Raw genomic sequence first — 55,556 nt, 5'->3', positions numbered from 1 at the left:
AGCAACTGGCGCGTCACCGGATGCGAACTGGTAAGCCCGCCGTCGACCGCGATCGCCTGACCGTTGACATAGCTCGCCTGGTCGCTCGCAAGGAAGAGGGCGACATTGGCAAGCTCCTCGGGCTGCGCCGCGCGGCGTAGCGGGTTGAGCTGGCCGAGCTTGTGCGTGACCTCCTTGGCCTTGGCATAGTCGAAGGTCGGCTTGGTCATGCCGGTCTCGGTCAGGCCGGGGCAGATCGCGTTGACGCGCACGCCGCTGGTCGACAATTGCTGCGCCGCGACCTTGGCGAGATTGATGACGCCCGCCTTCGAGGCAGAATAGGCGCCCGGACCTGCGCCCGAATTGATCCCCGCGACGCTGGCGGTCAGCACGATCGCGCCGCCGCGGCCCTGGTCGACCATCGCCTTGCCGGCGTGCTTCACCATCAGCGCGGGGCCGATCAGGTTGACGCGCAGCGTTTCGGCCCAGGCGGCGGGGTCGAAATCGAAGATACCCCCCATGTCGCCGATGATCCCGGCGTTTGCGAACGCGACATCGAGCCCGCCGAAGCTGTCCTTTGCGGTCGCGACCAGCTTCGCGACATCGGCCTCGACCCCTGCGTCGATCTCGAGCGCGATCGCTTCGCCGCCCGCATCCTTGATCGCCTGCGCGGTGTCGTGCACCGCCGCCGTCTTGTCGCCGAGCACCAGCTTCGCACCCTCGGCGGCGAAACGCAGCGCGCTCGCGCGGCCGATCCCGCTGCCCGCGCCGGTGATGATTGCGATCTTGCCGTCCAATGCGCCCATCATGCGCCTCCCGAAATCGTGGCGCCGCCATCGCAGACGATGGTCTGGCCGGTTGTGAATGCTCCCGCCTTGCTGGCGAGGAAGACCGCGGCGCCCGCGATCTCGTGCGGTTCGCCGATCCGCTTCAGCGTCGAAGCGGCGGTCGAGCGCCGCAGATTTTCGGGATCCTCCCACAGCGCGCGCGCCATGTCGGTGCGGATCAGCCCCGGCGCGATGCAATTGACGCGAACGCCGCTCGCGCCCAGCTCGACCGCGAAGTTGCGCGCCATCTGCATGTCGGCGGCCTTCGAGATGCAATAGGCGCCGATGATCGGCGATCCCTTGAGTCCGCCGATCGAGCTGATGATCGTGATCGCGCCTTCGCCGCGTTCGACCATCTCGGGCGCGACCATCGAGATCAGCCAGTGGTTCGACAGGATGTTATTGTCCATGATCTTGCGGAACTGGTCGTCGCTGATCCCGAGTCCGGGGCCGTAATAGGGGTTCGACGCGGCGTTGCAGACCAGCGCGGTGATCTTGCCGAACGCCTTTCGCGTCGTATCGACGAGGTGCTGCAAATCGTCCTTCGACGAGATATTCGCGGGGACAGCGATCGCGGTGCCGTCGCCGAACCGTGCATTGATCTCGGCCGCGGTGGCGTCGCAGGCGTCCTGCTTGCGGCTCGAGATCACGACCTTTGCGCCCTGCTCGGCCATCGCCTCGGCGATCGCCTTGCCGATGCCGCGCGACGATCCGGTGATCAGCGCGACCTGACCGCTCATGTCGAAAAGGCTCATGCGCCTGCCTTTCGTGCAAAATCCCACGCCTTTTCCGCGAGGGGGAGGACGCGTTCGGACATCGCCCTGGCATGGGCGGAGGAAGCGGTGCCGTCGATGACGCGCTTCTTGATCCCCTGCATGATCCCGGCAAGGCGGAAGAAGTTATAGGCGAAATACCAGTTCATGTCGGGCACGCCGTCGCGGCCCGTTGCCTGGCAATAGCGCTCGACGACCTCGTCGAGTTCGGGAATGCCGAGCGCTTTGCGGTCGAGGTCCATGACCCCCGACCGTCCGCCATTCTCGGTCACCCAGGCCATTGCGACATAGGTGAAATCGGCGAGCGGATCGCCGAGCGTCGAGAGTTCCCAGTCGAGCACCGCCAGAACTTCGGGCCGGTCCTTCGCGTAGATCATATTGTCGATGCGATAGTCGCCGTGGACGACGCTGGTGCGCGTCTGTTCGGGCAAGGTGGCGGGCAGCCAGGCGATCAGCCGCTCCATCTCGTCCATCGTCTCGGTTTCGGAGAGCTTGTACTGCTTCGTCCAGCGGTCGACCTGGCGCCCGAAATAATTGCCGGGCTTGCCATAATCGGAAAGCCCCGCCGCCTCGACGTCGACATTGTGCAAGGCGGCGAGCGTGTCGATCATCGCAAAATAGGTCGCGCGCCGGTTTTCCGGCGTCGATCCCGGCATCGATCCGTCCCAGATCGTCTGGCCGTCGACCATGCCCATGACGTAGAACCAGCTGCCGATGACGCTGTCGTCGGTGCAAAGACCATATTGCCGCGCGACGGGGAAGCCGGTCTTATGGAGTCCGGCCTGCACCTTATATTCGCGGTCGACCGCATGCGCCGAGGGGAGCAGCGGGCCAAAGGGCTTGCGGCGCAGGACATAATTGCCCGACGGCGACGAAATCTTGTAGGTTGGATTCGACTGGCCGCCGGCAAACTTGCTTTGCGTCAGCGGGCCGTTGAAGCCCTCGACATGGGCTTCCATCCATGCGGTCAGCTTCGCCTCGTCGAGCACGTCGGCGCCCTCGGGCGCGACGGTGCCGCTGAAGGCCTTTTGCGCATCGAGACCCGTCGTCATTGGTCGAACACGATCACCGACCGCGCGGCATCGCCCTTTCGCATCTTGTCGAACCCTTCGTTGACCTTCGCGAGCGGGATCGTCTCGGCGACGATGCTGTCGAGGTCGAGCAGCCCGCGGAGGTAGAAGTCGACGAGGCGCGGGATGTCGACCGGGAAGCGGTTGCCGCCCATGATCGCGCCCTGCAACTTCTTGCCCGAGAGCAGGTCCATCGCCGACAGGCCGACCTTTTCGGCGAGCGGCATCATGCCGAGGATCGTCGCGGTGCCGCCGCGGCGGAGCGAAGCGACCGCCAGGGTCGCCGAGGCGGGGCGCCCGACGGCTTCGATCGCATGATCGACGCCGCCCTTCGAGATTTCGACGATCTGCTTTGCCGCATCGTCGGACAGCGCGTCGACGACATCGGTCGCGCCCAGTTTCTTCGCGAGTTCGCGCTTTTCGGGGACGGGGTCGGCGGCGATGATGCGGCCCGCTCCGGCGATCTTCGCGGCGTTGATCGTCGCGAGGCCGACGCCGCCGCAACCGACGACCGCGACGGTCTCGCCCGGCGTCACCTTGCAGGCGTTGAAGATCGTGCCCGCACCCGTCGTCACCGCGCAGCCGATCACCGCGGCGCGGTCGAGCGGCATGTCGGGGTCGATCGCGACGCAGGCATGTTCGTGGACCAGCATCACCTCCGAAAAGGCGCTGAGGTTGAGCATCTGGTTCACCGGCGACCCGTCGGGGCGGGTGATGCGCGGCGCCGATCCGGCCGCGCGCCGCGTGTCGCCGCCGAGGCACAGCGACATGCGCCCGCTGACACAAAACTCGCAATGGCCGCAGAAAGCGGAGAGGCAGGTGACCACCGCGTCGCCGGGCTTCACCGTGCGAACCTCGCTGCCGACCGCTTCGACGATCCCCGCCGCCTCGTGCCCGGGAATCGCGGGCAGCGGGTGCGGATAGGCACCGTCGATGAAGTGCAGGTCCGAATGGCACAGGCCGCACGCCGCGGTGCGGATGCGCACCTCGTGCGGGCCGGGCCTGTCGACGACGACATCTTCGATGACGAGCGGCTTGCCCGGCTCGATCAGAACGGCAGCTTTGGTCAATCTCTCTCTCCGGATGGTCAGATTCTATCGCGAAACGCCGATGTCGCCCGACGAGAAGCCGGCATCGGTCGCGGCGGCCGAATGCTTCGCAAGCTCGATGCGCGAGATCGCGCGGGCGTGCACCTCGTCGGGGCCGTCGGCCAGGCGCAGCGTGCGCTGGCCGGCGTACATTTTGGCGAGGCCGAAATCGTCGCTGACGCCGCCGCCGCCATGCGCCTGGATCGCATCGTCGATGATCTGCAGCGCCATGTTCGGCGCCTGCACCTTGATCATCGCAATCTCCGCCGCGGCCGACTTGTTGCCGACCTTGTCCATCATGTCGGCGGCTTTCAGGCAGAGCAGGCGCGTCATCTCGATGTCGATCCGCGCGCGCGCAATGCGCTGTTCCCAGATGCTGTGCTCGGCGATCGTCTTGCCGAAGGCGACGCGCGACTGGAGCCGCTTGCACATGCGCTCCAGCGCTTCCTCGGCGACGCCGACGGTGCGCATGCAGTGATGGATGCGGCCCGGCCCGAGGCGGCCCTGCGCAATCTCGAAGCCGCGGCCCTCGCCCAGCAGCATGGCATCCTCGGCGTTGACGCGGACGTCCTTCAGCTCGATTTCCATATGGCCGTGCGGCGCGTCGTCATAGCCGAAGACGGGCAGGAAGCGCTTGATGTTGATCCCCGGCGCATCCATCGGCACGACCAGCATTGACTGCTGCGCGTGGCGCTTGGCGCCGAAGTCGGTCTTGCCCATCACGATCGCCACCTTGCAGCGCGGATCGCCCGCGCCCGACGACCACCATTTGGTGCCGTTGATTACATAATCGTCGCCGTCGCGTTCGATGCGGGTTTCGATGTTCGTCGCATCGGACGAGGCGACCGCGGGTTCGGTCATCAGGAAGGCCGACCGGATTTCGCCGTTCATCAGGGGCGCGAGCCACTTGTCCTTCTGCGCCCGCGTCCCGTAGCGGTGAAAGACCTCCATGTTGCCGGTGTCGGGCGCCGAGCAGTTGAACACTTCGCTCGCAAAACCGATGCGGCCCATCTCTTCGGCGCAGAGCGCATATTCGAGGTTGGTCAGGCCCGGGCCTTCGAACTCGAAGCTCTCGTCGACATGATGGTGCGCGGCGCTGCGCGGCGGCATGAACAGGTTCCAGATGCCCGCGGCCTTCGCCTCGGCCTTCAGATCCTCGACAATCTGGATCACCTTCCAGCGATCGCCGGCGGCGTCCTGCTCCTTGTAGGTCGGCACGGCCGGGCGGACCTTGCGCTCGATGAAATCGCGAACCCGGCCCTGCCAGTGTTTCTGCCGGTCGGTAAGATCGAAATCCATCGCTACATCCTTCCCTTTACGTTTACGTAAACCCTTGGGCCGATTCGGTCGTTTTGCCAAGGCCCGGATGCCGCGAAATCGCATTTTTCTGCGATCGGCGGACATTATGTTTCGGTATATTCGCTATGAGCGCTCCTTATGGCCGGGCTCGCCGCCGCCAAGCAGCGCCAGCCGCGCCTCGTGGCTGGCCCGATCAATCGCGTAACGACGCAGCCCGACCGCGGCGAGCACCCCGATCGCCACCATCAGCCCGGCGTAAATCCATCCCATCTGGGTCGCCGTGTCGGCGGGCAGGTCCTCGGGCCGCATCCGCTCGCCCAGCCCCGCAAAGGCGACGAGCTGGCCGACGAGGAAGATGCCGAGCGCCTGTCCGAATTTCTGCGTCATCAGATAGCCCGCGAAAAACACGCCCTCGATTCGCGTGCCATGATCGACCTCGTGCGCCTCGACGATCTCGGCGACCATCGACGCGGCGGAGATGTTCGCCACTATCTGCCCGAACAGCGACAGCGTCATGAAGCCGAGCAGCAGAATGACCGACGCCGTGCCACCGAGCTCGGGCCAGAAGCCCAGGTTGCGCGCGGCATAGGGCAGGAAGGCGAGCGCGCCGCTGAACAGCGCGGCGGCGATCGCGGTGTCGCGCTTGCCGAAGCGGCGATGCGCGCGCCCGACCGCGGCGAAGGCGCCGAACACCGCGATCGCGAGGCCAAGCGGATACCAGGCGAACTGCGCGTCGCCGAGCTTCCAGACATAGAGCATCATATAGTTGATCGAGGCGATCGCGGTCGCATAGCCGGTGACGATGAACAGCGCTCCGCTCGCCAGCGCGACGAAAGCGGGGTTGCGAAAGGCGAGCGCGATGTCGGCGAATATCGAATTGCCGTGGCCCGCTGCGGGCGGCGGCGGCAGGGAGACGATGCGCCGGTGCTGTCCCAGCGCCGATCCCAGCGTCGTCACCAGGATCATCGCCGCGCCGAACAGCCCGAATCCGGTATAGCCCGCGGCTTCGAGCAGGCCGCTCTGTCCCGGCTCGTCGCTCGTCAGGAAATAGCCATAGGCGAGCGCGGTTGCGGTGAGCCCGCCCAGCCAACCGAACAGGAAGCGGAAGCGCATCAGCGTCGTGCGCTCGTCATAGTCGCGCGTCAGTTCGGCGACGAGCGACACCGACGGGATTTCGCACGCCGAAACGAGGATGCGCACCGCAACTACGTTGACGATCAGGCCCAGCGTCGAATGTTTCGCGATGTCGGGCGAGACCCACAGCAAGGCCCAGGCGATCGCCATCGGCACCGCCGCGCCATAGAGCCAGGGCAGCCGCCGCCCGAACCGCGTGCGCGTCGCGTCGGACAGGCGTCCGATCAGCGGGTCGACCAGCGCGTCGATCACCATCGCGCCGATCAGCACCAGCGACACGGTGCGCGGGTCGAAGCCGAGCACCTGGTTGTAATAGAGCATGAAGAAGGTGGTGAGCCCCGCCTCTTTGATGCCCAGCGTCACGCTGCCCAGCCCGTGCGCCAGCTTGATCCGCATCGGCAGCGGGCCGGGAGGCGCGGGCGTAATCATTGCAGGCCGGTCGCTTCGGTCGCCGACAATGCGGCGATCCGTGCCTCATGGTCGGCGCGGTTGATCGGAAAGCGCGAGAAGATCCACGTCGAGCAGGCAGCGGCGATCACCACGATCACGCCATAGCTCACCACCAGCCGTTCGATCACCTCGGGCGCGACCTGGCCCGGGATCGCCTTCGACGGCAGCCCCGACAGGCTGATCAGCAGGCCGGTCAGCCCGATGCCGACCGCGGTCGCGCATTTCTGGACGAACATCCAGCCCGCCGCGAACACGCCCTCGGTGCGGCGCCCGGTCTCGACCTGCGAGGCTTCGACGACGTCGGCGAGCATCGACTGGCCCGAGATCATCACCATCACCGCATTGATGTTCGACAGCAGGATGAAGCCCATCAACAGGTTGCTGGAAAAACTCGATCCGATCGCGGGCCAGTTCCCCGACAGCAGCAGCATGAAGGGGACGACCCAGAAAATCGTGCTGATGATCCCGCACACCACCGCGGTCCGTTTCTTGCCGAAACGGTGGTGCAGCGGCTGTACGAGCAGGAACGAGCCGATGACGCTTGCCATCAACAGCCAGGGCAGCGCCGCGAAGGCGCCGTCGGAGAAGCGCCAGACATAAAGGTAGAGGAAGTTCGAGATGGTGAAGGTCATCTGCGTGCTCGAAATCGCGACCAGCGACGCGCCGAGCAGGATCAGCGCGGCGGGGTGGCGCAGCGACTCCCATATCTCGGCAAAAAGACGCTTCGGCGAACCGGGCTGGGGCCTGGTTGCGGGCAGGTGCGCGACGCGGCGATGCTGGCCGATCGCCGAGATCAGCACCGTCGCCGCCATCAGGATCGCGCCGCACAGGCCATAGAGCCAGTATCCGGCGGGATTGAGCTGGCCGAATTCGTGCGTCGCGTCGGGGCGCAGGAAGACCGTGTTGGCGAGGAAGAAGACGAGCAGCCCGCCGCCCCACGCGAAGAGGAAGCGGAAGCGGACGAGCGCGGTGCGCTCGTCATAATCGCTCGTCAGCTCGGCGACGAGCGATTGCGACGGCACCTCGCAGCACGACACCAGCGTGCGCACCAGCACCGCGACGACGACCAGATAGGCGAAGATATGCGTGTGGTCGTCGGGCGGCGACCAAAGCAGCATCCATGCGAAAGCGAGCGGGATCGGCGCAAGATAAAGCCACGGATGCCGTCGGCCCCAGCGCGTATAGGTGCGGTCGGAGAAATAGCCGATCAGCGGATCGACGAAGGCGTCGGCGAGCAACGCGAACATCAGCGCGAGCGATACCAGCTTTGCGTCGAGCCCGACAACCTGGCTGTAGAAGATCAGCAGAAAGGTCGAAAAGCCGTTGTCCTTGACGCCATAGGCGACGCTGCCGAGGCCGTGGAACAGCTTGAGCCGGACCGGCAGACGCGTCTGCGCCGGGGTGTCGGCGGTCACCCGGCGGCTCCGGCTTTCGCCGCTTCCTCCATCGCCAGCAGGGCGTCGAACATCCCCGGCGTTTCCTTGTCCCACGCGTGGCGCTGGCCGATGGTCAGCCCGCCGTCGACGAGCATATGCGTGCCGGTCATAAAGCTCGATTCCTCGCTCGCGAGATAGGCGACCGCGTTCGCGATATCCTCGGGCTGGCCGCCGCGCGCGACGGGCTGTGCGTTCGCGCTCATCTGCGCAATGACGGCGTTCGCCTGTGTCTTGAGCTCGCCCGGCACGTCGAGCGAGGCGGTGAAGATATTGGTGTTGATAAAGCCGGGGCAGATCGCGTTCACGCGGATGCCATATTGCGCCAGGTCGGTCGCCGCGACCTTGCTGAGGTGCAGCACGCCCGCCTTCGCCACCGCATAGGCGGTCGGCGAATAGCCCGCGCCGAGCGCCGCGACGCTTGCTGTGTTGACGATGCTGGCGCCCTGGCGATGCTTCATATGCGGCGCGGCATAGCGGATCCCCATCGCGACCGATTTCAGCACCAGATCCATCGTCCGGTCCCAGCCCTCGGGGGTGATCTCGTCGATCGGCGCGCGGTCGCCGCCCGCAGCGGCATTGTTGAAGACGATGTCGATCCCGCCGGCTTTCTCGGCGGCGGTGTTCATCAGCGCTTCGATATCGGCGGGGACGGTGACGTCGCAGCGAACGAAATCGATCTTGCCGTTCGACTGCTCGGCGAGCGCGCGGCCGCCGGCTTCGTCGATGTCGGCGGCGAAGACATGCGCGCCTTCGCCCGCGAGTTTCAGCACGGCGGCCTTGCCGATGCCCGATGCCGCGCCGGTGACCACGGCGATCTTGCCTGCGAATCGCATATCCTCTGCTCCCGTTTTATTTTGCCACGCAACTTAGGCGCGAAGCCCGTCGCGTCAACGGCGAGCAACCTTCCGTTACGGCGCCGTAGCGTCGGCTTCCTGGCCCAAGTTGACGCTTGCGTAAAGCAGCTCTCCGGTCCTAGATTTGCGGCCAGAAGAGGAGCCTTGAAGATGAGCGATCTGGACGCCTTCCGCGCCGAAGTGCGCGCGTGGCTGGAAGAGAATTGTCCGCCCGAAATGCGCGAACCCGTCCGCGGTGACGAGGATATTTGCTGGGGTGGCCGCAACTGGAAATTCCAGAGCGAGGCGCAGAAGCTGTGGCTCGAACGCTGTGTGGCGAAAGGCTATACCGTTCCCGACTGGCCGAAGCCCTATGGCGGCGCCGGTCTCTCGGCGGCCGAGACCAAGATCCTCAAGCAGGAAATGGCGCGTATCGGCGCCCGCTCGCCGCTCAACAGCTTCGGCATCTGGATGCTCGGCCCGGCGCTGCTGCAGTTCGGCACCGAGGAGCAGAAGGTCGATTATCTCAACCCGATCGCGCGCGGCGAAATCCGCTGGTGCCAGGGCTATTCGGAACCCGGCTCGGGCAGCGACCTCGTGTCCCTGCAGACCTATGGCGAGGACAAGGGCGATCACTGGGTCGTCAACGGCCAAAAGATATGGACCAGCTACGCCGACAAGGCCGACTGGATCTTCTGCCTCGTCCGCACCGACAAGACGAACAAATATCAGGGCATCACCTTCATGCTCTTCGACATGGCGACCCCGGGCGTCACGACGAAGCCGATCAAGCTGATCTCGGGGAACAGCCCGTTCTGCGAGACCTTCTTCGACGATGTGAAGGTGCCGAAGACCCAATATGTCGGCGAAATCAACCGCGGCTGGGACGTCGCCAAATATCTCCTCGGGCACGAGCGCGAGATGATATCGGGCGGCGATTCGGCGGGCGAACTCGTCAGCCTGGGCGGCGCGCTTGCCGGGGTGCTCGGCCGCAACGAGGCGGGCCAGCTCGACGATCCGATCCTGCGCGCCCAGCTTGCGGCATTCGACGTCGACGCCTTTGCCTATCGCGCGATGGGCGAGCGCTTCATCGATATGTGGAAGACCGGCCGCGCGCATCCGGCGTCGTCGAACATGATGAAATATGTCGGGACCGAACTCAACAAGGTGCGGCACGAGCTGGTGATGGCGTGCGGCGGCAGCGAAGCGCTCGAATGGGACAGCCCCGAAACCAAGGGCGGCGCGCGTCCGCGCGCGTGGCTCCGCACCAAGGCCAATTCGATCGAGGGCGGGACGAGCGAAATTCTGCTCAATGTCGTCGCCAAACGCATTCTCGACCTGCCGGGAGCCTGATTTCATGCCGCTTTATCATAATGAAGACCAGCTGATGCTGAAGGACAGCGTCGGCCCGTTCATCGCCGAACAGGCGCCGGTCGCGCATCTTCGCCAGCTTCGCGACAGCGACGACGCCACCGGCTTCTCGCGCGACCTCTGGGCGCAGTTCGTCGAAATGGGTCTGCCCGGGATGCTCGTTCCCGAGGCGCACGGCGGGCTCGGCATGGGGCATATCGAGGCGGGCATCGTGCTCGAGGAAATCGGCCGCAACCTGACCCCCTCGCCCTTCCTGTCGACCAGCGTCGGCGCGGTCGCGGCGCTCGCGAAGGCGGGCGGCACGCAGGCCGAGCGCTGGCTTCCCGCGATTGCGGCCGGCGAGGCGATCGTCGCGCTGGCGATCGACGAGGGATCGAAGCACCGCCCCGACCGCATCGCGACGACCGCGACGCGCGCGGGCAACGGCTTTCGCCTCGACGGCAAGAAGAGCTTTGTCCTCCACGGCCATGTCGCCGACATGAGCATCGTCGCGGCGAAAACCGACGGTGGCATCACTTTGTTCGCGGTGCCGAAGGATGCGAAAGGGGTCACCGCCGATCCGCGCCGCTTGGTCGACTCCAGCCTTGCGAGCCATGTCACCCTCGACGGGGTCGAGGTCGATGCCGACGCGGTCATCGGTGAGGTCGATGCGGGCGGCGAAATCCTCGACGCGCTGCTCGCCGCCGCGCGCACCGGCGCCGCCGCCGAAATGGTCGGCGTCGGGCAGGGCGCGATGGACATGACCGTCGGCTATCTCAAGGAACGCAAGCAGTTCGGGCGACTGATCGGCGAATTCCAGGCGCTCCAGCATCGCGCCGCGCATCTTTATGGCGAGATGGAAGTCGCGCGCGCGGCGGTGATGAAGGCGCAGGAACTGCTCGACCAGGGCAATGAGGGCGCGAAGCTGATGGTTTCGGTCGCCAAGGCCAAGGCGGGCCGCGCCGCGAATCTCGCGGTGCGCGAGGGCGTCCAGATGCACGGCGGCAGCGGCATGACCGACGAATATGACATCGGCCTCTATATGAAGCGCGACCGCGCACTCGCCGAATATATGGGCGATGTCCATTATCACACCGAACAGGTCGCGCGAATGAGCGGCTATTGATCTCACCCCTCCCGCAGGCGGGAGGGGTAGCGAGACTTGCGAGCTTGCTTGCTAGTCGCAGCGGGGTGGGCAACCGAACCGTCGCTGGCCCACCCCTAACCCCTCCCGCCTGCGGGAGGGGAATGATCGGAGAATGACAATGAACCTCAATGACATGTTCGGCCTTGACGGCCGCATCGCGCTCGTCACCGGCGGCTCGCGCGGGATCGGCAAGATGATCGTCGAAGGCTATCTCGCCGCGGGCTGCGCGCGCGTCTATATCTCGGCGCGCAAGACCGCCCAGATCGAGGAAGCCGTCGCCGATTTCGAGACGCGCTATCCGGGCAAGGTCGTCGGGCTCCCCGTCGATCTCTCGACCGTCGAGGGTTGCCGCGCGCTCGCCAAGGAACTCGAAGCGCGCGAGGAACGCCTCGACATCCTCGTCAACAACGCCGGCGCCGCATGGGGCGAGCCGTTCGAGGGCTTTCCCGAGGCGGGCTGGGACAAGGTGATGGACATCAACGTCAAATCGCCCTTCTTCCTGACGCAGGCGCTGCACGGGCTGATGAAGGCGGCGGGTACGCCTGAGCGCCCCGCGAAGGTCATCAACATCGGCTCGATCGACGGCATGCGCCTCAATCCGTGGGAAACCTACAGCTATCACGCTTCGAAGGCGGCGATCCTGTACCTGACCAAGCGCCTTGCGGCGCGGCTCGTCACGGACAATATCATCGTCACCGCGATCGCCCCCGGCGCCTTCCAGTCGGACATGAACAAGGCGGCGCGCGACCATGGCGACGCGGTCGCCAAGAGCATTCCGGTGAAGCGCATCGGCGTGCCCGAGGATATGGCCGGCGCCGCGATCTTCCTCGCGTCGAAGGCCGGCGATTATGTCGTTGGCGACACGATCACGGTCGACGGCGGGCTGGTGCATGGCGATTTGCGGACGAGCATCGACGCGTAAGGTAATCTTCCATTTTCTCGTCACCCTGAACTTGTTTCAGGGTCCATGACCTGACGTTGAAATCTGCGCCGCCTCGGCAGCCAGGTTCGACCATGGATGCTGAAACAAGTTCAGCATGACGAAAGTGGAGATCATTGACTCACATTCCCTCAAGGTGTATTATATAACTAATGCACCAAGGAGATGTGCCATGCGTTTTGCCTTTCTGATCCCCCCGATGATGCTCCTCGCCGCCTGCGGGCAGGGCGAGGAGAAGAAGGATAAGACCGAAGTCTCGATCAACGCCGGCGACGAGCATGGCGGTGTCGAGATCACGGCCAGCAAGGACGGCAACGGCCGGATCAAAATCGGTGGCGACGGCGTCGGAATCGACATGAAGATCCCCGATTTCGTCGACCTCGACGTCGAGGGCGATTTCGATATCGACGGCGTGAAACTCTATCCGGGCAGCAATGTCACCACGGTCAATGTCGACGCGAGCGACAAGAACGGTCAGGACAAGGCGACGGTCGAGCTTGGCTTCACCTCACCCGCGGCGCCCGCGAAGGCGGCCGACTGGATGGCGGGCGAATTCGCCAGGAAGAATATCCAGGTCCAGCGCGCCGGCGACACCTTGCGCGGGACGACCAAGGATGGCGATGATTTCAAGATCGACTTCGGCCCCGACGGCGCGAACGCCAAGGGCAAGGTGACGATTACGAAGAGCTGAGCGCAATCCCACCCTCCCCCTTGATGGGGGAGGCAGCGAGACTTGCGAATTTATTCGCTAGTCGCAGCTGTGGGGGTGCGGTTCCGGCCTGATGCGGCGGCGCGCCCACGCGCGATCACCCTCATCCAATTTCGCCTAGCCGCTTTGCGGCAAGGCTGCGTATCCTTCTCCCATCAAGGGAGAAGGAAGTCGCTACCCGCTATTGCGCAGCGCCGTCGCGATGGCGTTGATCGTCAGCTGGATGCCCTCGGCGATCCGCGGGTCGGTCTCGCCCGCGCGGTGGCGCTTCATCAGCTCGATCTGCAGCAGGTTCAAGGGCTCGATATAGGGCAGCCGCAGCCGGATCGACGCCTCAAGCGCGGGATTCTTCTCGAGCAGCCGCGACTGGCCGGTGATGGCGAGCAGCCCGTCATGCGCGCGGTTCCAGCCGTCGCGGATGCGGGTGAAGATTTCGGCATGCCCCTCGACCCCGCTCGCCAGTTCGGCATAGCGCGCGGCGATCCCCATGTCGGATTTGGCGAGCACCATCTCCATATTGCCGAGCAGCGCGGCGAAGAAGGGCCAGCTTTCCGCCATATCGGCGAGCAGCGCCTTGTCGCCGAACTCGGAAAATGCCTCGCCCGTCCCGAACCAGCCGGGCAGCATCGTGCGCGCCTGCGCCCAGCTGAACACCCACGGGATCGCGCGCAGATCCTCGATGGCGGTCGATTTGGTGCGGCTCGACGGCCGCGACCCGATCTTGAGCCCCGCGATCTCGGCGATCGGAGTCATCGCGCGAAAGAAATCCTTGAACGTCGGCGTTTCGTAAACGAGCCCGCGATAGGCCTTGAACGCGCTGCTCGACAGCGCATCCATCGCCGCGGTGAAGCGCCCGCTATTGGCGTCGCCCATCCCCTCGGGCTCGAGGCTCGCGAGCAGGCTGGCCGAGACCATCGCCTCCAGGTTCGTCGCCGCGCTGTCGGCGGTGCCATATTTCGCCGCGATCACCTCGCCCTGCTCGGTGATGCGGATGCGCCCCTGCACCGTCCCCGCGGGCTGCGCGCGGATCGCGGCAAAGGCGCTGCCGCCCCCGCGCCCGACCGCGCCGCCGCGGCCGTGGAACAGCTGCATTGCCGTGTCGGCGGCGTCGAACACCGGGGTCAGCGCGTCGGACGCCTGATGCAGCCCCCAGGTCGAGGTGAGGTAGCCGCCGTCCTTGTTCGAATCCGAATAGCCGATCATCACTTCCTGATGCCCGCGCGCGGCGATGTGCGGCGCGATCTCGGGTAGCGCGAAGTACCGCGCCATGATCGCGGGCGCGTCGCCCAAGTCGGCGATCGTCTCGAACAGCGGCACGACCATCAGCGTGTCCTTGCCCTCGGCCGACCACAGCCCCGCCTCGCGCGCGAGGACATGGACTTCCAGCAGGTCGGACAGGCTCTCGGCCTTGCTGATGATCCACTGCAGGATCGCCTGATGGCCGAGTGTCGCACGGATGTCCGCGGCGGCGTGAATGATCGCGAGTTCACCCGCGGTTTCCTCGCTCCATTGGTGCCATGCGGCGGCAAGCGGGCGGTTCACCCCGAGTTCGCGGCGGAGCAGCGCGACGCGCGCCTCCTCGTCCAGCGCCAGATAGTCGCTCTCGACCCCCGACACCCTGAGCAGCTCGGCGAGCACGCGTTCGTGGACCGCGCTGTTCTGCCGCATGTCGAGCGTCGCGAGGTGAAAGCCGAACACCTCGACCGCGCGGATCAGCCGCCCGAGCGCACCGATCCCGACCAGCTGCCCCTCGCCGCTCGCCGACAGCCCGTTCGCGATGATCAGCAGATCGCGGCGGAAATCGGCCGGCGTCGCATAAGGCGCGCCCTTCAGCGCCGGCGGGCGCGGCGGCGCCTTGCCGACGATGCCGGCGTAAGTGGCGCACACGCGCGCGTAAATCCCCGACAGCGCCCGGCGATAGGGCTCGTCGCGGCGGCTCGGCGCATTGTCGCCGCTCGCCTCGGCCAGCGCCTCGACCGCTTCGGGGACGGGCGCGAGCCCCGATGACACCGACAACTCGGCGCCGAGGCCGTGGACGGCGTCGGCGTAGTGGCCGAGCACCGCCGCGGCATTGCGGCTCGTCGCCAGCTTCAGCGTCTCGGCGGTGACGAAGGGATTGCCGTCGCGGTCGCCGCCGATCCAGCTCCCGACGCGCAGGAAGCTCGCCGGGCGCCGGCCCAGCTCCTTTTCCCAGCGCGCATAGAGCTTGGGCAGCACCGGCACGAAGACGTCGCGAAGGTAGGTCAGCGCATTGTCGATCTCGTCGGCGACGAACAATTTTTCCATGCGCAGCGGCCGCGTCTGCCACAGCAGGACGATCTGCCGCCGGATCGCTTCCTCGACGATGTCGCCCTCGGGCGTCTCGTCCTGCCCGGCATCGCGCAGCCGCATCAGTTCGGCGATGCGGTTCTTGTGGTCGAGCACCGACTTGCGCCGCACCTCGGTCGGGTGCGCGGTCAGCACCGGCGCGATGAGTGCGGCATCAAGCAGCGCCGCGACCGCGTCGCTGTCGATCCCGTCGGCGCGCAGCTTGTCAAGCGCCGCGGCGACCGTCGCTTCGGGCTCGGCGGCGACGCCCTGCCGGTCCTCGGCCAGGTTCGCGAGCATCGAAAAGAGCATGAACCCGCGCACGAAGGCGACGGTGTCGTCGAGGCTCAGCGCATCGAGCCCCGGATCGATCGCTTCGGCCCCCGCGATCCCGCGATGCCTGTCCACGCTCGACGAGCGGATATATTCGGTCTGCCGGAACAGTTTCTCGCCGCCATAGGCGCGAATGACGTCGCCGAGAATCCGCCCGAGATAGCGGATGTCGGGATTCTGCGAGATCTGGATCGGCGGTCCCATGCGCCGGATTGCTGCACCTGCGAAGGCGCAGCGTCAAGCCGCGCATAGCTATGCTGGCGACAGATCAGTGCGTCTTCACCAGCAGCAGCGTTCCCAGATCGATCACCGACCGGCTATCGAATGTAACGGAGTTGCGCGTGTCGGTGATGAACATCAGCTTGCCGTCGGCATCGGTGATCCGCGCCGATACGGCATAGCTGTGCCGCGGATCGATGTCGGCGCGGTCGACGGTGAGGGTGAACGCGAAGGGCGCCTGCCTGCCCTCGCTTGCAAAGCTCTGCGTCGCCATATTGGTGGCGGGCGCATCGGCCAGGCTGACATCGTCGAGCCGCACCTCGATCTGCGCCGTCGGCGGCAGCGCGATGCGCTCGCGATAGGCGATGCTCCCCGTGACCGCGACGGTGCGCTCGGCGGGTGCTGTCGTCGCGCAGGCGGCGAGCGAGAGGGCGCCGGCGAACGGAACGGCAAAACGGAGCATGATCTTCCCCCTGTTCATCGTTCCCGCGAAGGCGGGAGTCCGGCTTTCCTGTCGCATCATCTTTGCGCCTTCGCGCCTTTGCGTGAAACAAGAAAAACGGACCTCACGCGAAGGCGCAAAGGCACGAAGAAGAAAACCGGATCGCTTGGTTGGTTGCGCGCCTATCCGCGGCCTTCGCGGGGATCACGAGCGGGTATGTCACCCTTCCAGTTCGACATCCCAGTAAAGCCAGTCGATCCAGCTTTCATGCAGATAATTGGGCGGGAAGCAGCGGCCATTGTCCTGCAACTGCCAGCTCGTCGGACGCCACGGCTGCTGGTGCAGCGGCATGTGCGCCTGTTGCGGCGTCCGGCCGCCCTTCTTGAGGTTGCACGGCGCGCAGGCGGTGGCGACATTCTCCCAGCTCGTCCGTCCGCCGAGGCGGCGCGGCACGACATGATCGAACGTCAGATCCTTCCCCGACCCGCAATATTGGCACGCGAAGCGATCGCGCAGGAACAGGTTGAAGCGCGTGAAGGCCGGATATTGCGACGGCTTCACATATTGCCTGAGTGCGATCACGCTCGGGATCGGCATCGTCCGCGTCGGCGAATGAATCTCGCGCTCGTAATTCTCGACGATCGTCACCCGGTCGAGGAAAACCGCCTTGACCGCAGTCTGCCACGGCCACAGGCTCAGCGGATAGTAACTCAGCGGCGTATAGTCTGCGTTGAGGACGAGAGCCGGACAGGAATCGGGATGCCGGGCAAGATCGGGATGGAACATGGCTTGGTAACGCTGCCCCCATTTCTTCGCGGGATGGCGCGCCACTGCCTTCCCTGCGTGACACCGTCATTACATGACGTATCAGATTCTGGCGTCAAGGGGCTTATGTCCGCAAGATATGGAATGATTCGCTTTGGCACGGCACAGCATATGGATTCGCCCGGGCTGCCATGCTGACGCGCTTCGCGCCGAGTCCGACGGGCGAGCTTCATCTGGGCCATGCCTATAGCGCGGTGCTCGCGCACGGCGCGGCGCGCGCCGCAAACGGGCGCTTCCGGGTCCGGATCGACGATATCGATGGAAGTCGATCGCGCGAGCACTATGTCACGGCCTCGCTCGCCGACCTCGCCTGGCTCGGGCTCGACCCGGACGGCGATCCGGTGCGCCAGTCGGCGCATCTCGGACGCTATGCCGCCGCGCTCGACGAGCTGCGTTCGCGCGGGCTCGTCTATCCCTGTTTCTGCACCCGCGCCGATATCGCCGCCAGCCTCGCCGCGCCGCACGGTCCGTCCGGTTCGATCTACCCCGGCGCCTGCCGCCATCTATCCGGAGCCGAACGCGACCGTCGCCTCGCGGTCGAGCCGCACGCTTGGCGCCTCGATATGGCGCGCGCCGCCGCGCTCGCGGGCGAGCTTCGCTGGGAAGAGCAGGGGCGGGGGATGCGCGTTGCCGACCCGTCGGCGCACGGCGATATCGTCCTTGCGCGCAAGGATGCCCCCGCCAGCTATCATCTCGCCTCGACCCTCGACGATGCCGCGATGGGCGTCACGCACGTCATTCGCGGCGCCGACCTTATCGCCTCGACCGATGTCCACCGGCTGCTGCAGGCGCTGCTCGGCCTGCCGACCCCGGTCTATCGCCACCACGGCCTCGTCTGCGGCCCCGACGGCAAAAGGCTCGCGAAACGCGACGCCGCCGCCTCGCTCGCCTCGCTTCGCGATGCCGGCGTCGACGGCCCCGCGCTCGCCGCCGATTTGCTCGCGCAGCGGCTTCCCGCTGGCTATTCGCTGAAAATCCCCTAAAGTGGGGCCATGCAGATCATTCTTGTCCTCGCGGTCGTCGCGGCCGCCGGTCTCGTCCTCTTCTCGCTGGCGCGCGGGCTCATCTATTTTGCGCAGGGTCATCGCGCCGCGGCCGAGGGCAATCTTCGCGAAAACCAGATCATGCAGAACAAGATGATGATGGCCCGCGTGAAGTGGCAGGCGATCACCATCATCCTGCTGATCATCATCGGCCTGACCGCCGCCGGCTCTTCTTAAGCGCTCCGCGCGGATGCGGGGGCGTAGGCCGGTGCCGAAACCCGGGTAGGGAAAAATGGTCAAGCTCAACAAGATCTACACGCGCACCGGCGACGACGGCACCACCGGTCTCGTCGACGGCTCGCGCATTGCCAAATCGGCGCCGCTGATGGCGGCGATCGGCGACGTCGACGAAGCGAACAGCGCGATCGGGCTCGCGGCAGCGGCGCTCGATCCGGCGAACGAAGAGGCGGCGATGCTGTCGCGCATCCAGAACGAGCTGTTCGACCTCGGCGCCGACCTTGCGACCCCGCCCGACGGCCAGTTCGGTTTCGGCCCGCACGACATGGCGCTGCGCATCGTGCCGAGCCAGATCGCGCGGCTGGAGGACGAGATCGACGGCATGAACGATGCGCTCGATGCGCTCAAAAGTTTCATCCTGCCCGGCGGCGCCGAAGCCGCCGCGCGGCTTCATCTCGCGCGTGCGGTGACCCGCCGCGCCGAACGGTCGGCGGTGGCGGCGAATGCCGGGCTCGACCTCAATCCGCTCGCGCTGAACTATCTCAACCGCCTGTCGGACCATCTGTTCGTGATGACGCGGCATATCAACGCGGCTGCCGGCGGCGATATTCTCTGGAAACCCGGCGCGACGCGCTGAGCATCCTCCCGGCGGCGCAGCCGTGGGGAGGGGGACCGCTCGCGAAGCGAGTGGTGGAGGGGCTGCACCATAGCCCCTCCGTCAGCGGCTGCGCCGCTGCCACCTCCCCGTCGCTACGCGACAGGGAGGATCATGTTCCCCTATTGTTCTAGACAATCCTTCGGGCCGTAACCATAATTGGTCCCGCAGCGAAACCGACTCGTACCTCGGGGGATTGTCTCATCATGGCCAGCCGTACCGACGCTTCGCAAAAGACCGATCCGCTGGAGGAACTGGCCCACCGTTTCGCCGCGACCCGCCGCCTCTCGCTCGATCTCGTCGCGACGCTGTCCGACGCGGATGCGAGCGCGCAGTCGATGCCCGACGCCTCGCCCGCCAAATGGCATCTCGCGCATACGACATGGTTCTTCGAAACCTTCGTGCTGCGCGATCACCTGCCGGGCTACCGGCTGTTCGACAGCCGCTATCCCTTTCTTTTCAACAGCTATTACGAGGCGGAGGGGCCGCGCCACGCCCGTCCGCAGCGCGGCCTGCTGACGCGACCCTCGCTGGAGGAGGCGTGCATATGGCGCGCGCACGTTGACGCCGCGCTACAGACCGCGCTCCCTGATCTGCCGCCCGCCGCGCTGGCGCTGGTCGAGCTTGGCATCCACCACGAACAGCAGCATCAGGAATTGTTGCTCACCGACCTCAAGCATCTCTTCGCGCAGAACCCGCTCGGCCCGGCGGTGTGGGAAGAGGGTGCAATCGCGAGTGAAGTTGCGCAGATTTCCGCCGATTCCGGGCAGGGCGCTCTGCTGTGGATCAAGGGCGCCGACGGGGTGATACCCGTCGGTGACGCCGGCGGCGGCTTCGCTTTCGACTGCGAAGGCCCGCGTCACGATGCGCTGCTGACGCCCCATGCACTCGCCAGCCGCCCGGTCAGCAACGGCGAATGGCGCGAGTTCATTGCCGACGGCGGCTATCGCACCCCGTCGCTCTGGCTCAGCGACGGCTGGGCGTGGGTGCAGGCCGAGGATGTCGAGGTTCCCGCCTATTGGCGCGACGGGCAGATGTTCACCCTGGCGGGCTGGCGGGACATCGATCCCGCCGCGCCGGTCACCCACATCAGTTTCTTCGAGGCCGATGCCTTCGCGACCTGGGCCGGGGCGCGCCTGCCGACCGAATTCGAATGGGAAGCCGCGGCGGCCCCGCTCGACCCGCTTGGCGGACAGCAGCTCGACACGGCCGGGCCGGTCCAGCCGCGGGCCGCCAGCGGCGACACGGATCTGCAACAGATGTTCGGCAGCGTGTGGGAATGGACCGGCAGCGCCTACCGCCCCTATCCGGGCTTCCGTGCCGCGCCCGGCGCGGTCGGCGAATATAATGGCAAGTTCATGAGCGGGCAGTTCGTTCTGCGCGGCGGCAGCTGCGCGACGCCGCGCGGCCACTGCCGCGCCTCCTACCGCAATTTCTTTTACCCCCACCAGCGCTGGCAATTCACCGGCGTTCGCCTCGCAAAGGATCTCTGACATGGGTGTTGTGCGTCAACTTCGGCAGATTTCTGCCGACGATGCGGGCGTGGACATCGCCTTTCGCGCCGATGTGCACGCCGGCCTGTCGCAACGACAAAAGGCGATTCCCGCGCGCTGGTTCTATGATGCGACGGGATCGGCGCTGTTCGAGGACATCACGGCGCTCCCCGAATATTATCCGACCCGCAGCGAAACCGATTTGCTGACGCGTCACGCCGCCGAAATGGCGGCGGCGATCGGTCCGCACCGCGCGGTCGTCGAACTGGGCTCGGGCAGCTCGACCAAGACGCCGCTGCTGCTCGAGGCGATCGATCCCGCCGCCTATGTCCCCGTCGACATTTCGGGCGATTTCCTCCGCGACAGCGCCCAGGCGCTCGCGGACCGCTTTCCGGCGCTTGCCATCTATCCGGTCGAGGCCGACTTCACCCAGCGCGTCGACCTTCCGCGCGAGATTTGTCCGCTGCCCAAGCTCGGCTTCTTTCCGGGATCGACGATCGGCAACATGGTCGCGCGCACCGCGATCGACCTTCTTCGCAACTGGCGCGCTGCGCTCGGCGACGGGTCGCTGATGCTGATCGGGGTCGACCGGATCAAGGATATCGCCCTCCTCGAGCGCGCCTATGACGATCCGGCGGGGGTCACCGCGGCGTTCAATCTCAACCTGCTCGAACGCATCAATCGCGAACTCGGCGGGACGATCCCGGTCGAAAATTTCAGCCACCGCGCGATCTGGAACGATGTCCACGCGCGCATCGAAATGCATCTCGTTGCGGCGTGCGCCATGGACTTCACCGTCGACGGCCGCAGCTATACAATGGCGAAGGGCGAGACGATCCACAGCGAGAACAGCCACAAGTACGGCCCGCGCGATGCGAACCTGCTGCTCCGCGCGGGCGGCTGGACCCCGATCGCGACCTGGGACGACGCCGACCCCGGCTTCGCACTGATCCTCGCCGAAGCGACCGAGTTCCGCTCGGCCCCTTGACGGGCTAGCGCCAGAACGTAGAGCGAGGGCCGCTCCCTTACGCCGTTCGTCCTGAGCTTGTCGAAGGACCGTCCTTCTTTTTCTCGTCGTTCGAAAGAGAAGAACAGCCCTTCGACAAGCTCAGGGCGGACGGCGGTGGGGTGTTTTGAAAATGATAGGGGACAGCATATGATCGTCGGCGTCATCGGGGCAGGGCAAATGGGCGCGGGCATCGCGCAGGTTTCGGCGGGCGCCGGTCACGATGTGCTCCTCTCCGACATCGACATCGCGCGCGCCGAGGCCGGCAAGGCGGGGATCGCCAAGTCGCTCGGGCGCCTCGTCGCCAAGGAAAAAATGACGCAGGTCGATGCCGACGCGCTGCTCGGCCGCATCACGCCCGTTGCCGACCATGCGGCCTTCGCCCCCGCCGACCTCGTCGTCGAGGCGGCGACCGAGCGCGAAGAGATCAAGCGCGCGATCTTCGCCAGCGTCGGCCGGCATCTTTCGGCGACCGCGATCCTCGCCAGCAACACCAGCTCGATCCCGATCACCCGGCTTGCGCAGGCGGCGCCCGATCCGGCGCGTTTCATCGGCGTCCATTTCTTCAATCCGGTGCCCGTGATGGGCCTGATCGAACTGATACGCGGCCTCGCGACGAGCGACGATACGCTGGCGAAGGTCGAGGCCTATGGCCGCGGCCTCGGCAAGGAGATCGTCCATGCGAACGACGCGCCGGGCTTCATCGTCAACCGCGTGCTGATGCCGCTGATCAACGAGGCGATCTTTGCATTGGGCGAGGGGGTTGCGACGATGCAGGATATCGACACCGGCTGCCGCCTCGGCCTCAACCACCCGATGGGTCCGATCACGCTCGCCGACTTCATCGGGCTCGACACCTGCCTCGAAATCATCCGGGTGCTGCAGAGCGGCACCGGCGATCCGAAATTCCGCCCCGCGCCGCTGCTCGTCCAATATGTCGAGGCGGGATGGGTCGGCAAGAAGGCGGGGCGCGGCTTCTACGACTGGACGGGAGCCGAACCGGTTCCGACGCGTTAGCTTGGCAGGCTGCACGGGAGCAGCGAAGGAGGCGTCAGATGCACAGAGTGACTTTCGCAGTTTTATCGACCGCCGCGCTGGCCGTTTCCGCGACCGCTTACGCGCAGCAGGGCGCGCCCGAAGATTCGACGATCAAGGATACCGCCAACCAGGTGACCGAACCGTTCGACGGCAAGGAAGCGCCCCCGAAGCTGCTGGCGATTCAGGACGACCCCTATTCGCTGGCCGGGCTGGGCAAATGTTCGGCGATCATCCGCGAAGTGACCGAACTCAACGAAGTGCTCGGCCCCGACGTCAACGAAACCGTCGACAAGGACCGCGCCAAGAAACGCGAGGAAACCGCCGGGCGGGTCGCGGGCAGCCTGGCCGGGTCGGTCATCCCGTTTCGCGGCCTGATCGGCGAAGTCACCGGCGCCAACGCCGAACGGCGGCGCTATGCCGCGGCGGTCTATGCCGGTACGGTGCGGCGCGGTTTCCTGAAAGGGGTCGGCCTGCAACGCGGTTGCAAGGCGCCCGCGCGGCCCTGATACAGGCGCTGATCCGGGCTCCGGCATAAGGGGCAGCGAGGGAGGGGATGAGATGGACGTCGCCGGTATCCGGGCCTTCACCATCGATGTGCCGCAGGCGGCGCTCGACGATCTGCGCGATCGGCTGGCGCGGACGCGCTGGCCCGATAAGGAGACCGTCGACGACTGGGACCAGGGCGTTCCGCTCGCCTATGCCCAGGAACTCGCGGCCTATTGGCAGGACCGTTACGACTGGCGAGCGGTCGAGACGCGGCTCAACAGCTATCCCAACTTCCTCGCCACGGTCGACGGACTCGACATCCATTTCCTTCACATCCGCTCTGCGAATCCCGCGGCGCGACCGCTCGTCCTGACGCACGGCTGGCCGGGATCGGTGCTCGAATTCCTCGATGTCATCGAACCGCTGTCGGCCGACTATCATCTCGTGATCCCGTCGCTCCCCGGCTACGGCTTTTCGGGCAAGCCGGCCGAGGCCAAATGGAGCGTCGAGCATATCGCCGCCGGGTGGGACGCGCTGATGGTCGCGCTCGGCTACGACCGCTATTTTGCGCAGGGGGGCGACTGGGGCAGCGCCGTGACCTGCGCGATCGGCGGCAATCACACGAACCATTGCGCGGGCATTCATGTCAACATGATCGTCGGCCAGCCCGACCCGGCAACGATGTCCGACCTCACCGACGACGAGAAGGCCTATCTCGCCCGCTTCGCCTGGTATCGCGCCAAGGATAACGGCTATTCGACCCAGCAGGCGACGCGGCCCCAGACCGTGGGTTACGGCCTCGCCGACTCTCCCGTCGGGCAGATGTGCTGGATCGTCGAGAAATTCCACGGCTGGACCGACTGCGGCCATCAGCCCGGCGGCCAGTCGATCGGCGGCCACCCCGAAAAGGCGCTGTCGAAGGACGCGATGCTCGACACCGTCAGCCTCTACTGGCTGACCAACAGCGCCGCCTCGTCGGCGCGGCTCTATTGGCACAGCTTCGCGCAGTTCGGCTTCGGCGAAATTCACGTGCCGACGGGATGCAGCCTGTTCCCGAACGAGATCATGCGCCTGTCGCGCCGCTGGGCCGAGGGGCGATACAAGAATATCGTCTATTGGAACGAACTGCCCCGCGGCGGCCATTTCGCCGCGTGGGAGCAGCCCGACCTGTTCGTCGGCGAGGTGCGCGCCGCTCTGGCGAAGATGGACCTCTGACGCCGCGGGTCAGCGCGGCACCACCACCTGTCGACAGGTTTCGGGCGCCGAACGCAGCGCGGTGTTCCACATCGCCTCATTGCCCTTGGTATGCAGACGCCAGCCCGCCCGGTTCTCATAGATCGTGCCGCTGGCCGCGGGCGTCGAACGCATTGCTTCGGGACGTCCCCCATTCACACTGACCAGCGCCCGGTCGCCCTTGAAATCGATCTTCAACCGGGTGCCGCGATCGCATTCATAATAGGTGCTGACCCCCGGCCCGCCGACCGACATGCAGGCGGACAGCGCCAGCGCTGCGAGGGCGGGGGCGACGAAATCGATCCTGTGCATTGCGTGCCTCCCCATCAATAGCCAGAACGAACGCAGAGCACGTCGGCGAGATACACCCGCCCCGCAACCGTCTCCATATGTTCGCGCGCCGATCCGTTCCAGCCGATGGAACGGCACCAGGTGTCGGCGGTCTGCGCTGCGCAATTGGCCGTCGCCGAACCCCGCGTACAGGCGAGAACACGGTAATTGGCTTGCGAAGGCTGGGTGTGAAATTCGGCGAAATTGCCGCGCGCGACCTGGTCGTTGGCGGGCGGGTTCGGGTTCCAGCCCCCGCCCGAACCGACGGGCCGGATCGACTGGACGGTGATGCCGCGCAGGATATTGCCCATCATCGGCGTGTCGCGGTCGACGGTGCGGCACTGGCCGCGGAAGCGCGACTTTTCGCACAATTCCCAGCGGCCGCTCGCGACCCGGATCGAATTGACCGGCCAGGCGAGGCCAAGATTGGACTTTTCCTCGCCGATGAAGACCGCCGGCCCCTTGTAAGCCGCGTCGCGATAGATGGTCGCCTCGGGCGGGCGCAGCATCTTGTCTTCGGGCGGCTGGGCGCTCGAAGATGCGAAAAGTCCCGCCCCCGAAACCGCGACCACAGCGGCAAGGACCGACAAACGATAAGCGCTTTTCATGACAGCCTCCCATTTCGGCGAAACGCGACCCGGGATTCGTTATATTCCGAAAGCTTAAGCCAAGCTTGAGCGGCTTGCAAATTCTCCCTGTCGTCAGCGATCGACGGGCGCCGTTGCTGTCGTTGGGGCCGGCGCCGCGGGAGACGCGACGGTCTTGGCGGGAGGGGGTGCGGCTGGGGGCGCGATGCCGAGCATCAGCCCGGCGAGCGCCGCCGACATCAGGTTCGACAGGCTGCCCGCGAGCAGCGCCTTGAGGCCCAGCTTCGCGATCATCGGGCGCTGGTTGGGCGCGAGGCCGCCGGTCACCGCCATCTGGATCGCGATCGAGCTGAAATTCGCGAAGCCGCAGAGCGCAAAGGTCGCGATCGCGATCGCGGCCGGCGACATCGTGCCCTGCACCTTGCCGAGGTCGATGAAGGCGACGAATTCGTTGAGGACGATCTTGGTGCCGAACAGTCCGCCGACAGCGGCGCTCTCGTCCCACGGGACGCCCATCAGCCACATCACCGGGCGGAAGATCGTTCCGATCACCGCCTGGAACGACAGATCGGGATAGCCGAACCAGCCACCGATCCCCGCGAGCAGCCCGTTGGCGAGCGCGACGAGCGCGACGAAGGCGAGCACCATCGCGCCGACCGCGACGGCGAGCTTCACGCCGGTCTGCGCGCCTTGGGCCGCCGCCATGATGATGTTCGCGGGCTTTTCCTCGTCATGGCTCGCCTCGGGCATGATCACCGGCTCGATGCCGAGATCCTTGGGATCGTCGGGCATCATGATCTTTGCCATCAATATGCCGCCCGGCGCCGACATGAAGCTGGCGGCGAGCAGATAGGGCAGCAATTGCTCGCCGATCATGCTGGCATAGGCGCCGAGGATCGTCCCCGCGACCCCCGCCATGCCGACCGTCATCACGGTGAAGAGCTGCGACGGGGTGAGCGCGGCGAGATAGGGGCGGATGACGAGCGGGCTTTCGCTCTGCCCGACGAAGATATTCGCCGCCGCGCCCAGGCTTTCGACCTTGGTGATCCCCGTGATCTTCTGGATCGCGCCGCCCACCCATTTGATCACCAGCTGCATGATGCCGAGGTAATAGAGGATCGAGATCATCGAGGCGAAGAAGATGATGACGGGCAGCGCGGCGATCGCGAAGCTGTGCCCGCCCATTTCGGGGCTGGCGAGCGGGCCGAAGATGAAATCGGTGCCCGCCTTTGCATAGCCGAGCAGGTTCGACACGCCGCTCGACATCGCTTGGATAATGTTGCGGCCCCACGGCGTGCCGAGCACCAGCAGCGCGAAACCGGCTTGCAGCAGGAAGGCGGGGACGACGACGCGCGGGCGGATCCAGCGGCGGTTCGAGGAAAAGAGCAGGGCGATCGCAAGCAATGCGACGATGCCGAGCAGACCGATCAGGCGTTCCATAATAAGCGTGCGTCCCCCGCAAGTTTGTTGCCCGTGTCTAACGGGCTTTGGGCGCGGGGCAAGCCTGCGCTGATGCGCCATCTTTCCACACGCGGTAAAAGCGATTAAGCGGCGCCGATGGAAACTAGCCCCACGCGCGTGATCGCGCCTTCGTTGCTGCTGTTCGCGATCCTCTACGGCGGCATGGTTCCGCTCGGCGGGTTTCTCGGCGCGAAGCAGGTCGCACTCGGCCCGCTCGCGGTCGAGGCTGGAATTTTTCCCTTCCTGACGCTGATCGCCATTTCGAGCGGCATTGCCGAACTGCACGGCCGCGTCGTGGCCGACAAGCTGGTGCGCCTCGGCTTCATCCCGCTGATTCTCGCGATCATCCTGACCGTCTTCGTGCTGCAACTGCCGACCGACGAGGGGATGTACGAGCCCGCGAAGGAGGCCTTTCCGATCATCGTCGGGCAGGGCTGGCGGATGATGGCGGCGGGCATCCTCGCCTATGGCGTGTCGGTCAGCCTCAACGTCTGGATCTTCGCGCGGATGACCGCGAACAACGGCCGCTTGCTGCCGCTGCGCGGGTTCATCGCTGCGGCGCTCAGCCAGATCATCGACACGCTGATCTTCATCACCGTCAGCTTCTACGGCGTCCGTCCGATCGCCGACCTGATGCTCGGCCAGATGATCGCCAAGGTGGTGTTGTCGGCGGTGATGGTGCCGCTGCTCGTGATGGCGGTCGTCGCCATCGGCCGCAAACTCGACGCGAACAACCCCGGATGACGCCTGTGACCGACCCCTCGAAAATGCCCGACCTGCTCGCCAAGGCCGAAACGCTTGTCGAAGCGCTGCCCTATCTTCAGCGCTATGCCGGCGAGACGTTCGTGATCAAATATGGCGGCCATGCGATGGGCGATCCCGAGGCGCAGCGCGACTTTGCCGAGGATGTCGTCCTCCTGAAAGCGGTCGGCATCAACCCCGTCGTCGTCCACGGCGGCGGCCCGCAGATCGGCCGGATGCTGAAACAGCTCGGGATCGAATCGACCTTCGTCGGCGGGCTGCGCGTCACCGACGCGGCGACCGCCGAGGTTGCTGAAATGGTGCTCGCGGGCAAGATCAACAAGGAAATCGTCGGCTGGATCGCCGGGCTCGGCGGCCGCGCGGTCGGCATTTCGGGCAAGGATGCCAATCTCGTCCTCGCCGAAAAGGTGAAGCGCAGCGAACCCGACCCCAATTCGGGGATCGAGCGTCACGTCGACCTCGGTTTCGTCGGCGAGCCGGTCGCGGTCGACCCGACGATCCTGACCAATCTCGCGAACGACAATTTCATTCCCGTGGTGGCGCCGGTGGCGCTGGGCGCCGATGGCGCGACCTACAACATCAACGCCGATACGATGGCGGGGGCGATCGCCGGGGCGCTCGGCGCCAAGCGCTTCTTCCTGCTCACCGACGTCGCGGGGGTGCTCGACAAGTCGGGTGCGCTCCTCACCGATCTCGACCGCGCCGCGATCGACGCGCTGAAGGCCGATGAAACGATCACCGGCGGCATGATCCCCAAGGTCGAGACCTGCGTTGCCGCGGTCGACGCCGGGGTCGAGGCCGCGGTCATCCTCGACGGCCGCATCCCGCACGCGATGCTGCTCGAAATTTTCACCGCACGGGGTGCGGGCACGCTCATTCATCGCTAGAGTGCGGCCAACCGACGCTTCCCGCCGGAGATATTGATGTACCTGATGTTTCTTCAAATCCTGTCGATCCTCCTCAACATCCTGTGGTGGATCATCATCGTGCAGGCAGTGATGTCGTGGCTGATCGCCTTCAACGTCATCAACACCCACAATGATTTCGTCGGTCAGCTCTGGCATGTGCTCGACCGGATCACCGAGCCGCTCTACCGCCCGTTCCGGCGGATCATGCCCGATTTCGGCGGGCTCGACCTGACGCCGATGGTGGTGCTGATCCTGCTCATCATCTTGCAGGGGCCGGTGATCAACTACCTCTACACGCTCGGCGTCAACTCGGGAGCGATCTGAGGTGACCGATGCGCAGGTCATCGACGGCAAGGCCTTCGCCGCCGGGCTGCGCGTGCGTATTGCCGAGGCCGTACCCGCGTTCAAGGCAGCGACCGGCCGCGTGCCGGGACTCGCGGTCGTGCTGGTCGGCGACGATCCGGCGAGCGCGGTTTACGTGGGATCGAAGGGCAAGGCGACGGTCGCTGCGGGCATGGCAAGCTTCGAGCACCGCCTGCCGGCGACGGCCACGCAGGACGAGGTCGAGGCGCTGCTTGCGACGCTCAACGCCGACGAGGCGGTCGACGGCATTCTCCTCCAGCTCCCGCTTCCCGGCCATCTCGACGAACAGCGCGCGGTGGCGACGATCGACCCCGACAAGGATGTCGACGGGCTGACCCCGGTCAGCGCCGGGCGGCTCGCGCTCGGCATCCCCGGCATGGTCCCCTGCACGCCCTATGGCTGCCTGTTGCTGCTTCAGGACCGGCTCGGCGACCTGTCGGGCAAGGATGCGGTCGTGATCGGCCGCTCGATTCTCGTCGGCAAGCCGATGGCGGCGCTGCTGCTCGGCGCCAACGCGACCGTAACCATCGCGCACAGCCGCACCCGCGACCTGCCCGACCTGGTCCGCCGCGCCGATATCGTCGTCGCGGCGGTGGGCCGGGCGGAGATGGTCAAGGGTGACTGGATCAAGCCCGGCGCGGTCGTCATCGACGTCGGCATCAACCGCCTGCCCCCCGCCGACGGCGCGGCGAAAGGCCGCCTGGTCGGCGACGTCGATTATGCCGATGCGGCTGCGGTCGCCTCGGCGATCACCCCGGTCCCCGGCGGCGTCGGCCCGATGACGATCGCCTGCCTGATTCGTAACACGCTCGTCGCGGCGCATCGCCGCGCCGGGCTCGCCGATCCGGAGGGTTTCTGATGCGCCTTGTCCTTGCCGCGGTTGCGCTTTCGCTGGTTGCCGGCTGCGCGCAGGGGCCCGACCCGCGCAAACGGCCGCTCGCCGCGAACCCGAGTGCGTATGTCGCCGCCGAGATCGCCTTTGCCCGGCTGGCGCAGGAGAAGGGGCAGTGGACGGCGTTCCGCGAAACCTCGGCGCCCGATGCGGTGATGTTCGTGCCGCAGCGGGCGAAGGCGCGCGACTGGCTGAAGTCGCAGGCGAACCCGGCCGAAGCGGTGAAGTGGCAGCCGCACGCCGTCTATGTGAGCTGCGACGGCAACGCCGGCGCAACCACCGGCGCCTGGCAAAAGGGCGGCGGCAACGGCTATTTCACCACCGTCTGGCTGCGCGATCCGATCAGCGGCAAGATCAACTGGGTGCTCGATCATGGTGACGGGCTGACGGCGCCGCGCGCCGCGCCCGATTTCATCGAAACGAAACAGGCGAAATGCGGATCGCGTCCCGCGGTGCCGATCGAGGCCGGCGAAGAGGGCGACGACATGGCGGTCGGCCTGTCGCCCGACCAGACGCTCAGCTGGACCTCGACCGTGCGTCCCGACCAGTCGCGCCGCGTCGTCATCCGCCTCTGGGACGGCAAGACGATGGCGACGGTGATCGACGATAAAGTGGCCGCGCCGCCGAAATGATGGACCTTTTCATCTCGGCGTTCGTGACCTTGTTCGTCGTCATCGATCCGCCGGGCTGCGCGCCGATCTATGCCAGCCTGACGACCGGCGCGAGCGCGCAGCAGCGCCGCTCGATGGCGATTCGCGCCACGGTCATCGCGGGGTTCATCCTCGTCTTTTTCGCGATGTTCGGCGAGGCGCTGCTCAGCTTCCTCCACATCGACCTCGACAGTTTCCGCATCGCGGGCGGGATCATGCTGTTCATCATCGCGATCGACATGGTGTTCGAAAAGCGCACCGAGCGCCGCGAACAGCGCGCCGAGAAAGTGAAGGCGACGCCCGAGGTCGAGGATGTCTCGGTGTTTCCGATGGCGATGCCGATGCTCGCGGGGCCGGGGTCGATCGCCTCGGTGATGCTGCTCGTCGCGCAGAACAACGGGCTCGACCGCGCGGTGGTGATTTTTGCGGCGCTGCTGCTGGTGCTGCTCCTGACGCTCGCCGCGCTCCTCGCGGCGGGCCCGTTGATGCGGCTGATCGGCAACAAGGGCGAGGCGGTGATCACCCGCCTGCTCGGCGTGCTGCTCGCGGCGCTCGCGGCGCAGTTCGTGATCGATGGCCTGAAGGCCAGCTTCCCCAGCCTAGGGTGAACAGGCTTTCGGCGAAGTGGAAAGCGGCGGTACCGGTTCGCTCCCCCGCCCGGCCTCCCGAGGACAATATGCTGTGGGAGGTCGGGCGGGGGAGCGGGCCGGTGCCGCCTCCGGCGTCAGCCGGACATTACTGCGCCGCGTTTACGTCGGCCTGCGTCACCGGCGCGATGCGGATCTCGACGCGGCGGTTGCACTGATAATCGGCTTCGCTGCGTTCGGGCGCGCATTTGAGCTGCGATTCGCCATAGCCGAGCGTCGCCATGCGCGCGCGATTGACCCCGCGGCCCGCCAGATAGTCGGCGACCGATGCGGCGCGGCGCTCGGACAGCCCCTGGTTATAGGTGTCGCTGCCGGTCGAATCGGTGTGGCCATAGACGTCGATGAAGGTGCTCGGATATTCGCCGAGGGTCGAGGCGACGCTGTCGAGCGCGCTGCGGAAATTCGGCTTCACCACCGCGCTGTTATAATCGAACGTGACGTCGCCGGGCATGTTGAGGACGAGCTGGTCGCCCTGGCGCTCGACGTCGATCCCGGTGCCCGCGGTCCGTTCGCGCAGCTTCTTTTCCTGCTGGTCCATATAATAGCCGACGCCCGCGCCGGCGACGGCGCCGATCCCCGCGCCGAGGATCTTCTCGGTGCGGTCGTTGCGGCCGCCGACGAGGTCGCCGAGCAGATAGCCCCCCAGCGCGCCGCCGATGCCGCCGATCGCGGCCTTCGAGATCGTCTGCTTGCCCGTTTCGGGGTCGGTCACGCAGCCGGTCAGCGCCAGCGCGCCGAGGCTGGCGAGGGCGGTGAGCTTGATCGTCTTGCTGTTCATTCTTCGCTCCCTTTGTTTCGGCGGCCGCCTTGTCAATCCTGCGTCGGCCCTGCGAACGCCGCCGTTGGTGTCGATAACATATGGCCGGGGCAACTGGTTCCAAAAACTCGCTTAACGCCCCCTGACCGGGCCGTTCAGCTAGCGCCATTGTGCTGCGCGCCCTGTTTCGCCTATAGGTGCGCGATGACCGAAGCCGACAGGGGCCGGGCGCCGATGCGCCGCACGCACGCCCGATGACTCCTTTCCCCTGGTCCGACGTCGCGATCATCGCGGTGCTGATCCTCCTCAACGGCCTGTTCGCCATGTCCGAGCTCGCAATCGTCTCGTCGCGCGACCCGCGGCTGCAGGCGGCGGAGAAGCGCGGCAGCCGCGGCGCGAAGATAGCGCGGCAACTCGCCGCCGACCCCGGCCGCTTCCTGTCGACCGTGCAGGTCGGCATCACCTTGATCGGCATTCTGGCGGGCGCCTATTCGGGCGCGAGTCTGGGGCAGCCGGTCGCCGACCGGCTCGGCGCATGGTTCGGGCTCGATGACCAACATGCCGAGGCCGCGGGGTTCGCGGTCGTCATCGGCATCACCACCTATTTCTCGCTGATTGCGGGCGAGCTGGTGCCGAAACAGTTCGCACTTCGCACGCCCGAACGCATCGCGATCACCATGGCGGTGCCGATGTACTGGCTGTCGCGCGTCGCGGCGCCGCTCGTCTGGCTGCTCGACAACAGCTCGGCGCTGATCTTCCGCCTGCTCGGGCTCAATCGCGAGTCCGAGGACCGGGTGACCGCCGAGGAATTGCACCTGATCGTCGCCGAGGCGTCGAAGTCGGGCGTGATCGAGGAAAGCGAACGCGCGATCATCTCGGGCGTCGTGCGTCTCGCCGACCGGCCGGTGCGCGAGGTGATGACCCCGCGCAAGGACGTCGACTGGATCGACACGGCGCTCGACGCGCGGGGCGTGCGCGACAAGCTGCTCGAGACCCCGCACAGCCGGTTGCCGGTTGCGCGCGGCTCGGTCGACGACATCGTCGGCGTCGTCCAGGCGCGCGATATCGCGGCGGCGCTGTTTCGCGGCGACGTGATCGACCTCGAGCAGCTGATGCGGCCGGCAAAGGTCATTCACGACCAGCTCGACGCGATGGACGCGCTCGAGGGGTTGCGCGCGGCCGAGGTGCCGATGCTGCTGGTCCACGACGAATATGGCCATTTCGACGGGCTGGTGACCCCGGCCGACCTGCTCTCCGCCATCGCGGGCGAATTCGCGTCGGACCAGGATATCGGCAGCGAGCCGTTCGTCGTCGAACGCGACGACGGCAGCCTGCTGATCGCGGGATCGATGCCCGCCGACCAGATGGCCGAGCGGCTGGGGATCGAACTTGGCGACGACCGCGACTATGCAACCGCGGCGGGCCATGCGCTCGCGATCCTGAAACATCTGCCCAAGGAAGGCGAATGCTTCACCGACCGCGGCTGGACGTTCGAGATCGTCGATATGGACGGGCGCAAGATCGACAAATTGCTGGTCAGTGAAATCCGCAAGCCGAAAGCCGAGGCGGGCGAATAGGCTGCTGCGATGCGGATCGGCATCGACGCGATGGTGATCCATTTCTATCTCTTGCGCCGCGGCGCCGGCTGGCTAGGTTGGGTTTCCATGCGAAACCTTACCGCCCCCGTCGCCCTCGCCGCCGCCCTGCTCGCCGCCGCGCCCGTCCACGCCAAGCCCGCCGACACCGACGCGGCGAAAAAGATTCTGAAGGACAGCATCGCGATCCCGACGGTGATGGGCCGCGGCAAGGTACCCGAGCTGGCGGCCTATTATGCGAGCGTGCTGAAGGCGGCGGGCTACGCCGACACCGACATCGAAATCACCCCGATGGGCGAGACCGCGACCTTCGCCGCGACCCTGCAGGGCACGACGAAGCAAAAGCCGATCGTCCTGCTCGGCCATATGGACGTCGTCGAGGCCGATCCGAAGGACTGGACGCGCGATCCCTTCGTGCCGGTCGAGGAGAATGGCTATATTTTCGGCCGCGGGTCGGAGGACAACAAGTTCGACGTCTCGATGATGGTCGCGACGATGGCGCAGCTCAAGAAGGACGGCTTCAAGCCGAAGCGCTCGATCATCCTGCTCCTGTCGGGCGACGAGGAAACCTCGATGACGACGACGCGCGCACTTGCCGCCAAATACAAGAACGCCGAGTTCGCGCTGAACGGCGACGGGGGTGGCGGGCTGATCGGCGAGGACGGCAAGCCCAAATATTACGGGCTGCAGGCGGGCGAAAAGACCTATGCCGACTTCACCCTCGAAGTCACCAATCCCGGCGGCCACAGCTCGCGCCCCGGCGCGGTCAATGCGATCGCCGAGCTGTCCGAGGCGCTCGCCAGGATCGGCGCCTATCGGTTCACGCCGCAGCAGAACGAGCTGACGAAGGTCGGGATGCCGATCGTCGCCGATCAGGTCGGCGGCGACATCGGCGCGGCGCTGAAAGCCTTCGCCGCGGACCCGTCGGATGCGAAGGCGATCGCCGCGATCCGCGCCGACCCCGAATATGTCGGCCAGATCGGCACGACTTGCGTACCGACGCTCGTCAAGGGCGGCCATGCCGAAAATGCGCTGCCTCAGCGCGCGACCGCGAACATCAATTGCCGCATTTTCCCGGGCGTGCCGGTCGAGGAGGTGCGCGCCGAACTGGTGAAGGTGATCGGCGACCCCGGCGTGACGGTGAACCCCGATCCCGACGCCAGCGCCAGCGACGCCTCGCCGCTGCGACCCGACGTGATGGCGGCGGTGGCGAAAGCGGTCCATGCGCGCGCGCCGGGCCTGCCGATCATCCCGTCGATGAGCGCGGGCGCGACCGACAGCTATCATTTCCGCATCCAGGGCGTGCCGAGCTATGGCGTCGCGGGACTCTTCTCGAAAGCCAGCGACAGCTACGCGCACGGCCTCAACGAGCGCGTGCCCGTCGACGCGATCGCTCCCGCGCTGGCGCACTGGGACAGTCTGCTGCGCGACCTGTCGAAATAGCGCGCAGCCCCGCGCGCCCGTTCCCCGGCCGTCGTTTCGCGATCAGCGGGCAGGCGCGGCCGCGCTCGCGGCTGCCTTCTGACACTGATAGACGAGGCGCTCGTTCGGGCTCGCGGGCAGGACGGCGCGGATCGCCTCCTGTTGGGTCGCGAGGCCCGCGAGTGCGTCGGGGTCGGCGGTGCAGCTCTTGAGCGTCACCCCGGCGCGAATCTCGCGTGCCCGCGTCATCGTGTCGGCGTCGAGCAGATAGCGTTCGACGCGATACTCCTTCCCCGTCGGGTCGAGCGAGGCGACGGTGACGGTGGCGTCGTCGTTGGGGACGAGGATGCGCTGCCAATGGCCGTCGGCCCCCTGCGCATATTGGGTGCGGTCGTTGACGCAGCCGTTCGCGGCGACCTTTATCGGCACGTCGGTGGTCGACGAGACGGTGATGCGGCTGCGGTCGGCGCGGATCGTGCAGAGGAACTGTCCCTCGGCAACCGTCGGCGTATCGGCGAAGACAGGTTTCGCTTTCTCCTCGGGCGCTTCGGCGTGCGCGTCGGGGCGGGTGACGAAGACGATCGCCGCGGCCAGGATCAGCGCCGCACCGGCGCCGCCGGCGATCTTCGCGTTGCGGGCGTTCTTCTGGCCATGGAACATCAGGCCCGCCCCGGCCGACAGCGCGCCGATCACGAACAACACACCGGCCAGCGCGATGCGGTTCTCGCGCGCGGCGAGCGCCGCTTCGTCGGCGCGCTCCTGCCTCAACTGGCGGTCGCGCGCTGCGGCCTCCTCCTTCGCGGCATTGGCTTCGGCCATCTTGCGTGCGTCGGCGTCGAGCGCGGCGCGGTCGCGCGCATCGGCTTCGGCCATCGACAGGCAGGGTGTCCCGATCGAGCTGTAGGGCTGGTTCGCATCGGCCAGGAAGCGCGCGAGCTCGCGCGTCGAAATCGCGAAGGCGAAAGGCGAATCGCCTTCGTCGGCGCGCGTGATCGCGGCGTTGATCCCGACGACGCGCCCGCACTGGTCGACGAGCGGCCCGCCCGAATTGCCGCGCGAGATCTTTGCGGTATGGACGAGCGAATCGACCCCCTCGACGAGCTGGCGGTTCGAGACATTGCCCTCGCTGCGCACCGGTGTGCGCGGGGTGATATAGTCGGCGGCGCTACGCGCGGTCGCGAGATCGACGTTGCCCGGATAGCCGAGCGCAACGACGTCGGCCCCCGAATCGATCGGCCCCGAATAGACTGCCGCGGCGGGAACGCGCCCCTCGGTCATCTCGATCAGCGCGAGATCGCGCTCGGTGTCGATCGCGATCAGTTTCGCGGCATAGCTTTTCTGCCCCTCGGACGGGACGACGCCCAGGGCGACATTGCCCGGGTAGCGCGCCGCCGACTCGACGACGTGCGCGTTGGTGACGATGCGCGTCGGCGAAATGGCGATGCCGCTGCCGTGGCCGAAGCCGACGACCTCGCCGTCGACCATCGCCACGGTGACGACGCGCACGACGCTGCGCGAAACGGCGCTGATGTCGTCGGCGGCGCGGGCGGGAAGGGTGACGGCGAGGAGGGCGAGCAGGAGCGCGAGAAGGCGGGTCATGGCGGCGAACCTAGCTGCTGACGATGCGAAGGCAAGCCGTTGGACATGAAATGTCCTGCGTCCCCGCGAAGGCGGGGTTCCTGCTCCCGCAGCGTCAGGGGCAATGGCGGGCGATGGGTTCCCGCCTTCGCAGGATCACGACTCCATAATCAGCCCGTTACAGATAGGGGCTCCACATCATCATCCACGCGCCGACGCTGCCCGCGAGGATGATGACGCCGCCGATCGCCAGCAGCGCGGCGACGCCATTTTTGGCGGCAGGCGTCCCGCTTGCGTCGGCGCGCAGATATATTTCGGTGATCGCCAGCGGCAGCAGCGAGTTGGCGAAGGCAAGGAAAAGATCGAACGGTCCGTCCATCGCCTCGCCGATCCCCGCGCCGCCGGTTGCGATGCCCCACGCCATATAGCCGACGCGCATGAACCAGACCGCGCTCGCCACCGCGAACAGGCGCAGCGCCCAGCGGCGATGCTCGACGAAACGACGTGCGCGAGCGGCGCGATACGCCATCGCCGCGAAGGCGAGGATCAGCAGCGCGTCGAGGCTGATTCCGAACGCACCGGCAAGGTTGAGCCAGGTCCCGCGGCCCCACGTCAGCCAAAGCCCGCCGAGCGAGAGCATGAGCGCGCTTAGCAGGTAGAGGCGGCCGTTCCAGCGATGGACCTGCGGCCAGCGGCCCCGGATCGCCGGGACGAGCTGGACGAGGCCGCCGAAGGTGATCACCGCCGCCATCAGCACATGCACCGCGAAGAAAAGATTGCCGCTCGCGTCGCCCGCAACGAAGCCCTTGATCAGCGGCTTCGTGTTCCACGCGGCGAAATCGCCGGAGAGCGACGCGGGATAATAGAAGGCCAGGATGAAGGCGGTGAAGAGCAATTGTCCCGCCGCGATCGACAGATAGCAAAAGGTCGCGGCGCGCCCCAGCCAGTCGGCGCGGCGCGCCGGCCGGGCGGATACGAAGGATGCGTCGATTGTCGACATGGCAGACTCCCCGAAATTGTCGGGAGAATGGCGCTGTCACCCAAGTGAGTCAATGATATAATACAGTAATACAGTTTGCTGCGATATTTTGAACGCAAGCATCGGGACGCGGCCGGGATCGAGGCGTGGCATTGGCGGTCCAGGCAAGAGAAAGGACAAGCCATGACCTATGTGATCCGGGGGCTCGACCCCGAACCCTTTTCCCGATTGTTCGACCTCGACGCGGCCGGGCTCGCCGCGCTGAACGCCCGCCGCGTCACCGCGACCGCCGACCGCGGCTTTCCCTGCCGCATCAGCCTCGAGGATGCGAGGGCGGGGGAGGAACTGATCCTGCTGCATCACACCAGCCACGACGTCGCGACGCCCTATCGCAGCGCCTATGCGATCTATGTCCGGTCCGGCGTCGAAGCGGCGACCTATCGCGGCGAGACGCCGCCGGTGTTCGAGGGCCGCCCGCTCGCGCTGCGCGCCTTCGACGCTGCAGGGATGCTGCAGACTGCGCGGCTCGCGGCGCCGGGAGAGGCCGACACGGCGATCCGCGACCTGTTCGCCGATGACGGCATTGCCTATATTCACGCTCACAACGCTGCGTATGGCTGCTTTGCCGCGCGGATCGAAAGGGATGCAGCATGACGGGCGATCTGATGACCGACGACGACCGCTGGGCGGCGGTGTTGCGCCGCGACCGGGCGCTCGACGGGCGCTTCGTGACCGGCGTGCTCACGACCGGCATCTACTGCCGGCCGAGCTGTGCGGCCCGCCATCCGCTGCGCGAGAATATCCGCTTCTTCGCCGACGGCGCGGCGGCGCGGGCGGCGGGGCTGCGTCCGTGCAGGCGCTGCCTGCCCGACGATGTCGCGCGCGACGAGGGGGCGGTGCTCGCCGCGATCCAGGCGATCAAGGAAAGCGAGGAACCGCTGGCGCTCGCCGATCTGGCATCGCGCACCGGTTATTCGCCGACCCATTTCCAGCGCGTTTTCACCCGGCACACCGGCCTGTCGCCGGCCGCTTACGCCCGCGCGCTGCGCGAGGAGCGGGCGCGGCAGGCGCTGAGCGAGGGCAATCGGGTGACCGAAGCGATCTACGACGCGGGCTTTTCGGGGCCGTCGCGTTTCTATGACAATATGGAGGGACGCATGGGGATGACGGCTTCGGCGTGGGTCAACGGCGGCAGGGGCGCGACGATCCATTGGGGCATCGTGCCGACGAGTCTGGGCGAGATGCTCGTCGCGGCGACCGCAAAGGGGGTGTGTCGCCTGAGCTTCGACGAGGGGCGCGAGGCGCTCGAAGAGCGGTTTCCCGCGGCCGAGCTGGTCGAAGGCGGTGACGAGTTTGCGGCGCTGCTGAAACAGGTCGTCGACGCGGTCGAGGCGCCGGTAAACGGCTTCGACCATATCCCGATCGACGTGAAGGGCACCGCTTTCCAGGAGGCGGTATGGCGCGAGCTGCGCAAGATTCCGGCGGGCGAGACGCGCAGCTATGCCGATATCGCCGCGGCGGTCGGCAAACCGAAAGCGGTGCGCGCGGCGGGGAGCGCGAATGGCGCAAATAACGTGGCGGTGTTGATCCCGTGCCACCGCGTGGTACGCAGTGACGGATCGCTCGGCGGCTATGCCTATGGCCTGCCGATCAAGCGCGAGCTTCTGAAAAGGGAAAGCAAATGACCGATAAAGTGGCCGAGTTCCGCGCGCTCCATGTTCCGGGCGATCCGCTGATCCTCGTCAATATCTGGGATGCCGGGAGCGCGCGCGCGGTTGCCGGTGCGGGCGCGAAGGCGATCGCGACGGGCAGCTTCGGTGTTGCGGGCGCGCAGGGCCGCGCCGACGGCGAGGATTTCCCGCTCGAGGATGTGTTCGAAAACCTCGGCCGCATCCTGTCGGTGACCGACCTGCCGGTCACGATCGACATGGAATCGGGCTATGGCGCCGATCCGGCGGCGGTTGGCGTTTCGGTTGGCCGCGCGAAGGCGGCGGGCGCGGCGGGGATCAACATGGAGGACCGGCTGCCCGGCGAGAATACGTTGCTGCCGGTCGCCGAGGCGGCGGCGCGCTATCGCGCCGCGGCCGACACCGGCATCTTCGTCAATGCGCGTTGCGACACGTTTCGCGGGGCCGACGCCGCAAAGGACGGCGCGGCGCTGGTCGCCGCGACGCTCGAACGCGCGCGTGCCTATGCCGACGCGGGCGCGGAGTCGCTGTTCGTGCACTTCCTGCTCGACCCGAAATGCATCGGCGCGATCTGTGAAGGCTCGCCGCTGCCGGTGAACATATTGCGCGCCAAGGGCGGCCCGACGCACCGCGAACTGGCCGCGCTCGGCGTCGCGCGGATCAGCCACGGGCACCAGCCGTGGGCAGGGGCGATGGCGTGGCTCGCGGCGCAAGCGGCACAGGTGCTGGGCGGCGCCGAACCCGATTATTGAGGGCGTCTATAGCCCGCCGAGCGACCTGATCGTCGCCACCGCCTCTTGAACCTCGAGCCCGCCGTGCGGCAGGTTGACGATGGGTCGCAGCAGGGCGATGGCGTCCGTCTTGCGCCCGTCGCGCAGATAGAGTTCGAGCAGTTCCATTCGCCACAGCCCGTTGTGCGGATCGATCGCGAGCGCCTTCGCAAGATAGGTAATCGCGGCGTCCGATGCGCCTTCGTCCTCGCGGATATTCTCGAACGTCGCGAACAGCGCGTCGACATTGTCGGGATCCTCGCGCAGTACGCCGTCGAGTATCTTGCGCGCGGCGGCGATCCTGCCCTGGAATTGTGCCGGTGGGCCTTCGTCGGCGCCGCGGGTCATGACCCGCGCTCGCAATATACGGTCGTCGGCCGTCGTCCCCGCAGGATCGAGCAGCGCCTCGAGTTCGGCGGCGCCGATATGGCCGCTGTCGATCGCCAGCAGGATCTTGATAGAAAAGGCGCCGACCACCCGATCGCCGGGATGCTCGGCAACGATTTTCCGGATGTGCGCCAGCAATTCTTCCTGCGCTTTCACGCCCGTGGCGAAACTGTGGGATCGGGAGGCTTGCCGGTAAAGTTCGAGCCGCATGCCGACCAGCGCGACCTCGCCCGCGGTCATCGGTCGCAGCCGGATGAGCGATGCGTCGGCGGGCGGAATCGCAACCGCCTTTTCCGGCGGAATACCTGCGGCCAGCCAGTCTTCGAGATCCTGGTCGAACTGCGCCGTGCCGTCGGCGAACAGCGATGTATCGGTCTTGGCTCCCTTTGCCTTCGCATCGAGATAGGCGGCGATGCTCGACGAGTGTTTGCCGCCCAGATAGCGGTGGCTCGTGATCAGCCAGCCCTTCGCATAGAAACGGCCCATCGACTCGGTGTCGGAAAAACTGCGCGAGGAGCGTTCGAGATCGTCGAAGCGCATGCCGCCGACTTCGTTGAGAAAGCCGACGATCTGTGGCGGCGCCGCTCCATAGCGCATCGCCCCGTCGGGGCCGCGATGCGCGGTTTCGAAGAAGGAGGCCGCACCCTCCATGAACCATCCCGGCTGCCAGTTGCCGAGATGTCGCGTCATGAAATAGTGCGTATATTCGTGCCGCAGCGTTTCGACCGGATCGAAGCCCTCATAGCCCCGGGCGGTCACCGGCATAAGCGCGAAATTCTCGACCGGGTTGGCATTGAAGAAACCCGTCGCGAAGCCCGGCATCCCGGCCTCCGTCATCAATTGGGCCTGGTCGCCATACATGATCATCTCGACGCGGCGACCCCGACCGGGTCCGGTGACGCCGAACAACTCGCGCAGGAGACGATCGAGGTCGAGCAATTGCAGACCGAGCGCGCGGATTGCCTCGGGCTCCATGTCGGCCTGGAGCGCGAATTCCCGGGTCTCGATGCGCTGCCATTCCGCATGGGCGGGTTGCGGCAGGGCCAGCAGTGCGAACAGTGCAACGGCGAGGAGCCTCATTCGTCGGCGTCCTTGCCGGCCTGATCGGCGTCCTCTTCGGACTCGCCTTCGGCATGTTTGCGCATCTTCTCGAGCTTGCTCAGCAGCGCGAGGCCGCCGCCGTCGTCGTGCGGATCGTAGGCGATGCTCTTGGCGAGGGCGATGGCGGTGTCGAATTTGCCCTGATCGGCAAGCGCAAAGGCATAGTTGATCCGCGTCTCGCCATTTTCGGGCGCGAGTTCGAAGGAGCGGGCAAGGCCGTCGATCGCGATCTTCGGCGGCCGACGGCCCTGCCCGGTGAAGCTCTGGAAATAGGCGAACAGCGGCACCGGATCGTCGGGGTCGGTCTGGTTGGCGAGGATGATCGGCTTGCGCGCGGCGTTCCAGTCGGCCGCCGAAGGCTCGTCCTTCTCGCGCAGCGCGTCGATCAGGATGCGGCCGAGCAGGACATTGGCGCGGACATGCTTGGGATCGAGCGCCAGCGCCTTGTCGACCGACGCGCGCGCAGCGCCCGGGTCGCGCTTCTCCTTGCCCCGGTCCCATTCGGCCATCGCCAGTTCGTACCAGACGTCGGCGTCGCCCGGATATCGCTCGGCCAGCTTCGCCAGATCGTCGCGCACCTTGACCAGCCGTTCCTCGTCGCCGCTCGCGCTCTTGCGTTCGAGCTGCAGCGGCAGCATCGCATCGTCGGCGGGCGACAGCGGCGCGATCGTGACGGTGGCCGAAACGGCGATCGGTTCGCCCGTGGTGCGATACGACAGGCGCTGCTTCAGATAGGTGTTGAGGTCGCGGTCGAGCTGCGCCAGATCGCCGAAGGCGTCGGTCGCCGCCTTCTTCGGCTCGACCCCCTTGTTGATCGCGCCCAGATAGGCGCCGAGCTGACCCGAACGTGCGGCGCTGCTGTAGAGCATGTGGGTGAGCAGCCAGGCGCGCCCGTAATAGACGTCCATCTGGCCCGAATTGCGCATCGTGCCCGGCCGCTGGAAGAGCAGGGTCTCTGCGGGGATTTTGGGCATTTCGAGGAGGCCGTAGGCGCGGCCATAGGGCGGCTTGCCGATCTCCGCCTTGCCGTCCTTGGTGAAGTCGGTGGTCGAATAATATTCGGCGAATCCCTCGACGAACCAGGCCGGAAAGGCGGCGTGCAGATAGCGCCGCATGAAATGGTGCCCATATTCGTGGAACAGCGTCTGCTGCCATTCGGGCGTGCCCTTGATGACCGTGCTCTCGCGGTTCGACACCGCGAAGCTGCCTTCGGGATCGGCACTGTAGAAGCCGGCGATCGACGGTCCCAGCCGACCCGCGCTGAGCCTGCCGGCATCGGCGGCGCGCTCGACCAGATAAATGGTCAGGCGGTTGGGTTCCTTGATGCGCGAAATGCCGAAGCGCAGGCTGAGCGTCGCGTCGAAGCGTTCGAGCTTGTCGGCGAAGTCGCGCAGCGACTTCTCGCTGCCTTCGCTATAGATGATGAAATTGTCGGTGTCGGCGCGCAACCACTTGGCCTCGGCCGTGTCCGCCCCGCCCATGATTGCGATTCCGGCCAACAGGCCCAAACCGGCATTCTTCATTCTGCGCCCCCGTCCCCTGATGCCGCAATGCTGCCAGCGCCCTCCGACGGAGTAAAGGGCTGGTACGCCTATACAAAGCTATATGGATCAATATCGATGGCGAGCCGCGCCTTCGCCGGCCAGTCGATGCGGCCGACCCAGTCGCGGATCGTTCCCTGCAGGTCGAAGCTGCGCGGCGCGTGGAGCAAAAGGCGGAAGCGGTGGCGACCGCGCAGCATCGCGAGCGGCGCGGGCGCGGGGCCGTAGATGGCGAGGCCGTCGGCGGAGGGCGCCTTTTCCCCCAGCCGCTGCGCGACGCCGCGTGCGACCTCGATATCCTCGGACGAGATGACGAGCGCGGCGAAGCGGCCATAGGGCGGGGCGCCGGCTTGTCGGCGCGCTGCGGCCTCGGCGGCGTAGAAGCCCTCGCGGTCGTTCGCGACGAGCGCCGCCATTACCGGCGCGTCGGGGACGCGCGTCTGGATCAGCACTTCGCCGGGCTTGACCCCGCGCCCCGCGCGTCCCGCGACCTGCGCGATCTGCTGGAAGGTGCGCTCGGAGGCGCGGAGGTCGCCGCCGTCGAGGCCGAGGTCGGCGTCGACCACCCCGACGAGCGTGAGGTTCGGGAAATGATAGCCCTTGGTGACGAGCTGGGTGCCGATGATGATATCGACCATGCCCGCCTCGACCGCACCGACGAATTCGGCCGCTTTGGCGGGCGACCAGAGCGTGTCCGAAGTGACGATGGCTGTCCGCGCCTCTGGGAAGCGTAAGCTCACCTCGTCGGCGACGCGCTCGACCCCCGGGCCGCAGGCGACAAGACTGTCCTCGTCCTCGCACTCGGGACAGAGGCGCGGCGGCGGCATGACATGGCCGCAATGATGGCAGGCGAGCCGGTGGACGAGCCGATGCTCGACCATCCACGCGGTGCAGTTCGGGCACTGGATGCGATGGCCGCAGGTGCGGCAGAGCGTCAGCGGCGCGAAGCCGCGCCGGTTGAGGAACAGCAGGCTCTGCTCGCCTTTTGCGAGCCGGTCGGCGAGGGCATCGACCAGCGGCGGGGCGAGCCAGCGCCCGCGGTCGGGCGGGTCTTGTCGCATGTCGATCGCCGCAAGCTTGGGCAGGGTCGCGCCACCGTAGCGCGCGGGGAGGACGATATGGCGGTAACGCCCCGCCTCGACCATCGCGAGGCTTTCGAGCGCGGGGGTCGCGCTTGCGAGCACCACGGGGAGCCCTTCGAAATGCCCGCGCATCACCGCGACGTCGCGCGCGTGATAATGGACGCCGTCCTCCTGCTTGAAGCTCGTCTCGTGCGCCTCGTCGACGACGATGACGCCAAGGTTGGCATAGGGAAGGAACAGCGCAGAGCGCGCGCCGACGACGATCTTCGCCTCGCCCGCCGCAATGCTGTGCCAGGCGCGGCGTCGCTCGGTCGAACGCAGTCCCGAGTGACAGGCGACGGGTTCGCAGCCGAAGCGGGCGGCGAAGCGCGTCAGCATCGGCTCGGTGAGCGCGATTTCGGGGAGCAGGACCAGCGCCTGCCTGCCCGCATCGATCGCGGCGGCGATCGCCTCCATATAGACCTCGGTCTTGCCCGACCCGGTGACGCCGTCGAGGAGCAGCGTCTCGAATTTGGCGGCGGCAACGGCTGCGCGGAGCTGCTCCGCGGCGGCGGTTTGCTCGTCCGACAGATCGGGCGGTGCGAACGCCGGGTCGGGCTCGGGATAGGGCTGGTCGGCCGAGACGGTCACCGCTTCGAGCGCGCCGGTCTGGACCAATCCCCGGATCACCGCCTCGCTGACCCCGGCCATCGCGGCGAGTTCGCGGACGATCCCTCGCCTGTTCCCGATCTTTTCGAGCGCGACGGTGCGTTGCGGGGTCATCCGCGCAGGGACTTCGCCGGTGGCGCGATATTCGACGATCGGGCGCCGCGCGTCGGCAAAGGCCGCGCCGGGCAGCACCATGCGCAGCACCGACCCGGGCGGCGCCAGATAATAGTCGCTGGTCCATTCGACCAGCCTGCGCAGCGGCGCCGAGAGTGGTGGCACCGGCACGACCTCGAACAGGTTGCGCAGGCGGTTGTCGCCGACGGGTTCGGGCGCGCCGAAACTGGCGTCTTCCCACACCACGCCGCCCATCCGCCGCGGGCCGAGCGGTGCGACGACGACGCTGCCCGGCGGCGCCTCGGTTTCCGCTGGCACGCGATAGTCGAGCGGGCCGAGGGCGGCGGTCAATAGGAGGACGCGGGCGCGGGTCATGGACGGGGCAGGATATAGGGGTGCCGGCAAAATTGGAAAGCGGCTAGGCCTACGCCGGGCGGTCCCGGCCGGAAGCGGCGCTTGTTTCATCGCCGCTCCGGCCGAGGCCCGCGATCGCGGGGGTCAAGGACGCATGGTCCTCTTCCCGCCCCGGGGCAGCCTGCCGCCGCTCGGGCATCACGGAATCCGTTTCGCCGGATAGGGCGTCCCGTCCTTGTGGAAATAACCGTCGGGCGTGAAAACCATATCGATGTCCGAATAGCCCCCGCCGGTATCGTATTTCTTGCCGCCGCCCAGCGCGACGAACACGCAGTCGGCATCCGATTCGTTGATCAGATGATGGCCGTTGGTGCTGCCTTTCGGCCACACCGCGATGTCGCCCGCGCGCATCGGCCAGCGACCGTCGTCCTCGACAAGCACCGCCTCGCCCGAAATCATCACCAGCATCTCGTCCTCGCCATCGTGCCAGTGGCGCTGCGACGACCAGGCGCCGGGTTTCAGAACGACATGGCTCGCCGCAAAGTCGCTGATCCCGGTCGGCGGCGCAAGGCGACGGTACCAGCGCCCCTGCACCGGCGCATCATAGGGCGCGGGATAGCCGGTGGCGTTGGTCTGCGGGATCGCGTCGAGATCGAGCTTGGGCATGGCAGTCCCTTTCCTTGTTCCTCCTTTGTTTCGCACAAGGCGGCCGCGATGCAAAGCCTCGACTTGCCGCGCCGCAAGCGGGTAAGGGAGCGGCATGAGCAATCATCTCGATCCCGTCGAACTCGCGCAGGCGCTGATCGCCGCGCCGAGCATCTCGCCCGCCACGGGCAGCGTCTTCGACGTGCTCGAGGCAGCGCTGACGCCTCTCGGTTTCACCGTCGAGCGGTTCATCGACGGCATCGAACCCGACGGACCGGTGGAGAATTTGCTCGCGGTGCGGGCGGGCAAGGGACCGGTGCATTTCGGCTTCGCGGGACATCTCGACGTCGTGCCGCCGGGCGTCGGCTGGACGAGCGATGCTTTCGTGCCGGAGATTCGCGGCGATTTGCTCTACGGGCGCGGAGCGGTCGACATGAAGGGCGCGATCGCCTCCTTCGTCGCCGCCGCCGCTGCGACCCCGGCCGAAGCGGGGACGATCAGCCTGATCATCACCGGGGACGAGGAAGGCCCGGCGATCTTTGGCACCCGTGCGCTGATGGAGCATATGGACGCGCGCGGCGTAAGGCCCGACATGATCGTCGTCGGCGAGCCGACGTCGGTGAACCGGCTCGGCGACATGGTGAAGATCGGGCGGCGCGGCTCGGTCAATATCTGGATCGACGTGCCGGGGACGCAGGGCCATGTCGCCTATCCCCACCTCGCCGACAATCCGATCCCCAAGCTGGTCAGGATATTGGCGGCGATCGACGCGGTGAGCCTCGACGCCGGGACCGACTGGTTCCAGCCGTCAAATATCGAATTCACCGATATCGAGGTCGGCAATGGCGCGACTAACGTCATCCCCGCCTCGGCGCGCGCGCGGCTGTCGATCCGCTTCAACGACCAGCATCGCGGCGCCGACCTCGTCGCGATGGTCGAACGGCTGGCGCAGGACGTGGAACCGCTGGCGAAGGTCGTGGGCAGGATTTCGGGCGAAGCCTTTCTGACCCCGCCGGGCGAACTGTCGGGGCTTGTCGCCGAGGCGATCCATGCCGAGACCGACCTGATGCCCGAAATGTCGACGACCGGCGGCACCTCCGACGCGCGTTTCCTCCACGCGCTGTGCCCGGTGGTCGAATTCGGCCTCACCAACGCGACGATGCACAAGCTCGACGAGGCGGTCGCGGTCGACGACCTGCACAAGCTGACCGCCATCTATCGCGGCATCCTGATGCGCGCGTTCCTTTAGGGACCGACCCTATTCCTCTCTTGGGCGGCGCAGGATCACATAAACCGCGCCGCCGCCGCCGTGGCTGATATGCGCGGGGCGCAGCGCGACGATCCGGTCGGCATAGGGCGACACCGACAGCCAGTCGGGCAGCGAGGCGCGGATCGCGCCGCGCGGACGCGGATCGCCGTGCATCAGCGGCAAGCGGTCGGCGCCGGGGCGCAATCGCCCGGCGACCACCAGCAGCACGCGCGCTCCGCGCATCAGTGCGCGCCCGATCGCTTCGTCGAGCAGAGCCTGCGCCGAGGCGAGGCTGTGCCCGTGAAGGTCGATGGTCATCTCGGGGCGGACGAGTCCCTTGCGCAGGCGCCGGTCCCAATGGCCGTCGAGGGTCGCGCCCGACCAGGTCCGCCGCGGTGGCGGCAGGCGGGCCGCAGCAGGTGCGGCGGCAGGCGCGGAGGCGCTTCGCGGCGTGGCTTTCGGCGGACGCACGGTCGGCGGGGCCACGGGTTCGGGCGGCGCGGGGCGCTTGACGATCGGTTCGACCGTCGCCGCGACCTTTTTCCACAGCGCCGTTTCGTGCGGATCGAGCCGACGTGCCATGTCAGGGACGGGGGGCGAGCCGCGCGACGCTCGCGCGCGGCAGGAGGAGCAGCGCCGAGCCGCGGCTCGCCATGCCGCCGGCGATCGCGCGGGCCTGATCGCCCGCACCCCAGAAACTGTCGAAGCGGTTGGCGCCCTTGATCGCGCCGCCGGTGTCCTGCGCGATCCACAGCCCGTTCGGTTCGGCGCGGTCGAGCGAGAGGAAGACCGGTGCGCCGAGCGGCACATATTTGGGATCGGCGGCCACGCTCGACCGCGGAGTCACGGGCACTCCGAGCGCGCCGAGCGGTCCGGGGCCGGTGATTTCGCGAAAGAAGACCCAGCTCGGATTCTCGTTCATCACCGCCGCGCCGCGCACCGGATCGGCGCGCAGATAGTCGAGGATGCCCTGCATCGACGCCTGTCCGCGCTGCAACTCGCCCCGGTCGAGCAGGAGCTTGCCGATACCGACATAGTCGCGGCCGTTCTGACTGTCGTAGCCGATCCGCATGACGGCGCCGTCGGGCAGGCGCAGGCGCCCCGACCCCTGCACCTGCAGGAAGAAGAATTCGGCGGCGTCGGCGGCCCAGGCGATCTCGAGCCCGCGGTTCGCGAGCGCGCCGCTCTCGATCGCGGTGCGGTCGTAATAAGGAATGAGATTGCTGCCCTCGACGCGGCCGCGGATCTTCTTGCCCGCGAGGTCGCTCGAAAACCGGCCGAGGTCGACGTCGACCAGGTCGGCGGGGCGGCGATAGATGGGGACGTCATAGCCCGGGCGCCGCGTCCGCGATCCGGCGATTTCGGGCTCGTAATAGCCGGTGACGAAGGCGGTGCCGGCGCCGACCTGCACGGTGCCGAAATAGCGGCTGAAGAAATTGGTCGCATCGCGGTCGGCCCAGTCCTTCGCGGCGGCACAGCTTTCGGCCCATTCGGCGTTTTGCGTGAGACCGCTCGCATCGGCGCGGCGGAGCAGCGAGGGGCAGCTCAGGCGAAAGGCCTTGAGCGCCGCGGTCGCCTGTTCGGCGGAAACCCCGAGGTCGTTAAATTCGGGACCGGCCAGCACCCCGGCTTCGGCGGCGGTCGTCGCTGTCGGCGGCGGCGCCGGGGCGGGCAGTGGCGGATTGGGCGTTGCCGGAACCGGCTGTGCGGCGACGACGCTCCCCGTTTCCGACGGGCGCGGCACATAGGGTCGCGGCGACCCGATCGGCGCGGGGGCCGGTGCGGGCATGGCGGCGGGGGGCGTCGCGGCTGGAGGACGCGGGCTCGCCTCGGGGATCACCGATGTGCAGGCCGACAGCAGCGGCAGGCAGGCCAGAAACGCGACTCCGGATCGACGCGCCAGCGGCGCCGGCTGCGTCCGCGCCTCGGTCACGGGAATCAGGCGGCTTCGACTTCGTCGAGCAGCCAGTTCGGATCGCTGCTGCCGAGCTGACGGCGGAAGGTCCAGAAATCGTCGGTCTGCGACGCGTCGCTCATCGAGCCCGCGATCATCTTGCCGTCGGCGTCGCGGGTGACGGCGCTGATGTCGGCCTGGTAGCGGACGGTAATGCGCGCTTCGCGGCGGTCGAGCTCGACCGCGGTGATCTTTGCCGAATCGATTCCGATCAGGCGGTTGTCGAGCTTCTCGCCGCGCGCCTCGCGCGCTTCGATCGCGGCGACGAAACCGTCGTAGCTGTCGTCGTCGCAGAGGTCGCGGAGCGTGTCGCGGTCGCCGGTCCAGAAGGCCTCGAGGATCATGCGATACGCCGCCTCGGCGCCCTCCATGAAGCGGCCGGCGTCGAAATGGCGATCGCTCGCGAGCAACTGGCGAAGGCCCGCTTCGGCGGCGGGTTCATAGACGAGGCCGGTGCCGCCGGGTGCGGCCGCCTGCGGCGCGCTCAGCGTGTCGGCGTCGTCGAGGCGAACCGGCGCGGAGGCAGATGGCGAGGTCGGACGCTCGTCGCGGCGCGGCAGCACGGGTTCCTGCTCGTGCCCCGTTCGCTTGCCGAGCACCGAGTAGAGCCGCATACCCAGAAAGGCAGCGATCATGGCGAGCAGGACGATCGAAAAAGCGGTCACAGGCAAATATCCAGTGCGGACGATGGAAAATCTCGGTTCAACATAGGCGATCCGCGGCCATGTTTCAAATCACCATGACCTGAGGCTTGCGGCAGGTCAACGATTCGCGCCCATTGTGCTGACGCTTCGCCGCTGCTAAGCGCCGCGGCAACGCGCCGCCTTCGCGGTCGATCCTTCCCATTTTTTTCCAACGAAAGCGTTAAGATCATGGCTGACGAGACCAGCAGCGACTTCAACCCCGCCCCGCAGCCGAACGGCGAGGATACCGCGCCGGCGATCGGCCTGATCTCGCAATATGTGAAGGATCTGTCGTTCGAGAATCCGAATGCGCCCGCCGTCTATCAGTGGCAGTCGGCGCCGCAGGTCGATGTCCAGTTCAACATCGGCGCCGACACTGTCGGCGAAAATCTGTACGAGGTGACGTTGAAGATCGACATCACCTCGAAAGCCGACGAGGGCACGTCGTTCATCGTCGACCTGAAATATGCCGGCCTGTTCGGCGTCCGCAACGTCCCGGACGACCAGCTGCAGCCCTTCTTCCTGGCCGAAGCGCCGCGCATCCTCTTTCCCTTCGCGCGCCGCGTCGTCGCCGACGTCGTGCGTGACGGCGGTTTCGCGCCCTTGCTCCTCGAACCGATCGATTTCCACGGCCTGTTCATGCAACAGGCGCAGGCGATGCAGGCCGAAGCGGCCGGCGACGTCGTGGTCGGTCAGGCCTAAACCCCGCGACGGGGCAGGCGAAGCGGTTGAGCAGCCTCGTCAAAAACGTGGGGACGATCGGCGGCCTGACGATGATCAGCCGCGTTTTCGGCTTTGCGCGTGACATGCTGCTTGCCCGCGTCCTTGGCGCCGGGCTCGCCGCCGATGCCTTCCAGCTCGCTTTCACCCTGCCCAACACCTTCCGCCGCCTGTTTGCGGAAGGGGCGTTCTCGGTCGCCTTCGTGCCGATGTACAGCCGCGCACTGCACGGAACGGGAGCAGGCGGAACCGGCGGTGAGGAAGCGGCAGCGAAATTTGCCGACGATGTGCTCTCGGTCTTCCTCTGGGTGCTGCTCGGCTTCTCCGCGATCATGATGGTCGTGATGCCCGGGATCGTGTGGCTGCTCGCGCGCGATTTCCAGCAGGTGCCGGGCAAGTTCGACTTTGCGGTGTTCCTGAGCCGCGTGACCTTTCCCTATCTGGCGCTCGTCAGCCTCGTCGCGATGCTCTCGGGCCTGCTCAACGCGCGCTCGCGCTTCGCGCCCGGCGCCTTCGCGCCGGTACTGCTCAACATCGTGCTGATCGGCGGGATCGTTGCGGGCTGGTGGCTGCGCGGTCCCGGCGGCGACGACCGGATCGTTGCGGAAGCGCTCGCGATCGCGGTGAGCCTCGCGGGCGTTGTTCAGCTCGCTTACATGATGTGGGCGGTGCGGCGCGCGGGGCTTACGCTCCACTGGCGCTTCCCGAAATTCACCCCGGAGGTGAAGCGGCTCGGGGCGCTGATCCTGCCGGCGACCTTCGGCGCCGGCATCTATCAGGTCAGCCAGTTCGTCGACACCTTCTTCGCAACCTCGCTGCCGCAGGGATCGCTGACTTTGCTCAAGCTCGCCGACCGGCTCAACCAATTGCCGCTCGGGATCGTCGGCATCGCGCTGGGCACCGCGATCCTGCCAATGCTCTCGCGCCACATCCACAGCGGCGACGCAGCGGAGGCGCAGCGGTTGCAGGCGAATGCGTTCGAAATCGCCACGCTGCTGACGCTGCCTGCCGCCGCCGCGCTCGCCATCTGCGCACCGGCTTTCGTCACCGCCTTCTTCGTCGGCGGCAAGTTCACGGCCGGCGACGGGGTGATCATGGCGCAAATCGTCGTCGCGCTGATCTGCGGCCTGCCCGCCTATGTGGTCGTGAAGATCCTCAATCCCGGCTTCTTCGCGCGCGAGGACACCAAGACGCCGGTGTGGACCGCGCTTGCCTCGCTGCTCGTCAACATCGCGATCAACCTCTATGTCGTCGAACGCTACGGTATCGTCGGCCTTGCGGGAGCGACGGCGGCGTCGGCGTCGGTCAATTGCCTGCTGCTCTATACGGTGCTCCATCGCCGCGGCTGGTTCCATTTCACGGCGAAGCTCGCCGGGCGCATCGCGCGCCAGCTTGTCGCGGTCGCGGCGATGGCGGCGTTGCTCCTCTACATGATGCCGCTGATGGAGCCCTATTACGGCGGCAATGTCTTCGAGCGCATCTGGTCGCTCACCATCCTCGTCGCGGCGGGCGGCATGGTCTTTTTCGCCGCCGCCTTCGCGACCGGCGCGCTTGACAAGGATCTGCTCGCCATGCTGACGCGGCGGCGCCGCAACGGCGCGGCGACCACGAAGGAATAAGACATGCGGACGCTATCGGGCATCCAGCCCACCGGAAATTTGCACCTCGGCAATTATCTGGGCGCGATCCGCAACTGGGTGCGGATGCAGGACGAGATGCCGGGGGAAAAGCTGTATTTCCTCGCCGACCTTCACGCGATCACCGTCCACAACGACCCTGCCGAGCTCACCGCGAACACGCGCGAAATGGCGGCGGCGCTGATGGCGGCCGGTATCGACCCCGACAAGGCGATCCTGTTCAACCAGGCGCGCGTTCCCGCGCACGCCGAGCTCGCCTGGCTGCTCTTCTGCACCGCGCGGATCGGCTGGCTCAACCGGATGACGCAGTTCAAGGAAAAGTCGGGCAAGAACCGCGAGGGCGCGAGCGTCGGGCTTTATGCCTATCCGGTGCTGCAGGCGGCCGACGTGCTGCTCTACCAGACGACGCATGTTCCGGTCGGCGACGACCAGAAGCAGCATCTCGAACTCGCGCGCGATATCGCGACCAAGTTCAACCTCGACACCGGGACCGAAACCTTCACGCTGCCCGAACCGACGATTCCGCCGACCGCGGCGCGGATCATGAGCCTGCGCGACGGCACCGCGAAGATGTCGAAGTCGGACCCCAGCGATGCGAGCCGGATCAACCTGATCGACGATCCCGACACGATCATGGCGAAGGTCCGCAAGGCGAAGACCGATCCCGAACCGCTGCCGTCCGAAGCCGCCGGACTCGAAGGCCGGGCCGAAGCCGCCAATCTCGTTTCGATCTATGCCGCGATGGCCGATGAAAGCGTCGATCAGGTGCTCGCGCGCTTTGCGGGGCAGGGGTTCGGGGCGTTCAAGCCGGCACTGGGCGAATTGCTCGTCGAGACGCTGCGGCCGATCGCGACGCGCCTTGCCGAGTTGAAGGCCGATCCGGCGGCGATCGATACGGCGCTGGAAGCCGGCGCGGCCCGCGCCGCGGCGCTGGCGAAGCCGACGCTCGATGCCGCCTATGCCGCGCTCGGGCTCTGCCGTTAAACCTTCGTCCTGTTACGAAAAATCTTGTTTGCCGGCACCATCTGCCCATATCGGGGAGGTGGAACCGCCGCGCGACGAAGCGGGTTCAACCAAGGTTAAGTCGCATCGATATAGTCATGCTATAAACGGCGCCGTGCGTGCCGATCCGAATCACGGAGCAGAGACATGAGCAAGATCAATTTCCGGCATCTCGCGCTGGCCGCCATGACCGGTGCCGCGCTGGCGCTCGCAAGCTGCGCGACGCCGTTCAAGGCCGATGTCGCGCGCTTCCAGACGCAGCTTCCGGCGCCGCAGGGCCAGAGCTTTGTGATCGAGGCGAGCAATCCCGCGCTGCAGGGCGGCATCGAGTTCGGCCAATATGCCAATCTCGTCGCGGGCGAACTCACCCGCTACGGCTATCGCCCCGTGAGCAGCGGGGAGCGCCCCGACCTTGTCGTCCGCATGGACTATGGCGTCGACAAAGGACGCGAGAAGGTCGTCTCGAGCCCCGGCTTCGGCGATCCATGGTACGGCGGCTGGGGCCCTTCCTATTACCGCCCCGTGATCGTCCGCGGTTCGGGCGGCCGCCGCTATGTCTATGGCTATCGCGATCCCTTCCTGTGGGGCGGCTTCGGACCCGGCTGGGGCTATAACGACGTGTCGAGCTATACCGTCTATACCAGCGGCCTCAACCTCCAGATCAATCGCGCCGCCGATGGCTATCGCCTGTTCGAAGGCCATGCCGAAGCGCAGTCGCGCGACAATAATCTGCAGGCGATCGTCCCGAACCTCGTCGAGGCGATGTTCACGGGCTTTCCCGGCAATTCGGGCGAGCGCGTCCGCATCACCGTGGCGCCTCCCGAAAAGGGCTGATCCCGGCGACAGGCGAAAAGAAAAAAGGCCCGGCCTCCCCAAGGAAGCCGGGCCTTTTCCTTGGTGCGACCCAATCAGCTATTGAGGCTGCGCCGGATGGCGGCAATTTCGGCGTCGAGTTCGCTGTCGGCGACGCGCAGCGCCTCGACCGTGCGGACGGCGTGGATCACCGTCGAATGGTCGCGCCCGCCGAAGCGGCGGCCGATCTCGGGATAGGAACGCGGCGTCAGTTCCTTTGCGAGATACATCGCGACCTGACGCGGGCGCGCGACGGCGCGGACGCGGCGCTTCGACGCCATTTCCGACTTGTCGAGACGATAGTGCGCGCACACCGCCCGCTGGATCTCGTCGATCGTGATCCGCGGGCGCGCGCTGCGGACATTTTCGGCCAGCCGGTCTTCGGCGAGCGCGAGATCGACCGTCGTGCCGGTGAGCGCGGCATAGGCGAGCAGCTTGTTGAGCGCGCCTTCGAGCTCGCGGATGTTGCGCGTGAAATGCTTGACCAGATAGGCGACGACCGCGTCCGGCACCTCGACCATCGGCATCGCGGCGAGCCGCTGGCGGATGATCCGTTCGCGAAGATCGTCCTCGGGCGCTTCGATATCGGCGACGAGCCCGCCCGACAGGCGCGACAGGAGCCGTGCCTCGACCCCGTCGAGCATCGCCGGCGGACGGTCGGCGGTGACCACCAGGCGCTTGCCCGCAGTCATCAGGTCGTCGATCGTGTGGAGCAGCTCTTCCTGCGTCGAATTCTTCCCGATCACGAACTGCAGGTCGTCGAGCAGCAGCAGGTCGGCGGCGCGCAGCCGCGCCTTGAACGCCATCATGTCGCCGCCGCGCATCGCGCCGACGAATTCGAGCATGAACTTCTCCGCCGACATCAGGATGATATTCGCGGTCGGGTGCGACGCGGCGTAATCCTGCGCGATCGCCTGCAGCAGGTGGGTCTTGCCCTGCCCGGTGCCCGAGCAGAGATAGAGCGGGTTGAACTGCGGCGTCTCGGCCATCGCCATGCGCCGTGCGGCATTGGCGGCGAGAATGTTCGAGCGCGCGACGACGAAACGGTCGAACGACAGGCGCGGATCGAAACCCAGCAGGGCAGGGTTCGCGGCGGGGGGCGATTGCGGCGCCTCGAACGCGGGGAGCGGCTGCGCCGACAAGGCCGCCGCACGATCGGCGGCCGCTGCGCCGCCGCGGACGGTGACCCCGCGCACCGCGGGCAGTTGCTGCCGCCACGCGAGTTCGAGCCGTTCGCCGAAGCGCTCGTTGATCCAGTTCGCCGAGAAGCGGCTGGCGGTTTCGAGCGTCACGACGCCCGACAGCGCGCAATAATCGGCAAAGCGAACCGGCTTCAGCCAATGGTCGAAGGTGCGCGCGCCGAGGTCGCGGCGCAGACCCTCTGCAACGCGTGGCCAGAGCGTAGCGGCGTCTTCACCGCTCACAGCTCCATCCCTTGCGTCCATCCCATGCCGATTCCTGCTTTGTATCACCCGTGTCGCCCCCTGAAGTCCCCCACCCGTCCGGACACTTCGCGCGGCCTGCGCACATGCCGATCCGTCACAGCCTCCGCCAAGGGCGCAGGCATCGTGTCCCGGACACGCAGTCCGAAAAAGAGCGAATCATGTCGATGTGGCGGCCGCCGGCGAAGGCCGACGACACCCCTGTCTAGGCAAGCGGTGCCGAGTCGATCAAGGGGCGCTCATGTAAAAATACTGAAATAAAAATCTTGACTCCCGATGGGTTGGGGAATCGCGCTAAAATCCATTTTTATCCAACAATTTCAGTATATTATTTCCTACGTCGTTTGTGACCCCAGCGAATCGCGAGAATTCCGTGACTTACCGCGCCGCAACACAATTGCCATCGTCGAGTCACAAAGCGAGCGATAAAAAAGGACCCGCCGACTGGGTGTCGGCGGGTCCTT

The 55,556-nt window shown here is 66.8% G+C and carries 53 protein-coding genes (1 of these 53 running past the window's edge); 28 read left to right on the top strand and 25 right to left on the bottom strand.

The window, feature by feature from the left end; all coding sequences use genetic code 11:
• From J1N50_RS09175 to J1N50_RS09140, 8 genes are all read right to left on the bottom strand, one after another.
• A protein-coding gene (locus J1N50_RS09175; protein ID WP_215353210.1) for an SDR family NAD(P)-dependent oxidoreductase crosses the window boundary here: on the bottom strand, nt 1-785 show its 5' portion. 19 nt of this gene lie to the left of the window's left edge; only the first 785 of its 804 coding nucleotides appear in the window; its start codon is at nt 783-785; the stop codon falls past the left edge of the window.
• On the bottom strand, nt 785-1,561 hold the full coding sequence (locus J1N50_RS09170; RefSeq protein ID WP_215353197.1) for an SDR family NAD(P)-dependent oxidoreductase: 777 nt from the start codon (nt 1,559-1,561) through the stop codon (nt 785-787). The genes J1N50_RS09175 and J1N50_RS09170 overlap by 1 nt, the downstream gene beginning before the upstream one ends.
• Complete coding sequence (locus J1N50_RS09165) at nt 1,558-2,631, bottom strand: phosphotransferase family protein (RefSeq protein WP_215353195.1); 1,074 nt, start codon at nt 2,629-2,631, stop codon at nt 1,558-1,560. Before J1N50_RS09165 ends, J1N50_RS09170 begins: the two co-directional genes overlap by 4 nt.
• Nucleotides 2,628-3,719, bottom strand: coding sequence for a Zn-dependent alcohol dehydrogenase (locus J1N50_RS09160; protein WP_215353192.1), 1,092 nt, complete (start codon nt 3,717-3,719; stop codon nt 2,628-2,630). The genes J1N50_RS09165 and J1N50_RS09160 overlap by 4 nt, the downstream gene beginning before the upstream one ends.
• 24 nt (nt 3,720-3,743) lie before the next feature.
• Entirely contained in the window at nt 3,744-5,036 is a 1,293-nt protein-coding gene (locus J1N50_RS09155) for an acyl-CoA dehydrogenase family protein (protein WP_215353189.1), read from the bottom strand.
• Nucleotides 5,037-5,159: 123 nt separating this feature from the next.
• Nucleotides 5,160-6,599 (bottom strand): MFS transporter, encoded by a 1,440-nt coding sequence (locus tag J1N50_RS09150; RefSeq protein WP_215353187.1) that lies wholly within the window; start codon nt 6,597-6,599, stop codon nt 5,160-5,162.
• Nucleotides 6,596-8,035, bottom strand: a complete 1,440-nt coding sequence (locus J1N50_RS09145) for an MFS transporter (RefSeq protein ID WP_215353185.1) — start codon at nt 8,033-8,035, stop codon at nt 6,596-6,598. The genes J1N50_RS09150 and J1N50_RS09145 overlap by 4 nt, the downstream gene beginning before the upstream one ends.
• Complete coding sequence (locus J1N50_RS09140) at nt 8,032-8,889, bottom strand: SDR family NAD(P)-dependent oxidoreductase (protein ID WP_215353183.1); 858 nt, start codon at nt 8,887-8,889, stop codon at nt 8,032-8,034. The genes J1N50_RS09145 and J1N50_RS09140 overlap by 4 nt, the downstream gene beginning before the upstream one ends.
• Nucleotides 8,890-9,060: 171 nt before the next feature.
• On the opposite strand from J1N50_RS09140, the gene J1N50_RS09135 reads away from it, so the two are divergent.
• The 4 genes from J1N50_RS09135 to J1N50_RS09120 all read left to right on the top strand — a co-directional run bounded on the left by J1N50_RS09135 (nt 9,061) and on the right by J1N50_RS09120 (nt 13,017).
• Nucleotides 9,061-10,242, top strand: coding sequence for an acyl-CoA dehydrogenase family protein (locus tag J1N50_RS09135; protein ID WP_215353182.1), 1,182 nt, complete (start codon nt 9,061-9,063; stop codon nt 10,240-10,242).
• A gap of 4 nt (nt 10,243-10,246) precedes the next feature.
• A complete protein-coding gene (locus J1N50_RS09130) occupies nt 10,247-11,365 on the top strand; it encodes an acyl-CoA dehydrogenase family protein (RefSeq protein WP_215353181.1) in 1,119 nt (372 codons plus the stop codon).
• 139 nt (nt 11,366-11,504) lie between these two features.
• A complete protein-coding gene (locus J1N50_RS09125) occupies nt 11,505-12,308 on the top strand; it encodes an SDR family oxidoreductase (protein WP_215353180.1) in 804 nt (267 codons plus the stop codon).
• 190 nt (nt 12,309-12,498) lie between these two features.
• Nucleotides 12,499-13,017: a hypothetical protein gene (locus tag J1N50_RS09120; protein ID WP_215353177.1), complete on the top strand. Its 519-nt coding sequence runs from the start codon at nt 12,499-12,501 to the stop codon at nt 13,015-13,017.
• Between the two features lie 192 nt (nt 13,018-13,209).
• On the opposite strand, the gene ppc is transcribed toward J1N50_RS09120, so the two are convergent.
• From ppc to J1N50_RS09105, 3 genes are all read right to left on the bottom strand, one after another.
• On the bottom strand, nt 13,210-15,879 hold the full coding sequence (ppc, locus tag J1N50_RS09115) for a phosphoenolpyruvate carboxylase (protein ID WP_215353174.1): 2,670 nt from the start codon (nt 15,877-15,879) through the stop codon (nt 13,210-13,212).
• Nucleotides 15,880-15,943: 64 nt separating this feature from the next.
• Complete coding sequence (locus J1N50_RS09110; RefSeq protein ID WP_215353171.1) at nt 15,944-16,357, bottom strand: YbaY family lipoprotein; 414 nt, start codon at nt 16,355-16,357, stop codon at nt 15,944-15,946.
• A 198-nt stretch (nt 16,358-16,555) separates the two neighbouring features.
• Nucleotides 16,556-17,122 carry an HNH endonuclease gene (locus tag J1N50_RS09105; protein ID WP_058456388.1) on the bottom strand — a complete coding sequence of 189 codons (567 nt, stop codon included), beginning with the start codon at nt 17,120-17,122 and terminating at the stop codon, nt 16,556-16,558.
• Between the two features lie 170 nt (nt 17,123-17,292).
• Here J1N50_RS09105 and gluQRS point away from each other — a divergent pair, with 170 nt between their 5' ends.
• From gluQRS to J1N50_RS09065, 8 genes are all read left to right on the top strand, one after another.
• Nucleotides 17,293-18,144, top strand: coding sequence for a tRNA glutamyl-Q(34) synthetase GluQRS (gene gluQRS / locus J1N50_RS09100; protein WP_215353169.1), 852 nt, complete (start codon nt 17,293-17,295; stop codon nt 18,142-18,144).
• Between the two features lie 9 nt (nt 18,145-18,153).
• Nucleotides 18,154-18,381 (top strand): HIG1 domain-containing protein, encoded by a 228-nt coding sequence (locus J1N50_RS09095; protein WP_215353168.1) that lies wholly within the window; start codon nt 18,154-18,156, stop codon nt 18,379-18,381.
• Between the two features lie 55 nt (nt 18,382-18,436).
• Complete coding sequence (locus J1N50_RS09090; protein WP_215353162.1) at nt 18,437-19,018, top strand: cob(I)yrinic acid a,c-diamide adenosyltransferase; 582 nt, start codon at nt 18,437-18,439, stop codon at nt 19,016-19,018.
• 224 nt (nt 19,019-19,242) lie between these two features.
• The gene (gene egtB, locus J1N50_RS09085; RefSeq protein ID WP_215353158.1) at nt 19,243-20,529 is read left to right on the top strand and encodes an ergothioneine biosynthesis protein EgtB; all 1,287 of its coding nucleotides are present in this window, start codon (nt 19,243-19,245) and stop codon (nt 20,527-20,529) included.
• 1 nt (nt 20,530) lies between these two features.
• Nucleotides 20,531-21,517: an L-histidine N(alpha)-methyltransferase gene (gene egtD, locus J1N50_RS09080; protein WP_215353154.1), complete on the top strand. Its 987-nt coding sequence runs from the start codon at nt 20,531-20,533 to the stop codon at nt 21,515-21,517.
• Nucleotides 21,518-21,685: 168 nt separating this feature from the next.
• A complete protein-coding gene (locus tag J1N50_RS09075; protein ID WP_215353152.1) occupies nt 21,686-22,552 on the top strand; it encodes a 3-hydroxyacyl-CoA dehydrogenase NAD-binding domain-containing protein in 867 nt (288 codons plus the stop codon).
• Nucleotides 22,553-22,590: 38 nt separating this feature from the next.
• Nucleotides 22,591-23,079: a hypothetical protein gene (locus tag J1N50_RS09070; protein ID WP_215353150.1), complete on the top strand. Its 489-nt coding sequence runs from the start codon at nt 22,591-22,593 to the stop codon at nt 23,077-23,079.
• Nucleotides 23,080-23,131: 52 nt separating this feature from the next.
• Nucleotides 23,132-24,274 carry an epoxide hydrolase family protein gene (locus J1N50_RS09065; RefSeq protein ID WP_215353149.1) on the top strand — a complete coding sequence of 381 codons (1,143 nt, stop codon included), beginning with the start codon at nt 23,132-23,134 and terminating at the stop codon, nt 24,272-24,274.
• A 9-nt stretch (nt 24,275-24,283) separates the two neighbouring features.
• On the opposite strand, the gene J1N50_RS09060 is transcribed toward J1N50_RS09065, so the two are convergent.
• The 3 genes from J1N50_RS09060 to J1N50_RS09050 all read right to left on the bottom strand — a co-directional run bounded on the left by J1N50_RS09060 (nt 24,284) and on the right by J1N50_RS09050 (nt 26,649).
• On the bottom strand, nt 24,284-24,604 hold the full coding sequence (locus J1N50_RS09060; RefSeq protein WP_215353147.1) for an MliC family protein: 321 nt from the start codon (nt 24,602-24,604) through the stop codon (nt 24,284-24,286).
• Between the two features lie 14 nt (nt 24,605-24,618).
• Nucleotides 24,619-25,230 carry a beta/gamma crystallin-related protein gene (locus J1N50_RS09055; RefSeq protein ID WP_215353145.1) on the bottom strand — a complete coding sequence of 204 codons (612 nt, stop codon included), beginning with the start codon at nt 25,228-25,230 and terminating at the stop codon, nt 24,619-24,621.
• Nucleotides 25,231-25,323: 93 nt separating this feature from the next.
• Nucleotides 25,324-26,649: a NupC/NupG family nucleoside CNT transporter gene (locus J1N50_RS09050; RefSeq protein ID WP_215353141.1), complete on the bottom strand. Its 1,326-nt coding sequence runs from the start codon at nt 26,647-26,649 to the stop codon at nt 25,324-25,326.
• A 117-nt stretch (nt 26,650-26,766) separates the two neighbouring features.
• On the opposite strand from J1N50_RS09050, the gene J1N50_RS09045 reads away from it, so the two are divergent.
• The 6 genes from J1N50_RS09045 to J1N50_RS09020 are packed head-to-tail and all read left to right on the top strand — an operon-like array spanning nt 26,767 to nt 30,853.
• A complete protein-coding gene (locus J1N50_RS09045) occupies nt 26,767-27,414 on the top strand; it encodes a queuosine precursor transporter (RefSeq protein ID WP_215353140.1) in 648 nt (215 codons plus the stop codon).
• The gene (gene argB, locus J1N50_RS09040; protein WP_215353130.1) at nt 27,411-28,319 is read left to right on the top strand and encodes an acetylglutamate kinase; all 909 of its coding nucleotides are present in this window, start codon (nt 27,411-27,413) and stop codon (nt 28,317-28,319) included. Before J1N50_RS09045 ends, argB begins: the two co-directional genes overlap by 4 nt.
• 36 nt (nt 28,320-28,355) lie before the next feature.
• Nucleotides 28,356-28,664, top strand: coding sequence for a YggT family protein (locus J1N50_RS09035; protein ID WP_215353126.1), 309 nt, complete (start codon nt 28,356-28,358; stop codon nt 28,662-28,664).
• 1 nt (nt 28,665) lies between these two features.
• Nucleotides 28,666-29,562 carry a bifunctional methylenetetrahydrofolate dehydrogenase/methenyltetrahydrofolate cyclohydrolase FolD gene (folD, locus tag J1N50_RS09030; RefSeq protein WP_215353124.1) on the top strand — a complete coding sequence of 299 codons (897 nt, stop codon included), beginning with the start codon at nt 28,666-28,668 and terminating at the stop codon, nt 29,560-29,562.
• Nucleotides 29,562-30,227: a hypothetical protein gene (locus J1N50_RS09025; RefSeq protein ID WP_215353123.1), complete on the top strand. Its 666-nt coding sequence runs from the start codon at nt 29,562-29,564 to the stop codon at nt 30,225-30,227. The genes folD and J1N50_RS09025 overlap by 1 nt, the downstream gene beginning before the upstream one ends.
• Nucleotides 30,224-30,853, top strand: coding sequence for a MarC family protein (locus J1N50_RS09020; RefSeq protein ID WP_215353121.1), 630 nt, complete (start codon nt 30,224-30,226; stop codon nt 30,851-30,853). Before J1N50_RS09025 ends, J1N50_RS09020 begins: the two co-directional genes overlap by 4 nt.
• A gap of 127 nt (nt 30,854-30,980) precedes the next feature.
• Here the strand turns inward: J1N50_RS09020 and J1N50_RS09015 are convergent, their stop codons facing one another.
• The gene (locus J1N50_RS09015; protein WP_215353119.1) at nt 30,981-31,670 is read right to left on the bottom strand and encodes a YiaD family glycine zipper/OmpA-like lipoprotein; all 690 of its coding nucleotides are present in this window, start codon (nt 31,668-31,670) and stop codon (nt 30,981-30,983) included.
• Between the two features lie 233 nt (nt 31,671-31,903).
• Between J1N50_RS09015 and J1N50_RS09010 the strand changes: the two genes are divergently transcribed.
• A complete protein-coding gene (locus J1N50_RS09010; RefSeq protein WP_215353118.1) occupies nt 31,904-33,226 on the top strand; it encodes a hemolysin family protein in 1,323 nt (440 codons plus the stop codon).
• A gap of 87 nt (nt 33,227-33,313) precedes the next feature.
• Nucleotides 33,314-34,687: a M20/M25/M40 family metallo-hydrolase gene (locus tag J1N50_RS09005; RefSeq protein WP_215353208.1), complete on the top strand. Its 1,374-nt coding sequence runs from the start codon at nt 33,314-33,316 to the stop codon at nt 34,685-34,687.
• A 42-nt stretch (nt 34,688-34,729) separates the two neighbouring features.
• Here J1N50_RS09005 and J1N50_RS09000 read toward each other — a convergent pair whose 3' ends face one another.
• Nucleotides 34,730-36,265 (bottom strand): S1C family serine protease, encoded by a 1,536-nt coding sequence (locus J1N50_RS09000; RefSeq protein WP_215353116.1) that lies wholly within the window; start codon nt 36,263-36,265, stop codon nt 34,730-34,732.
• Between the two features lie 157 nt (nt 36,266-36,422).
• Nucleotides 36,423-37,244, bottom strand: coding sequence for a DUF2306 domain-containing protein (locus tag J1N50_RS08995; protein ID WP_215353115.1), 822 nt, complete (start codon nt 37,242-37,244; stop codon nt 36,423-36,425).
• 162 nt (nt 37,245-37,406) lie between these two features.
• Between J1N50_RS08995 and J1N50_RS08990 the strand changes: the two genes are divergently transcribed.
• From J1N50_RS08990 to J1N50_RS08980, 3 genes are read left to right on the top strand one after another with little or no spacing between them, the layout of a single operon-like run.
• Nucleotides 37,407-37,877 (top strand): DUF1203 domain-containing protein, encoded by a 471-nt coding sequence (locus J1N50_RS08990; RefSeq protein ID WP_215353113.1) that lies wholly within the window; start codon nt 37,407-37,409, stop codon nt 37,875-37,877.
• The gene (gene ada / locus J1N50_RS08985) at nt 37,874-38,908 is read left to right on the top strand and encodes a bifunctional DNA-binding transcriptional regulator/O6-methylguanine-DNA methyltransferase Ada (RefSeq protein WP_215353111.1); all 1,035 of its coding nucleotides are present in this window, start codon (nt 37,874-37,876) and stop codon (nt 38,906-38,908) included. Before J1N50_RS08990 ends, ada begins: the two co-directional genes overlap by 4 nt.
• Nucleotides 38,905-39,663 (top strand): isocitrate lyase/PEP mutase family protein, encoded by a 759-nt coding sequence (locus J1N50_RS08980; protein ID WP_215353108.1) that lies wholly within the window; start codon nt 38,905-38,907, stop codon nt 39,661-39,663. Before ada ends, J1N50_RS08980 begins: the two co-directional genes overlap by 4 nt.
• 6 nt (nt 39,664-39,669) lie before the next feature.
• Here the strand turns inward: J1N50_RS08980 and J1N50_RS08975 are convergent, their stop codons facing one another.
• The 4 genes from J1N50_RS08975 to J1N50_RS08960 all read right to left on the bottom strand — a co-directional run bounded on the left by J1N50_RS08975 (nt 39,670) and on the right by J1N50_RS08960 (nt 45,574).
• The gene (locus J1N50_RS08975) at nt 39,670-41,148 is read right to left on the bottom strand and encodes a tetratricopeptide repeat protein (protein ID WP_215353102.1); all 1,479 of its coding nucleotides are present in this window, start codon (nt 41,146-41,148) and stop codon (nt 39,670-39,672) included.
• Nucleotides 41,145-42,692, bottom strand: a complete 1,548-nt coding sequence (locus J1N50_RS08970) for a tetratricopeptide repeat protein (RefSeq protein ID WP_215353098.1) — start codon at nt 42,690-42,692, stop codon at nt 41,145-41,147. Before J1N50_RS08970 ends, J1N50_RS08975 begins: the two co-directional genes overlap by 4 nt.
• 68 nt (nt 42,693-42,760) lie before the next feature.
• Nucleotides 42,761-44,929, bottom strand: coding sequence for a primosomal protein N' (locus J1N50_RS08965; RefSeq protein WP_215353092.1), 2,169 nt, complete (start codon nt 44,927-44,929; stop codon nt 42,761-42,763).
• Nucleotides 44,930-45,106: 177 nt separating this feature from the next.
• The gene (locus J1N50_RS08960) at nt 45,107-45,574 is read right to left on the bottom strand and encodes a cupin domain-containing protein (protein WP_215353090.1); all 468 of its coding nucleotides are present in this window, start codon (nt 45,572-45,574) and stop codon (nt 45,107-45,109) included.
• 94 nt (nt 45,575-45,668) lie between these two features.
• Here J1N50_RS08960 and dapE point away from each other — a divergent pair, with 94 nt between their 5' ends.
• Entirely contained in the window at nt 45,669-46,802 is a 1,134-nt protein-coding gene (gene dapE / locus J1N50_RS08955) for a succinyl-diaminopimelate desuccinylase (protein ID WP_215353088.1), read from the top strand.
• Nucleotides 46,803-46,811: 9 nt separating this feature from the next.
• Here the strand turns inward: dapE and J1N50_RS08950 are convergent, their stop codons facing one another.
• Genes J1N50_RS08950 through J1N50_RS08940 form a run of 3 tightly spaced genes read right to left on the bottom strand, consistent with a single transcriptional unit; the run spans nt 46,812 to nt 49,391 of the window.
• Nucleotides 46,812-47,384: a Smr/MutS family protein gene (locus J1N50_RS08950; RefSeq protein ID WP_215353085.1), complete on the bottom strand. Its 573-nt coding sequence runs from the start codon at nt 47,382-47,384 to the stop codon at nt 46,812-46,814.
• Between the two features lies 1 nt (nt 47,385).
• Nucleotides 47,386-48,735 carry a murein transglycosylase A gene (mltA, locus tag J1N50_RS08945; protein WP_343227860.1) on the bottom strand — a complete coding sequence of 450 codons (1,350 nt, stop codon included), beginning with the start codon at nt 48,733-48,735 and terminating at the stop codon, nt 47,386-47,388.
• Nucleotides 48,736-48,740: 5 nt separating this feature from the next.
• Nucleotides 48,741-49,391, bottom strand: a complete 651-nt coding sequence (locus J1N50_RS08940; RefSeq protein WP_246553287.1) for a Tim44/TimA family putative adaptor protein — start codon at nt 49,389-49,391, stop codon at nt 48,741-48,743.
• 237 nt (nt 49,392-49,628) lie between these two features.
• Here J1N50_RS08940 and secB point away from each other — a divergent pair, with 237 nt between their 5' ends.
• The 4 genes from secB to J1N50_RS08920 all read left to right on the top strand — a co-directional run bounded on the left by secB (nt 49,629) and on the right by J1N50_RS08920 (nt 53,632).
• On the top strand, nt 49,629-50,141 hold the full coding sequence (secB, locus tag J1N50_RS08935; protein ID WP_215353081.1) for a protein-export chaperone SecB: 513 nt from the start codon (nt 49,629-49,631) through the stop codon (nt 50,139-50,141).
• Nucleotides 50,142-50,167: 26 nt separating this feature from the next.
• Nucleotides 50,168-51,778: a murein biosynthesis integral membrane protein MurJ gene (gene murJ / locus J1N50_RS08930; protein WP_215353080.1), complete on the top strand. Its 1,611-nt coding sequence runs from the start codon at nt 50,168-50,170 to the stop codon at nt 51,776-51,778.
• A gap of 3 nt (nt 51,779-51,781) precedes the next feature.
• Nucleotides 51,782-52,780: a tryptophan--tRNA ligase gene (gene trpS, locus J1N50_RS08925; RefSeq protein ID WP_215353077.1), complete on the top strand. Its 999-nt coding sequence runs from the start codon at nt 51,782-51,784 to the stop codon at nt 52,778-52,780.
• Nucleotides 52,781-52,945: 165 nt separating this feature from the next.
• Nucleotides 52,946-53,632, top strand: a complete 687-nt coding sequence (locus J1N50_RS08920; protein WP_215353076.1) for a DUF4136 domain-containing protein — start codon at nt 52,946-52,948, stop codon at nt 53,630-53,632.
• 74 nt (nt 53,633-53,706) lie between these two features.
• Here the strand turns inward: J1N50_RS08920 and dnaA are convergent, their stop codons facing one another.
• Nucleotides 53,707-55,074: a chromosomal replication initiator protein DnaA gene (gene dnaA, locus J1N50_RS08915; RefSeq protein WP_215353075.1), complete on the bottom strand. Its 1,368-nt coding sequence runs from the start codon at nt 55,072-55,074 to the stop codon at nt 53,707-53,709.
• Between the last annotated feature and the right edge of the window lie 482 nt (nt 55,075-55,556).

Origin of the sequence: Sphingopyxis soli, assembly GCF_018682675.1 — a bacterium.
GTDB lineage: Bacteria > Pseudomonadota > Alphaproteobacteria > Sphingomonadales > Sphingomonadaceae > Sphingopyxis > Sphingopyxis soli.
Note: the sequence above shows the minus strand (reverse complement) of the source record. Positions and strands in the feature narration are given on the sequence as shown.

What these genes read in the sequence shown, in the direction of transcription:
- J1N50_RS09170 (WP_215353197.1), bottom strand. Translation starts at nt 1,561, where the DNA reads ATGAGCCTTTTCGACATGAGCGGTCAGGTCGCGCTGATCACCGGATCG.
- J1N50_RS09165 (WP_215353195.1), bottom strand. Translation starts at nt 2,631, where the DNA reads ATGACGACGGGTCTCGATGCGCAAAAGGCCTTCAGCGGCACCGTCGCG.
- J1N50_RS09155 (WP_215353189.1), bottom strand. Translation starts at nt 5,036, where the DNA reads ATGGATTTCGATCTTACCGACCGGCAGAAACACTGGCAGGGCCGGGTT.
- J1N50_RS09150 (WP_215353187.1), bottom strand. Translation starts at nt 6,599, where the DNA reads ATGATTACGCCCGCGCCTCCCGGCCCGCTGCCGATGCGGATCAAGCTG.
- J1N50_RS09140 (WP_215353183.1), bottom strand. Translation starts at nt 8,889, where the DNA reads ATGCGATTCGCAGGCAAGATCGCCGTGGTCACCGGCGCGGCATCGGGC.
- J1N50_RS09135 (WP_215353182.1), top strand. Translation starts at nt 9,061, where the DNA reads ATGAGCGATCTGGACGCCTTCCGCGCCGAAGTGCGCGCGTGGCTGGAA.
- J1N50_RS09130 (WP_215353181.1), top strand. Translation starts at nt 10,247, where the DNA reads ATGCCGCTTTATCATAATGAAGACCAGCTGATGCTGAAGGACAGCGTC.
- J1N50_RS09125 (WP_215353180.1), top strand. Translation starts at nt 11,505, where the DNA reads ATGAACCTCAATGACATGTTCGGCCTTGACGGCCGCATCGCGCTCGTC.
- J1N50_RS09120 (WP_215353177.1), top strand. Translation starts at nt 12,499, where the DNA reads ATGCGTTTTGCCTTTCTGATCCCCCCGATGATGCTCCTCGCCGCCTGC.
- ppc (WP_215353174.1), bottom strand. Translation starts at nt 15,879, where the DNA reads ATGGGACCGCCGATCCAGATCTCGCAGAATCCCGACATCCGCTATCTC.
- J1N50_RS09110 (WP_215353171.1), bottom strand. Translation starts at nt 16,357, where the DNA reads ATGCTCCGTTTTGCCGTTCCGTTCGCCGGCGCCCTCTCGCTCGCCGCC.
- J1N50_RS09105 (WP_058456388.1), bottom strand. Translation starts at nt 17,122, where the DNA reads ATGTTCCATCCCGATCTTGCCCGGCATCCCGATTCCTGTCCGGCTCTC.
- gluQRS (WP_215353169.1), top strand. Translation starts at nt 17,293, where the DNA reads ATGCTGACGCGCTTCGCGCCGAGTCCGACGGGCGAGCTTCATCTGGGC.
- J1N50_RS09095 (WP_215353168.1), top strand. Translation starts at nt 18,154, where the DNA reads ATGCAGATCATTCTTGTCCTCGCGGTCGTCGCGGCCGCCGGTCTCGTC.
- J1N50_RS09090 (WP_215353162.1), top strand. Translation starts at nt 18,437, where the DNA reads ATGGTCAAGCTCAACAAGATCTACACGCGCACCGGCGACGACGGCACC.
- egtB (WP_215353158.1), top strand. Translation starts at nt 19,243, where the DNA reads ATGGCCAGCCGTACCGACGCTTCGCAAAAGACCGATCCGCTGGAGGAA.
- egtD (WP_215353154.1), top strand. Translation starts at nt 20,531, where the DNA reads ATGGGTGTTGTGCGTCAACTTCGGCAGATTTCTGCCGACGATGCGGGC.
- J1N50_RS09075 (WP_215353152.1), top strand. Translation starts at nt 21,686, where the DNA reads ATGATCGTCGGCGTCATCGGGGCAGGGCAAATGGGCGCGGGCATCGCG.
- J1N50_RS09070 (WP_215353150.1), top strand. Translation starts at nt 22,591, where the DNA reads ATGCACAGAGTGACTTTCGCAGTTTTATCGACCGCCGCGCTGGCCGTT.
- J1N50_RS09065 (WP_215353149.1), top strand. Translation starts at nt 23,132, where the DNA reads ATGGACGTCGCCGGTATCCGGGCCTTCACCATCGATGTGCCGCAGGCG.
- J1N50_RS09060 (WP_215353147.1), bottom strand. Translation starts at nt 24,604, where the DNA reads ATGCACAGGATCGATTTCGTCGCCCCCGCCCTCGCAGCGCTGGCGCTG.
- J1N50_RS09055 (WP_215353145.1), bottom strand. Translation starts at nt 25,230, where the DNA reads ATGAAAAGCGCTTATCGTTTGTCGGTCCTTGCCGCTGTGGTCGCGGTT.
- J1N50_RS09050 (WP_215353141.1), bottom strand. Translation starts at nt 26,649, where the DNA reads ATGGAACGCCTGATCGGTCTGCTCGGCATCGTCGCATTGCTTGCGATC.
- J1N50_RS09045 (WP_215353140.1), top strand. Translation starts at nt 26,767, where the DNA reads ATGGAAACTAGCCCCACGCGCGTGATCGCGCCTTCGTTGCTGCTGTTC.
- argB (WP_215353130.1), top strand. Translation starts at nt 27,411, where the DNA reads ATGACGCCTGTGACCGACCCCTCGAAAATGCCCGACCTGCTCGCCAAG.
- J1N50_RS09035 (WP_215353126.1), top strand. Translation starts at nt 28,356, where the DNA reads ATGTACCTGATGTTTCTTCAAATCCTGTCGATCCTCCTCAACATCCTG.
- J1N50_RS09025 (WP_215353123.1), top strand. Translation starts at nt 29,562, where the DNA reads ATGCGCCTTGTCCTTGCCGCGGTTGCGCTTTCGCTGGTTGCCGGCTGC.
- J1N50_RS09020 (WP_215353121.1), top strand. Translation starts at nt 30,224, where the DNA reads ATGATGGACCTTTTCATCTCGGCGTTCGTGACCTTGTTCGTCGTCATC.
- J1N50_RS09015 (WP_215353119.1), bottom strand. Translation starts at nt 31,670, where the DNA reads ATGAACAGCAAGACGATCAAGCTCACCGCCCTCGCCAGCCTCGGCGCG.
- J1N50_RS09010 (WP_215353118.1), top strand. Translation starts at nt 31,904, where the DNA reads ATGACTCCTTTCCCCTGGTCCGACGTCGCGATCATCGCGGTGCTGATC.
- J1N50_RS09005 (WP_215353208.1), top strand. Translation starts at nt 33,314, where the DNA reads ATGCGAAACCTTACCGCCCCCGTCGCCCTCGCCGCCGCCCTGCTCGCC.
- J1N50_RS09000 (WP_215353116.1), bottom strand. Translation starts at nt 36,265, where the DNA reads ATGACCCGCCTTCTCGCGCTCCTGCTCGCCCTCCTCGCCGTCACCCTT.
- J1N50_RS08995 (WP_215353115.1), bottom strand. Translation starts at nt 37,244, where the DNA reads ATGTCGACAATCGACGCATCCTTCGTATCCGCCCGGCCGGCGCGCCGC.
- J1N50_RS08990 (WP_215353113.1), top strand. Translation starts at nt 37,407, where the DNA reads ATGACCTATGTGATCCGGGGGCTCGACCCCGAACCCTTTTCCCGATTG.
- ada (WP_215353111.1), top strand. Translation starts at nt 37,874, where the DNA reads ATGACGGGCGATCTGATGACCGACGACGACCGCTGGGCGGCGGTGTTG.
- J1N50_RS08980 (WP_215353108.1), top strand. Translation starts at nt 38,905, where the DNA reads ATGACCGATAAAGTGGCCGAGTTCCGCGCGCTCCATGTTCCGGGCGAT.
- J1N50_RS08975 (WP_215353102.1), bottom strand. Translation starts at nt 41,148, where the DNA reads ATGAGGCTCCTCGCCGTTGCACTGTTCGCACTGCTGGCCCTGCCGCAA.
- J1N50_RS08970 (WP_215353098.1), bottom strand. Translation starts at nt 42,692, where the DNA reads ATGAAGAATGCCGGTTTGGGCCTGTTGGCCGGAATCGCAATCATGGGC.
- J1N50_RS08965 (WP_215353092.1), bottom strand. Translation starts at nt 44,929, where the DNA reads ATGACCCGCGCCCGCGTCCTCCTATTGACCGCCGCCCTCGGCCCGCTC.
- J1N50_RS08960 (WP_215353090.1), bottom strand. Translation starts at nt 45,574, where the DNA reads ATGCCCAAGCTCGATCTCGACGCGATCCCGCAGACCAACGCCACCGGC.
- dapE (WP_215353088.1), top strand. Translation starts at nt 45,669, where the DNA reads ATGAGCAATCATCTCGATCCCGTCGAACTCGCGCAGGCGCTGATCGCC.
- J1N50_RS08950 (WP_215353085.1), bottom strand. Translation starts at nt 47,384, where the DNA reads ATGGCACGTCGGCTCGATCCGCACGAAACGGCGCTGTGGAAAAAGGTC.
- J1N50_RS08940 (WP_246553287.1), bottom strand. Translation starts at nt 49,391, where the DNA reads ATGATCGCTGCCTTTCTGGGTATGCGGCTCTACTCGGTGCTCGGCAAG.
- secB (WP_215353081.1), top strand. Translation starts at nt 49,629, where the DNA reads ATGGCTGACGAGACCAGCAGCGACTTCAACCCCGCCCCGCAGCCGAAC.
- trpS (WP_215353077.1), top strand. Translation starts at nt 51,782, where the DNA reads ATGCGGACGCTATCGGGCATCCAGCCCACCGGAAATTTGCACCTCGGC.
- J1N50_RS08920 (WP_215353076.1), top strand. Translation starts at nt 52,946, where the DNA reads ATGAGCAAGATCAATTTCCGGCATCTCGCGCTGGCCGCCATGACCGGT.